At 42.5% G+C, this 57671-nt stretch carries 55 protein-coding genes, 1 tRNA gene and 1 riboswitch (2 of these 57 running past the window's edge); of the genes, 17 read left to right on the top strand and 39 right to left on the bottom strand.

Annotation, left to right across the window (positions count from 1 at the left end):
• The 4 genes from CJ190_RS02055 to pyrR all read right to left on the bottom strand — a co-directional run.
• A protein-coding gene (locus tag CJ190_RS02055) for a Crp/Fnr family transcriptional regulator (RefSeq protein WP_070598029.1) crosses the window boundary here: on the bottom strand, nt 1-391 show its 5' portion. It extends 263 nt beyond the left edge of the window; the window shows 391 of its 654 coding nt (coding positions 1-391); its start codon is at nt 389-391; its stop codon lies off the left edge, out of view.
• Between the two features lie 87 nt (nt 392-478).
• Nucleotides 479-1735: a cation:proton antiporter gene (locus CJ190_RS02050; RefSeq protein WP_064292737.1), complete on the bottom strand. Its 1257-nt coding sequence runs from the start codon at nt 1733-1735 to the stop codon at nt 479-481.
• Nucleotides 1736-2062: 327 nt separating this feature from the next.
• A complete protein-coding gene (gene thiT, locus CJ190_RS02045; protein WP_064292738.1) occupies nt 2063-2629 on the bottom strand; it encodes an energy-coupled thiamine transporter ThiT in 567 nt (188 codons plus the stop codon).
• 52 nt (nt 2630-2681) lie between these two features.
• Nucleotides 2682-2781, bottom strand: a riboswitch (TPP riboswitch).
• On the bottom strand, nt 2780-3313 hold the full coding sequence (gene pyrR, locus CJ190_RS02040) for a bifunctional pyr operon transcriptional regulator/uracil phosphoribosyltransferase PyrR (RefSeq protein WP_224783429.1): 534 nt from the start codon (nt 3311-3313) through the stop codon (nt 2780-2782). (Overlaps the previous riboswitch by 2 nt.)
• A 156-nt stretch (nt 3314-3469) precedes the next feature.
• Between pyrR and CJ190_RS02035 the strand changes: the two genes are divergently transcribed.
• The 3 genes from CJ190_RS02035 to CJ190_RS02025 all read left to right on the top strand — a co-directional run bounded on the left by CJ190_RS02035 (nt 3470) and on the right by CJ190_RS02025 (nt 6175).
• Entirely contained in the window at nt 3470-4297 is an 828-nt protein-coding gene (locus tag CJ190_RS02035; protein WP_064292739.1) for an alpha/beta hydrolase, read from the top strand.
• A 105-nt stretch (nt 4298-4402) separates the two neighbouring features.
• A complete protein-coding gene (locus tag CJ190_RS02030) occupies nt 4403-4726 on the top strand; it encodes an iron-sulfur cluster biosynthesis family protein (RefSeq protein WP_064292740.1) in 324 nt (107 codons plus the stop codon).
• Nucleotides 4727-4858: 132 nt separating this feature from the next.
• Nucleotides 4859-6175: a hydroxymethylglutaryl-CoA reductase, degradative gene (locus tag CJ190_RS02025; RefSeq protein ID WP_070598028.1), complete on the top strand. Its 1317-nt coding sequence runs from the start codon at nt 4859-4861 to the stop codon at nt 6173-6175.
• A gap of 292 nt (nt 6176-6467) precedes the next feature.
• On the opposite strand, the gene CJ190_RS02020 is transcribed toward CJ190_RS02025, so the two are convergent.
• The 5 genes from CJ190_RS02020 to opp3b all read right to left on the bottom strand — a co-directional run bounded on the left by CJ190_RS02020 (nt 6468) and on the right by opp3b (nt 12250).
• Nucleotides 6468-7631: a hydroxymethylglutaryl-CoA synthase gene (locus CJ190_RS02020; RefSeq protein WP_064292742.1), complete on the bottom strand. Its 1164-nt coding sequence runs from the start codon at nt 7629-7631 to the stop codon at nt 6468-6470.
• A gap of 579 nt (nt 7632-8210) precedes the next feature.
• Nucleotides 8211-9140 (bottom strand): ABC transporter ATP-binding protein, encoded by a 930-nt coding sequence (locus CJ190_RS02015; RefSeq protein WP_013670088.1) that lies wholly within the window; start codon nt 9138-9140, stop codon nt 8211-8213.
• Nucleotides 9133-10254 (bottom strand): ABC transporter ATP-binding protein, encoded by a 1122-nt coding sequence (locus CJ190_RS02010; protein ID WP_064292972.1) that lies wholly within the window; start codon nt 10252-10254, stop codon nt 9133-9135. Before CJ190_RS02010 ends, CJ190_RS02015 begins: the two co-directional genes overlap by 8 nt.
• An 11-nt stretch (nt 10255-10265) precedes the next feature.
• Nucleotides 10266-11303 carry an oligopeptide ABC transporter permease gene (gene opp3C, locus CJ190_RS02005; RefSeq protein WP_013669512.1) on the bottom strand — a complete coding sequence of 346 codons (1038 nt, stop codon included), beginning with the start codon at nt 11301-11303 and terminating at the stop codon, nt 10266-10268.
• A gap of 2 nt (nt 11304-11305) precedes the next feature.
• Nucleotides 11306-12250: an oligopeptide ABC transporter permease gene (opp3b, locus tag CJ190_RS02000; RefSeq protein ID WP_013669345.1), complete on the bottom strand. Its 945-nt coding sequence runs from the start codon at nt 12248-12250 to the stop codon at nt 11306-11308.
• A 73-nt stretch (nt 12251-12323) separates the two neighbouring features.
• On the opposite strand from opp3b, the gene CJ190_RS01995 reads away from it, so the two are divergent.
• Nucleotides 12324-12704: a DUF3899 domain-containing protein gene (locus CJ190_RS01995; protein WP_064292973.1), complete on the top strand. Its 381-nt coding sequence runs from the start codon at nt 12324-12326 to the stop codon at nt 12702-12704.
• Nucleotides 12705-12921: 217 nt separating this feature from the next.
• Here CJ190_RS01995 and CJ190_RS01990 read toward each other — a convergent pair whose 3' ends face one another.
• The 5 genes from CJ190_RS01990 to CJ190_RS01970 all read right to left on the bottom strand — a co-directional run bounded on the left by CJ190_RS01990 (nt 12922) and on the right by CJ190_RS01970 (nt 21632).
• The gene (locus CJ190_RS01990) at nt 12922-14550 is read right to left on the bottom strand and encodes a peptide ABC transporter substrate-binding protein (RefSeq protein ID WP_070598027.1); all 1629 of its coding nucleotides are present in this window, start codon (nt 14548-14550) and stop codon (nt 12922-12924) included.
• Between the two features lie 210 nt (nt 14551-14760).
• Nucleotides 14761-16389: a peptide ABC transporter substrate-binding protein gene (locus CJ190_RS01985; protein ID WP_064292975.1), complete on the bottom strand. Its 1629-nt coding sequence runs from the start codon at nt 16387-16389 to the stop codon at nt 14761-14763.
• Between the two features lie 250 nt (nt 16390-16639).
• Complete coding sequence (locus tag CJ190_RS01980; RefSeq protein ID WP_064292976.1) at nt 16640-18271, bottom strand: peptide ABC transporter substrate-binding protein; 1632 nt, start codon at nt 18269-18271, stop codon at nt 16640-16642.
• Nucleotides 18272-18501: 230 nt separating this feature from the next.
• Entirely contained in the window at nt 18502-20031 is a 1530-nt protein-coding gene (locus tag CJ190_RS01975) for an IS1182 family transposase (protein ID WP_101602523.1), read from the bottom strand.
• A 230-nt stretch (nt 20032-20261) separates the two neighbouring features.
• On the bottom strand, nt 20262-21632 hold the full coding sequence (locus CJ190_RS01970; protein WP_070597991.1) for a Sapep family Mn(2+)-dependent dipeptidase: 1371 nt from the start codon (nt 21630-21632) through the stop codon (nt 20262-20264).
• 209 nt (nt 21633-21841) lie between these two features.
• Between CJ190_RS01970 and CJ190_RS01965 the strand changes: the two genes are divergently transcribed.
• Nucleotides 21842-22954: a M24 family metallopeptidase gene (locus CJ190_RS01965; protein ID WP_064292978.1), complete on the top strand. Its 1113-nt coding sequence runs from the start codon at nt 21842-21844 to the stop codon at nt 22952-22954.
• Nucleotides 22955-23106: 152 nt separating this feature from the next.
• Here CJ190_RS01965 and CJ190_RS01960 read toward each other — a convergent pair whose 3' ends face one another.
• A complete protein-coding gene (locus tag CJ190_RS01960; protein WP_064292979.1) occupies nt 23107-23454 on the bottom strand; it encodes a hypothetical protein in 348 nt (115 codons plus the stop codon).
• A 208-nt stretch (nt 23455-23662) separates the two neighbouring features.
• On the opposite strand from CJ190_RS01960, the gene metK reads away from it, so the two are divergent.
• Nucleotides 23663-24874 (top strand): methionine adenosyltransferase, encoded by a 1212-nt coding sequence (gene metK, locus CJ190_RS01955; RefSeq protein ID WP_070597992.1) that lies wholly within the window; start codon nt 23663-23665, stop codon nt 24872-24874.
• A gap of 90 nt (nt 24875-24964) precedes the next feature.
• Here the strand turns inward: metK and CJ190_RS01950 are convergent, their stop codons facing one another.
• Complete coding sequence (locus CJ190_RS01950; RefSeq protein ID WP_064292981.1) at nt 24965-25435, bottom strand: low molecular weight protein-tyrosine-phosphatase; 471 nt, start codon at nt 25433-25435, stop codon at nt 24965-24967.
• A 95-nt stretch (nt 25436-25530) separates the two neighbouring features.
• On the opposite strand from CJ190_RS01950, the gene alr reads away from it, so the two are divergent.
• From alr to CJ190_RS01935, 3 genes are all read left to right on the top strand, one after another.
• Nucleotides 25531-26688 carry an alanine racemase gene (gene alr, locus CJ190_RS01945; RefSeq protein ID WP_070597993.1) on the top strand — a complete coding sequence of 386 codons (1158 nt, stop codon included), beginning with the start codon at nt 25531-25533 and terminating at the stop codon, nt 26686-26688.
• Nucleotides 26689-26783: 95 nt separating this feature from the next.
• On the top strand, nt 26784-27671 hold the full coding sequence (gene dapA, locus CJ190_RS01940; RefSeq protein WP_064292983.1) for a 4-hydroxy-tetrahydrodipicolinate synthase: 888 nt from the start codon (nt 26784-26786) through the stop codon (nt 27669-27671).
• 124 nt (nt 27672-27795) lie between these two features.
• Complete coding sequence (locus CJ190_RS01935; protein WP_064292984.1) at nt 27796-28626, top strand: helix-turn-helix domain-containing protein; 831 nt, start codon at nt 27796-27798, stop codon at nt 28624-28626.
• 140 nt (nt 28627-28766) lie between these two features.
• On the opposite strand, the gene CJ190_RS01930 is transcribed toward CJ190_RS01935, so the two are convergent.
• Both CJ190_RS01930 and CJ190_RS01925 read right to left on the bottom strand, forming a co-directional pair.
• Nucleotides 28767-29822 carry a tetratricopeptide repeat protein gene (locus tag CJ190_RS01930; RefSeq protein WP_070597994.1) on the bottom strand — a complete coding sequence of 352 codons (1056 nt, stop codon included), beginning with the start codon at nt 29820-29822 and terminating at the stop codon, nt 28767-28769.
• Nucleotides 29823-29927: 105 nt separating this feature from the next.
• Nucleotides 29928-30476 carry a hypothetical protein gene (locus CJ190_RS01925; RefSeq protein WP_064292986.1) on the bottom strand — a complete coding sequence of 183 codons (549 nt, stop codon included), beginning with the start codon at nt 30474-30476 and terminating at the stop codon, nt 29928-29930.
• Between the two features lie 232 nt (nt 30477-30708).
• On the opposite strand from CJ190_RS01925, the gene CJ190_RS01920 reads away from it, so the two are divergent.
• Nucleotides 30709-31887, top strand: a complete 1179-nt coding sequence (locus CJ190_RS01920) for a haloacid dehalogenase-like hydrolase (RefSeq protein WP_064292987.1) — start codon at nt 30709-30711, stop codon at nt 31885-31887.
• Here CJ190_RS01920 and CJ190_RS01915 read toward each other — a convergent pair.
• The gene (locus CJ190_RS01915) at nt 31877-32818 is read right to left on the bottom strand and encodes a M15 family metallopeptidase (RefSeq protein ID WP_064292988.1); all 942 of its coding nucleotides are present in this window, start codon (nt 32816-32818) and stop codon (nt 31877-31879) included. The genes CJ190_RS01920 and CJ190_RS01915 overlap by 11 nt on opposite strands.
• A gap of 120 nt (nt 32819-32938) precedes the next feature.
• Between CJ190_RS01915 and proB the strand changes: the two genes are divergently transcribed.
• Together proB and CJ190_RS01905 are read left to right on the top strand one after the other, a co-directional pair.
• On the top strand, nt 32939-33751 hold the full coding sequence (proB, locus tag CJ190_RS01910) for a glutamate 5-kinase (RefSeq protein WP_082888669.1): 813 nt from the start codon (nt 32939-32941) through the stop codon (nt 33749-33751).
• A 24-nt stretch (nt 33752-33775) separates the two neighbouring features.
• Entirely contained in the window at nt 33776-35032 is a 1257-nt protein-coding gene (locus tag CJ190_RS01905) for a glutamate-5-semialdehyde dehydrogenase (RefSeq protein ID WP_064292989.1), read from the top strand.
• Between the two features lie 308 nt (nt 35033-35340).
• Here the strand turns inward: CJ190_RS01905 and CJ190_RS01900 are convergent, their stop codons facing one another.
• The 12 genes from CJ190_RS01900 to map all read right to left on the bottom strand — a co-directional run bounded on the left by CJ190_RS01900 (nt 35341) and on the right by map (nt 44945).
• Entirely contained in the window at nt 35341-35808 is a 468-nt protein-coding gene (locus CJ190_RS01900) for a hypothetical protein (protein WP_064292252.1), read from the bottom strand.
• Nucleotide 35809: 1 nt separating this feature from the next.
• Nucleotides 35810-35971: a hypothetical protein gene (locus tag CJ190_RS01895; RefSeq protein ID WP_156496336.1), complete on the bottom strand. Its 162-nt coding sequence runs from the start codon at nt 35969-35971 to the stop codon at nt 35810-35812.
• A gap of 29 nt (nt 35972-36000) precedes the next feature.
• On the bottom strand, nt 36001-36756 hold the full coding sequence (locus CJ190_RS01890) for a CpsD/CapB family tyrosine-protein kinase (RefSeq protein ID WP_013669688.1): 756 nt from the start codon (nt 36754-36756) through the stop codon (nt 36001-36003).
• A gap of 18 nt (nt 36757-36774) precedes the next feature.
• Nucleotides 36775-37503 carry a YveK family protein gene (locus CJ190_RS01885; RefSeq protein WP_082888598.1) on the bottom strand — a complete coding sequence of 243 codons (729 nt, stop codon included), beginning with the start codon at nt 37501-37503 and terminating at the stop codon, nt 36775-36777.
• Nucleotides 37504-37584: 81 nt separating this feature from the next.
• The gene (locus tag CJ190_RS01880; RefSeq protein WP_064292250.1) at nt 37585-38334 is read right to left on the bottom strand and encodes a CpsB/CapC family capsule biosynthesis tyrosine phosphatase; all 750 of its coding nucleotides are present in this window, start codon (nt 38332-38334) and stop codon (nt 37585-37587) included.
• A gap of 15 nt (nt 38335-38349) precedes the next feature.
• Entirely contained in the window at nt 38350-38811 is a 462-nt protein-coding gene (locus CJ190_RS01875; RefSeq protein ID WP_064292249.1) for an NUDIX hydrolase, read from the bottom strand.
• A gap of 172 nt (nt 38812-38983) precedes the next feature.
• Complete coding sequence (locus CJ190_RS01870) at nt 38984-39868, bottom strand: DegV family protein (RefSeq protein ID WP_064292248.1); 885 nt, start codon at nt 39866-39868, stop codon at nt 38984-38986.
• Between the two features lie 33 nt (nt 39869-39901).
• Nucleotides 39902-40783, bottom strand: coding sequence for a DegV family protein (locus tag CJ190_RS01865; protein ID WP_064292247.1), 882 nt, complete (start codon nt 40781-40783; stop codon nt 39902-39904).
• Nucleotides 40784-40967: 184 nt separating this feature from the next.
• Nucleotides 40968-41936 carry a GMP reductase gene (locus tag CJ190_RS01860; RefSeq protein WP_064292246.1) on the bottom strand — a complete coding sequence of 323 codons (969 nt, stop codon included), beginning with the start codon at nt 41934-41936 and terminating at the stop codon, nt 40968-40970.
• A 169-nt stretch (nt 41937-42105) separates the two neighbouring features.
• Nucleotides 42106-42609: a pantetheine-phosphate adenylyltransferase gene (gene coaD, locus CJ190_RS01855; protein ID WP_064292245.1), complete on the bottom strand. Its 504-nt coding sequence runs from the start codon at nt 42607-42609 to the stop codon at nt 42106-42108.
• Between the two features lie 43 nt (nt 42610-42652).
• Nucleotides 42653-44110 carry an LCP family glycopolymer transferase gene (locus CJ190_RS01850; RefSeq protein ID WP_064292244.1) on the bottom strand — a complete coding sequence of 486 codons (1458 nt, stop codon included), beginning with the start codon at nt 44108-44110 and terminating at the stop codon, nt 42653-42655.
• A gap of 19 nt (nt 44111-44129) precedes the next feature.
• Nucleotides 44130-44945 carry a type I methionyl aminopeptidase gene (gene map, locus CJ190_RS01845; RefSeq protein WP_064292243.1) on the bottom strand — a complete coding sequence of 272 codons (816 nt, stop codon included), beginning with the start codon at nt 44943-44945 and terminating at the stop codon, nt 44130-44132.
• A 266-nt stretch (nt 44946-45211) separates the two neighbouring features.
• Between map and CJ190_RS01840 the strand changes: the two genes are divergently transcribed.
• From CJ190_RS01840 to CJ190_RS01820, 5 genes are all read left to right on the top strand, one after another.
• Nucleotides 45212-45919, top strand: a complete 708-nt coding sequence (locus tag CJ190_RS01840; protein WP_070597995.1) for a GntR family transcriptional regulator — start codon at nt 45212-45214, stop codon at nt 45917-45919.
• A 134-nt stretch (nt 45920-46053) separates the two neighbouring features.
• Nucleotides 46054-46503: a flavodoxin gene (locus CJ190_RS01835; protein ID WP_064292241.1), complete on the top strand. Its 450-nt coding sequence runs from the start codon at nt 46054-46056 to the stop codon at nt 46501-46503.
• A gap of 61 nt (nt 46504-46564) precedes the next feature.
• Entirely contained in the window at nt 46565-46852 is a 288-nt protein-coding gene (locus CJ190_RS01830) for a hypothetical protein (protein WP_064292240.1), read from the top strand.
• Between the two features lie 120 nt (nt 46853-46972).
• The gene (locus tag CJ190_RS01825; RefSeq protein ID WP_064292239.1) at nt 46973-48637 is read left to right on the top strand and encodes an ABC transporter substrate-binding protein; all 1665 of its coding nucleotides are present in this window, start codon (nt 46973-46975) and stop codon (nt 48635-48637) included.
• A gap of 151 nt (nt 48638-48788) precedes the next feature.
• The gene (locus tag CJ190_RS01820) at nt 48789-50141 is read left to right on the top strand and encodes a polysaccharide deacetylase family protein (protein ID WP_064292238.1); all 1353 of its coding nucleotides are present in this window, start codon (nt 48789-48791) and stop codon (nt 50139-50141) included.
• Between the two features lie 231 nt (nt 50142-50372).
• Here the strand turns inward: CJ190_RS01820 and CJ190_RS01815 are convergent, their stop codons facing one another.
• The 8 genes from CJ190_RS01815 to CJ190_RS01780 form a co-directional block, all read right to left on the bottom strand.
• A complete protein-coding gene (locus tag CJ190_RS01815) occupies nt 50373-51458 on the bottom strand; it encodes a bifunctional glycosyltransferase family 2/GtrA family protein (protein WP_064292912.1) in 1086 nt (361 codons plus the stop codon).
• A gap of 61 nt (nt 51459-51519) precedes the next feature.
• Nucleotides 51520-51592: transfer RNA gene (locus CJ190_RS01810), tRNA-Arg, on the bottom strand.
• 36 nt (nt 51593-51628) lie between these two features.
• Nucleotides 51629-52588, bottom strand: coding sequence for a glycosyltransferase family 2 protein (locus tag CJ190_RS01805; RefSeq protein ID WP_064292911.1), 960 nt, complete (start codon nt 52586-52588; stop codon nt 51629-51631).
• 7 nt (nt 52589-52595) lie between these two features.
• Entirely contained in the window at nt 52596-53411 is an 816-nt protein-coding gene (locus CJ190_RS01800) for a glycosyltransferase (RefSeq protein WP_082888661.1), read from the bottom strand.
• A 15-nt stretch (nt 53412-53426) separates the two neighbouring features.
• On the bottom strand, nt 53427-54383 hold the full coding sequence (locus CJ190_RS01795; RefSeq protein ID WP_064292910.1) for a glycosyltransferase family 2 protein: 957 nt from the start codon (nt 54381-54383) through the stop codon (nt 53427-53429).
• A gap of 117 nt (nt 54384-54500) precedes the next feature.
• A complete protein-coding gene (locus CJ190_RS01790) occupies nt 54501-56264 on the bottom strand; it encodes a type 2 periplasmic-binding domain-containing protein (RefSeq protein WP_064292909.1) in 1764 nt (587 codons plus the stop codon).
• Nucleotides 56265-56337: 73 nt separating this feature from the next.
• Nucleotides 56338-57402 (bottom strand): N-acetylneuraminate synthase family protein, encoded by a 1065-nt coding sequence (locus CJ190_RS01785; RefSeq protein ID WP_064292908.1) that lies wholly within the window; start codon nt 57400-57402, stop codon nt 56338-56340.
• Between the two features lie 10 nt (nt 57403-57412).
• On the bottom strand, nt 57413-57671 hold the 3' portion of the coding sequence (locus CJ190_RS01780; protein WP_064292907.1) for a cytidylyltransferase domain-containing protein. Its footprint extends 1376 nt past the window's final position; 259 of the gene's 1635 nt are visible here — the last part of the coding sequence; the start codon falls outside the window, past its right edge — the gene reads right to left on this strand; it ends in the stop codon at nt 57413-57415.

The following is a 57671-nucleotide window of genomic DNA, read 5'->3' as shown; positions in this document are numbered from 1 at the left end:
TCCGCTGGGATTCTAAGCCTCGCTCAATCAAGTGGTGGACATAGAGCTCCATGCCCAAACTGTCTTCAAAAACAATGGCTTTAAATAATTTTGCCGGTATCCAGGTAACGGTAGTGGCTCGTAAGACCACTAAATCATAGGTATAGTTTAAATTCTCGTTAAAATAAAGGTATTCCAATAGGATTGAATTGGTAAAGAAGAGTGTGGTGTTTAACTCCTTCCCTTCTGCCGAATAATTCACTGTTTTGAGTAAGCCTTTATCGACAATACCAATTTCAGTAATCCGTGTTCCAATGGTCTCAATCACATCGCCCTTTTTATAGTTTTCCTGGCGAGTGTGATTAATGACTTTCTCATGGTTGAGACAGTAGTCAATAAATGATGTTGACATTTCCCCATCCCCCTGTGTCTTTCAATATGGTTGGTTTTCTCCTTTTATTTTAATACAAGCTGCGTCCTGTCCGCTTCACTTCATCACTTAACTAGGCAGTAAGTCTTCTTGCCTTGCCAATTTTTCTTTCTCCTTGCCCGCTTCACCGAGTTTTCGATAAACCATGCCGGCTAGCGGAAGAGAAATAATTTCAATGATTAGGGCAGCGGCTGAAATAGTGATCTGTAAGAGATTGGCTAGCTCAGGATAAACGCCCATCAAATTATAAGCCGCAATCCCGGCAAACATAATTGAAACTCCAGAGTGAGGCATCATAATGACTCCCATATACTTTTCCACGACTTTGGGGGCATGACTGATCTTGGCTCCCAGATAGCACCCCAAGTATTTACCTAGGGCTCTAATCAAGATATAGGCCACCATAAGCATGCCACCATCAAATAAGGCCGCTGGATTCAGGTGAATCGATAGGTTAACAATGAAAATCATTAAGGCATAAGAATGAACCGGTCCGAGATCCATTTGCAAGCTCGGAACTTTCTCAGGATCAACCACGTTCATAAAGGCACATGATCCGGCAATCCCGGCTAATAAGGACATCATCTGAGTTTCAGTGAAGACATGCCAGTTCAAATAATTATCTAAGGCATAGATGATTAGCATGGTGAACAAATAGATAAGGAAGCTTTGCTGTTTGGAAGCGCCCTTTCCTACTAATTTCCCTGCGACAACTCCGATCACTCCCCCCAAGAGAATCGGAGCTAGGATCATAATCAGTAATGACCCCAAGACAGAAGTGGAACTTTCGTTTAGAACCGCTCCAATCACCGAAACTAAGGGGAAGAAGACTATGTTAACCATCACTGAGTTAAAAGCCGTCATCGAGGGCACTGAATCAGATAAGGGACCGGAACAATCATATTGCTCCACCACTGAGACTGGAGGTGCCGGTGCAGTCGCAATAGCGATCCCCCCAAAGAGTAAAGCAGCAATGATGGGTAGACCTAGAAGGTGAAGAATAAGGGCAAAAGATCCCGTCACCACTGCAAATGTTACCACTAGGTCAGATATCCCCATGGCAAAGACTTTACTGATAGAATCCTTGATGTCACGGTAAACTAACTTATAGCCCACCATCGACCCCACTAGAATTTGCATCAGTACCATCAGTGATTGATAGACCTTGGTTGAAATTAATTCAGGGCTTAAAAGATTTAGCCCGTGCTCTCCAAGAAACATGGCCACAATCAACCAGCCAATGATGGCTGGGAATTTGATTTTCTTAGCTAGTTCTCCAGCGAAATAAGCAATAACCATTGCCAGTAAGAAACGAAGAACAAACACATTGAACACTCCTTTCCAATATTTTTACTTAAATCCTCTATTACTTATTGGTCTTTAATGCCTTCTCACTTTAGGTGAAAAGTATAGTTCATAATTTCACATACTTATCTAAAAAAATAGAGAAAGCTTTCAGCTAGGCTTTAACTTTAGTTATCCTTTTCACAAAATATTATAGCAAACGCTTTCTTATTAAAGTGTTTGCGCGCCAACAATTCCATAAAATCTTTCTTTTTTATCAAAAACAAGTCACAGCCAATAAAAAAAGACCCCCCCTCAAAGGACGTCTCAAAATAATAATTCCATCTAATCAATCGTTAAAATAGCCTTTTAATCTTCTGGGTTTAAGAGTCGGGGGGCATTATTAAATAACAAGGCCACCACTAAAGCCCCTACTAACCAGGTGAAGAAACCAGTAGGTACATTGACAATGGTCGTATACCACCATGCATTCATCCCTTCTGGCGCATAAGAAGACCAAAAGGCATAGCCGGCGAACCAATGGATAAAGTATTGGGCAACCATCCCAATAAAGGTCGCTGAAAAGATACCAATCCATAGGCCTTTTTTATCCCCTTTTAAGCTTGCACTCTTCACACGATTAGCAAAGACTCCAGTTAGACCGGCTAACATAAAGGCGAAGAAGTATTCAAGGAAGACTTGGAAGGGCGTTAGAATCGTGGCTTGACCAGTGATTAATTGCAAGAGCCCAAATAGAAAGCCGGCAGCAAAACCGCTCTTTATCCCCCGTCTTAAGGAGATCAAGTAAATAGGAATAACTCCTAAGTTCACCCCAATACCGACTCCATTGGTTGTCGGTAAAAGACCTAATAAATATGCCAATACCGCTACCATAGCAATTTCCAATAAAATCCTTACTTGTTTACTTTGTCCCATAATAATTAAATCCTTTCTTAGCACAAAAACAGGTAAGAGAAAATGCCTCTTACCTGTTTTTCGTGCACTTTCTTCCGCTAGTATTACCTAGTCTCAAGTTCAAAGGGTCTGTAAATTACATCTCAGCCATAAAGGCTCCCCTAGTACCAATTATTTAATTATATATACTGCATCCTTACTGTCGAGTTCCCGCATCTTCACCCGAATTTTCTCTTGCCGGGAAGTGGGAATATTTTTACCAACAATATCCGCTCGAATCGGTAATTCCCGGTGGCCCCGGTCAATGAGCGTCACTAAAGAGATCTTACTTGGGCGCCCATGATCCATCAAGGCATCCATGGTCGCCCGAATGGTCCGACCGGTCATGAGCACATCATCACAGATAAAGATATGTTTACCATTCACATCAAAATCCAGCTGGGATAAGTCTTTGATCAGCTTATCCTTTTCCTGGTCGAGGTCATCACGATAAGCGCGGACGTCTAATTCCCCATAAAAGACATCAGCCTCTTCTAACTGGTTGATGCGGTCCTTAATCCGGTTAGCAATAATGGCTCCCCGGGTTTTAATCCCCACGATGGCTAAATTAGCGGTACCATGGTTGCGTTCCAAAATCTCATAACTCATTCGCGTTAAGGCGCGCTTCATTTCTGCTTCGTTGAGAAGCTCGACTTCTGTTGCCAAGGCATCTCCCCCTTATCCTTTATTCTACTCATCATTGTAGCGAAATATTGTGAAGTCTGCAATTATTTCTTAACCTTGACCATCGTCAGGGGGGATTGCGCTTGCTTAATCCCCCAGGGTCAAGTATGCTTATAGCACATTAAGCGGAGGTAAATCATGTTAAATGCCGATTATTATTATCTAAAAATGAAAACCCACTACTTAAGCTTGCCCTATTCCGGCAAGAAGCGGCGGGTACGGGTCCTACTCCCTAAAAATTACCAGCAGGAATCCGTCTCCTACCCGGTCGTTTATATGCATGACGGACAAAATGTTTTTTATAGTAAGGAGTCTTTCCTCGGTTATTCCTGGAAGGTCATCCCCACCCTCAAGCGTAACCCCGATTTACCCAAGATGATTGTGGTCGGCATTGACAACGACCCTCAAACTCGGGCGGATGATTATAATGCTTGGAGCTTCGAAAACCCTAGCGACCCTAAGGAAAGACCCTTAGGCGGCTTAGGCAATGATTTTAGTGACTTCATCATGAAGGTGGTTAAACCCTTTATCGATACTACCTATCGGACTAAAACCGATAAAAAGCATACGGCCATGATTGGGTCTTCTTTTGGAGCCAATATCACCGCCTATATGGGGGTTAAATATGCCGATCAAATTGGCCGCTTGGGAATTTTTTCCCTAGCCCAGTGGATAGTCCAAGAACCCTTTGACCGCTATCTCAAGTCACAAGACTTAGACCCCGAGCAAAAAATCTACCTCCAAGTCGGCACCAAAGAAGGCGATGATACCGACCGTCTCTTTATCCCAGGCAATATGGCCCAAGCCTATATCGACGCTTCCCTCCACTACCAGGCCTTGCTTATAGCAGGAGGTATCCCGGTAGAAAATATTGACTTCAACATCTATGTGGATGAAGAGCATAATGAATTTTACTGGGCCAAACACCTCCCCGACTGCCTCCGCTTTCTCAGTAGCGGCTGGTGAAGGTATGAAAACGTTTTAAAAATTATTTTTAGGCTTTTCCGACTAAACTGCTCACAAATTCTGATATAATCATCCTTATAAGAGTTGTTGTGAGGAGGATATGCCATGAAGTTATTTTTCACCCAGAAAGCCATACAACAGTTACAAAGCTTAGATCGTTTCCATAATATTTGCCTAACAACTTCCGATGAAACCGGTCATACCAGCCACCGAGCCTATCGTAGTCTCGTCTTACAAACCAATGCGCCGAGTTTTGAAGGCTTTGATGAGGTCCTTGAAACGCATATTGGTCAAATCCATGTCACAACACAAGCTCTCAGCATGTTAGGTAATGATAACCGGATCGATTTTGATGAATTCCGGCAAGTTTTTGTCCTCTTAACTGACGATCAAATGGTCGATGATAATCTCTATTGTATCGATCATTAATAGTGACCGGCTATTGATTAATAAAGCAATGACCCATAAACTAGAAGTTGGAAGCAATTGCCAACTTCTTTTTTTATGGAAATGTAAAAAGACTTAACCCTCACTGATAAACAAAGCAATTAGGAGGTTATCATGACTCAAGTGAATTTACAGGGCTTCTACCGCCTCCCCTTAGAGGAACGCCTGGCCCGCTTAAATGAGCTCCACTATATTAGTGATGCAGAAAAAGATTATCTCAAAAATAACCAGGGCCTAGCCTTAGACCTGGCTGATAACATGGTTGAAAATCTCATTGGAACCTATTCCCTGCCTCTAGGACTGGCTATGAACTTTGTCATCAATCAAAAAGACTACTTGGTCCCCATGGCGATCGAAGAACCGAGTGTCATTGCAGCAGCCAGTTACGCCGCTAAAATGGCTAAGGCAGGTGGTGGCTTTCATAGTGAGGTCCTGGACCGGCAAATGACGGGGCAAATGGTCTTCTTAGGCTTAGACCAAGCCAGCCAAGCCGAAATTTGGACTAGATACATTAAAGACCACCAAGAAGAACTCATTCAGCTAGCCAACCAGGCCCACCCCAGCCTCAGCCGACGGGGCGGTGGGGTACGCCAGTTAGAAACGGCCTACTATCCCAGTGAAAGCGAACCCTTTTTTGTGGTCTATATGACCGTAGATACTCAGGAAGCCATGGGGGCCAATATGATGAACACCATGCTGGAAGCTCTAGCCAGCCATATCGAAGACCTTAGTCACGAGGTGGAATCGCTTCCTGGTCTTGAAAAATTAATGGCGATTCTCTCCAATTTAGCAACTCAATGTCTGGCTAAGGCGACTTGCCAAATCCCTATTGAGGCTCTGGCTAAGCCTGGTCAAAATCCTAAGGAAGTGGCTATGCGGATTAGTCAAGCCAGCCAGCTGGCCCAAGTCGATCCTTACCGTGCCACAACCCACAATAAGGGTATTATGAATGGCGTTGATGCCTTAGTGATCGCTAGCGGTAACGACTGGCGGGCAGTGGAGGCAGCTTGCCATGCCTATGCCAGCCAATCCGGACAATACTGTGGCCTGGCCAAGTGGAACTATCTTGAAGACCAAGGCCTATTAGTTGGAGAGATCACCCTACCTCTTGCCTTAGGGAGTGTTGGTGGATCAATCAAAATTCACCCCGCCGCTAAACTCGTCCATCACTTACTCGACCACCCCAGTGCTAGCGAATTAATGAAGATTGTCGCTGCCCTCGGCCTAGCTCAAAACCTAGCCGCACTGAGGGCCCTAGTTATTGAAGGCATTCAAGTGGGGCACATGTCACTTCAAGCCCGGTCCTTGGCCATCGCTATAGGTGCCCAGGGCGATGAAGTGGACCAAGTCAGTCAAGCCTTACAAAAGGCCAAGCATATGGACCGACAAAGCGCCAAGGCGATCTTAGATGAGCTTCGTCAATCACTTTAATGAAGAGTAATTTTCCCATAAAAAAGGGCCTGGAACTAATGTAGAGCCCCAAAAGTTGGACTATGAACTCAACTTCTGGGAGTCACTACAAAAAGCTCCTGGCCCTTTTTCAAATATCAAAATGTGTTCCAGTCACTGGACCAACGCCCGCTTCAGAAAAAAGGCGCCAAATTCCCTTTGAGAATTTTGGCGCCTTTTTTCTTCCAGTTGCTATAGCTGTTTGAAGCGGAGGAAGTTACAGATATAGTATGCGTAGCTCTCTCCCCTCTTTATACACTTGTCGCACTCTTCCTTATTTACCGTAAATGCGTTTATGGTCTTTTAGGCCGAGTAAGCGGTAGTCATCCTGGTCCTCGTGGGCTGGAATGCTTTGCTGGCTACCGTCACTAAGGAGGTCTTCTTGAAAGAGGGCTTCATATTCAGGAATGGAAAGCCTTTGCCGGTCAGCAAATTGTTGGCGGTGCTTATCCCCTTCTAGATAGTCTTGGTAATTAGCTTCTAGGTTCATGGAGAAGAATTCGGCCATCGCCCCTGATCCATAACTGTACAGGCCAATGAGGTCGCCTGCTTTTAGAGAAGCATCGTTTTCCAATAAACTAATCAAACTGAGGTACAGGGACCCTGTGTAAATATTGCCTACCCGACGATTATAAGCCCGACTGGCTTCAAAGGATTCCTCCCACTCCCCTAGTGGTTCATCCTTAGACTTTTGGGTGAGGTGTTTTAACCCTTTTAAGCCTAGTTTGGTGTAAGGAAGGTGGAAGCAGAAAGCAGCAAAGTCATCCAGCTGGTGGCCAGAAAGTGCCTGGTGGTCAGACCAAACTTGGTCTAGGGCATTAAGGTATTGATCATTGGAATAATGCCCATCCACATGAGCCAAACGCGAGTAATTAGGCCGCCAGAAATCCATGACATCAATAGTATAATAACTAGCATCGTCATTGACACTAAGGATTCGGGGATCGGCAGTAATCAATAAGGCCACTGCCCCAGCGCCTTGGGTGGCTTCCCCTGCAGTGTTTAAGCCGTAGCGGGCAATATCACTGGTGAGAACCAGAGCCTTGGCTTGGGGGCGTTTAGCGATATGGTTGACGGCAGTTTGTAGGGCAAAGGTTCCTCCGTAACAAGCTTCTTTGACTTCGATACAACGGGCTTTGGGATTGATGCCTAATAAGCGGTGGATATAGATGGCTCCAGCCTTGGATTGGTCAATCCCTGATTCAGTGGCTAGAATTACTAAATCGATAGCCTCCTTGTCTTGGTCAGTCAGAATGCCTGCCGCAGCATTAGCAGCCATAGAAACAGTATCTTGAGACAAAGGAGCAAAGGCTTGCTGGTCTTGCCCTAACCCCAGCAGATACTTATTGGGATCCGTTTGGCGTGCCTCAGCCAAATCCCTCATTTCAATATATTGCTTTGGAATATAGAAATTATACTTATCAATACCAATTTTCATACTAGCAGTCCCTCGATTTAATTTATTGTTTTTAGTGTTATTCTTTCAGAAACTTTATTCTATCATAGTTTTAAGGAATATTTATTTTTGAGCGCTTTTTTAAGAAAAAACGAAACTTTTCCCTTTTGAGAGAATAGACCGAGTCTGCTTATTCATTAAAGTCAGATCTTCTTTATGGTATAATTAAGAAAAGTTTGACTTGGATCATAAAGGAGGAGAAACAATGGCAGTTACTAAAGCACAAAAAGCCCGCAACCGTAAAATTCTCTGGTACATTATCTTAATTGCTGGACTTCTATTCCAAAGCTACCTACAACGTAACCAAGAAGATTAAAATAGTGATCGCTAAAACTTCGTCATACACATGACGGAGTTTTTTTGTTCAGAAGCCTTAGAAAAACCTCCACAAAAAAGCTGCAGAAGCCTTTGCCTCTGCAGCTTTTTAAATGAATATTTAATCAAAACCTGCTCCAGTCACAGGACGAACGTCCACTTCAAAAACTGGTAACACTCAGCCTTGCTGAGCTTATCCCAGTTTTTTCCAGTGGTTTCGTCCTTTGTTATGACTGTCACACTCTATTATTTGTAGTTAGCTTTATATTGTTCAGCTTCTTCAGGGCTACAGTAAACGTAGTGACCTGGGACAATTTCATGCATGCTTTCATTGCCGGTAAAGTCCGCGTGGTCATATGGGATCCGTTTCCGGTTACGTTCATGAATAGGATCCGGTTGTGGTACGGCTGATAATAGACTCTTGGTATAAGGGTGTAAGGCATGGTAGTAGAGTTCATCAGAATCTGCTAACTCGACTAACTTACCTCGGTACATAACCCCAATCCGGTTAGAGATGTATTTCACCATAGACAAGTCGTGGGCAATAAAGAGATAGGTTAAGTTAAACTCTTTTTGCAGACGTTGCATCAAGTTAACCACTTGGGCCTGGATGGAAACGTCCAAGGCTGAAATGGGTTCGTCAGCAATAATCATTTTAGGGTTGACCGCTAAGGCACGGGCAATACCGATCCGTTGCCGTTGACCTCCAGAGAATTCGTGAGGATAGCGGGAAGCATGGTCAGCTTTCAAACCAACCACTTCAAGTAATTGCTTGACTCTTTCCTTTGCTTCCGCTTCACTATTACAGATTTTGTGAATTTCCAAACCTTCCGCAATGATATCTTCAACCTTCATCCGCGGATTCAAGGAAGCATAAGGATCTTGGAAAATCATTTGAATGTCTTTTCTAAAGGCTAATTCATCTTGGCGCTTCTTAATGGCCGCAATATCCTTGCCTTCAAAGAGAATCTCCCCATCAGTTGGTTGGTATAAGCGCATGATGGCCCGTCCAGTTGTGGTCTTACCGGAACCCGATTCGCCAACCAGACCAAATGTTTCCCCTTCATAAATGTCGAAGGAAATATCATCGACACCACGCACTTCATTCTTTTGTCCCACATTAAAATATTGTTTTAAGTGATGAACTTCTAAGAGAGGTTTTTCTTGCTTAGTCATGGGCGACCTCCTTTTGTGCGGCTTGTTTATGGGCTTGGTCAAGTACGCCTATACTGGTACCATTTTCTTCTACTAGTCCCTCTGCCACTAATTGTTGATAGGTTTCAAAGCGAGAACTGATTTCTTCAGGAACCGTCACTGCTGGGCAATCGGGATGAAGTAACCAAGTAGCCGCAAAGTGGGTATTAGAGACTTGGAACATTGGCGGTTGTTCTTCATAGTCGATAGCCATAGCATAGTCACTCCGCAAGGCAAAGGCATCACCCTTAGGTGGATCTAATAAGTCCGGTGGGGTCCCAGGGATGGATAGTAACTTACCCTCCGTATCCAGGGTTGGCATGGAGGTAATTAAGCCCCAAGTATAAGGATGTTGCGGATTATAGAAAATCTCATCAACCGTTCCATATTCCACAATCTTACCAGCATACATCACCGCTACCCGGTCAGCCACATTAGCTACCACACCCAAGTCGTGGGTAATAAAGATAATTGAGGTGCTTGAAGTGGTTTGGAGCTCCTTCATCAATTCTAAGATTTGAGCTTGAATAGTCACATCCAGAGCGGTAGTTGGTTCATCAGCAATCAGAATTTCAGGCCGACAAGCCAGGGCAATAGCAATAACAATTCTTTGCCGTTGACCACCAGAGAATTGGTGAGGATAATCGCGCATCCGGTCCTTGGCATTAGGAATCCCTACTTGCTCTAAGAGTTCCAAAGCCCGCTTGTTAGCTTCTTCCTTAGACGCATTTTGGTGGAGGCGGATCGGTTCGGCCACTTGGTCCCCAATCCGCATAACTGGGTTCAGAGAAGTCATTGGATCTTGGAAGATCATGGCAATGTCTTCTCCCCGAATGGCTTGCATTTCTTTATCGGTCTTTTCGAGTAAATTTTCATTTCTGAAATTGACCTCACCACCATTAACCACGGCATTGTTGGCTAAGAGACGCATCACCGTTCGAACGGTCACGGATTTTCCAGAGCCCGATTCACCAACGATAGCTAGGGTTTCGCCTTTTTTCAATTCAAAACTTACCCCGCGAATGGCTTGGACTTGACCAGCAAAGGTATCGAAACCAATTTCTAGATCTTTTACTTCTAGTACATTTTCACTCATTTGCTCGCCTCCTAATCCGTTGTTTTTGGATCAAGTGCATCTCTTAATCCGTTTGCTAGCATATTAAATGAAATCATAACGATACAGAGGACACCCGCTGGATACCACATCAAGTGAGGTAGGAAGCGGAAGGTCTTATAACCATCGTTAATCAGTGTCCCTAAGGATGCTTGAGGGGCTGGAATTCCTAAACCAATAAAGCTCAAGAAAGCTTCAAAGAAGATGGCTGAAGGAATGGAGAAGATGGTTTGAATAATAACCACACCAGCAATATTAGGCAGAATATGCTTGAGGGCAATTTTGAAAGGAGATTCTCCTAGACTCCGTGCCGCTAAAACATATTCACTGGTTTTAATCTTCAGGGTTTCTGCCCGAACTAAACGCGCCATGGTAATCCACTCGGTCAAGGCTAGGGAAATAATAATGGATGAAATCCCTGGACGTAAGACCAGTAATAAAAGGATAACTACCACTAAGTTAGGCACCCCAGACATCACTTCAAGGATACGTTGCATCAAGTTGTCGACCTTGCCGCCCATCCATCCGGAAACAATTCCGTAAGGCACCCCAATTAAGAGGTTCAAGAGTGCGGCAACCACCCCAATAAAGAGGGAAACGCGAGTACCGTAGAGAATCCGCGATAACAAGTCACGCCCTAAAGCGTCTGTTCCTAGGTAGAAGTATTGGCCCTCAGGAACCCCAGCCTTAGCATAAGCATCAACCGCTGCGCCAGCCACTTTTGTTTTACCATCGAACCAGGACAAGGCTTCCAATCCAGGAATCTTAGGAGGTAGGTTGGCAAATTGGGCATTTTGGGCAGCATAGTCATAAGGAGCTAAAACCGGAGCTAATAAAGCAATGATAGCCACAATAATTAGGATAACTAAAGAAACAACAGCTGCTTTATTCTTCTTTAAGCGCCGCCAAGCATCTTGAATAAAACTCAAGGATGGTGCTGAGATGGTTTCAGCGGATAAATAATCCTCATGGTTAACTGGGCGGAAGCTTTCTTTACTCATTTTAGGGTAAGCTTTGGTATTTTCAGCCATTCTTAACGCCCTCCTTCAGTACTTACACGGATACGTGGGTCAATAATTCCGTATAAGATGTCGACAATTAATAGGATAACTACCAAAGCGGTAGAGTAGAACATGGTCACACCCATAATGGTTGGGTAATCATTAGTGGTAATGGATTTAACAAATTGTTCCCCAATCCCTGGGATAGCAAAGATATTCTCCACTACCATTGAACCAGTCATCAAGGCCACAGACAGAGGCCCAAGGATGGTTACAAGGGGAATCAAGGCATTCCGTACCCCATGTTTAAAGGCCACCTTAGTTTGACTAAGTCCCTTGGCCCGGGCTAATTCGATATAGTCAGAATTCAAGACATCCACCATCTCAGTACGCACAAAACGCGCTGAGTTGGCCAAGGGTGAAATCGAAAGAGCAATGGTCGGTAAGACCGAGGACCACAGCCCACTATCCCAAAGAGCAATTGGGAACCAGCCCAGCTTAACAGCGAAAATCAGCTGTAAGAGGACGGCGAAAACAAAGTTAGGTATCGATTGCCCTAGGATCGAGAGAAAGGTTAGTCCGGAATCAATCCAAGTATTCCGGTACATGGCTGAAATAACCCCAAAAATAGTCCCAATCACGGTCCCTACCAGTAAGGCTTGGGCTCCTAATTGGATGGAAGGCCAGATCCGGGCGCCTAATAATTCAGACACTGGGGTGTTATTGAATTGGAATGATACCCCAAAGTCGCCCTTCAGCATTCCTAAAATATAGCGAATATATTGCACAAATACTGGGTCGTTTAAGCCATAACGTTCATTCATAATATAAATCTGCTCAGGAGAAAGCTTATCTTCATTAGTATAAGGCGTTCCCGGTAAGAGCTTCATTAAGAAAAATGTGATCGTTGCAATTAGAAATAAGGTCAAAACCATAAAGAATATTCTTCTTAATAGAAACTTGCCATATGATTTCATAAATTGCGCCACCTCCTAATTTATGGTAAATTTAATAACATTGAAAATCACAATATAAGGAATGATATCAACTATGAAAAAAAATAAAGGCCTTCTTTTGGTCAGTATATTAACTGTCCTGCCACTCCTTCAATTGCTGGTTGAGTCTAGCTATCCCTGGGCCAGACGCTTAAGTGACGGTTACTTTATACTTTCCGCTTGTTTTTTGATTCCCTCCCTTGCTGGTTGGATATTAAAAGCCGGTACCTTTGATACGTTTCAATCCATGTGGAAGAAATATGGGCCGAGGCTGTGGAAAGCAGCTCCCAATCCATCTCCAGTCAGCACAGAAGATTCTGACAAAGAAGATTATCTGTCGACTCACATCGGACCTTGGTACCGCAAAGGTCTAGCCATAGGAAGTTTTTTCCTAGTTTTATCACTTGTATTCCTATTACTATACTACTTATTTTAGAGAATTGCATCTACTTTTTATGGCTTAAAAGTAGCGTTTTATCTATTTGAGTGTATAGAAATCTTATCATAGTATTCCTTACGTGATATATTCTAACAAAGACAAAAGAGGCTTGCTAGAGCCTCTTTTTAATTTTGCCTCAATCACCCTTCAATTTTATAGATCAAGCTTGATTAGTTGAAGGATATCTATGCTTCATTATTTAAATTCAGATTTCTTATTCAAAGTAAGCAGTTCTGAAGTCATATTCGAGGTTGACTGGGCGGAAAGTAATGCCCTTAAGATTTGGATTACGTAATTGGGTTTCTACTTCTTGATAGAGAACTAGGACTGCTTTGTCATCAGAGAGAATCTTTTGAGCTTCTTTAAAGTCTTCCCAACGCGTTTTAGGGTCGTTAGCATCTTGGTTGCCTGCTCTTTCTACGACCTTATCGTATTCAGGATTCTTATAGTGACCTTGATTGTAGAAATTATCGGATTTGAAAAGGTCATAGAAGTTGCTTGCATCAGCATAGTCAGCTCCCCAACCGGTGATAACAAGATCAAAATTCCCTTCAGCCACTTGACTCATTCGGTTCTTCTTAGGAACGTTAGTAATTTCTACCTTAACTCCTGGCATATTTTCTTCAATTTGCCCTTGGATATATTGAGATTCCTTCTTAGACTTCTCATCATCATCAGCCAGTAAGCGGATAGTCACTTGGTCTTGCCCGAGTTCAGACTTGGCCTTTTCCCAATGTTCTTTGGCCTTGTCTTTATCTGCAAATTTTTCATTACCGTACTCACTGACGAAGTCTTCCCCGGTTTCAGGGTTAGCGACAAAGTTTTCTGGCACAAAGGTTGAAAGTCCTTTAGAACCATCCCCAATAATTTTTTGGGTCAATTCATCATTATCGATCGCATAGTCAACAGCTTGACGGAAGTTACGATTAGCTAAGACCTTGTTCTCATAGTTAAGTTGTAAGTAACGGGTCCGTGCTTTCTCTTGTTGAACAGCATTCGGATGGTCAGCAAATTGTTTAACGGTTTCACCGGTTAACAGGGAATTGTCGACTTTCTTAGAATCAAAGAGGTTGACGTTCGTTGAGACTTCTTTCATCACTTGGACGTCAATATTATCCACTTTGACTTGGTCCTTGTTATAGTAGTCTGGATTCTTTTCCAGTTTCCATTCTAAGCCCGATCCGTCCCATTCCACCATCTTGTATGGGCCGCTAGCAATCGAGTTTTCAGCTGAGCTACCATAGCGGTCACCCTTTTCTTCCACGAATTTTTGGTTGGTAGGGAAGAAAGGCACAAAGGATAAGAGATGTTCCAAATATGGCGTTGGTTTGGACAAGTTAATTTCAATGGTGTGGTCATCCAAGGCTTTTACGCCAATTTCTTCAGGGGCCTTCTTGCCATCAGCAATTTCTGGACCATTGACAAAGTTCTCTAAGAGATAGGAGTAAGCCGCCCCTGCCTTAGGGTCAGCCAGGCGACGGATGGCATAGACAAAGTCATGGGCAGTCACAGGGTCCCCGTTCGACCACTTGGCATCGTCACGCATCTTGACGGTATAAGTCAAACCATCTTCTGATTTTTCTGGCATTTCCTTGGCTAAAGCTGGTTGTACTTCATTCTTTTCATTTTCCCAATAGAGGCCTTCCTGGACTAAGCCAATATAATTTGCCGCGTTAATATCCATTACAGTTCCAGAATCGAGTGTCGATAGTTCGGTGTTAACAGCATAGTTAATGGTCGAATTTTTTCCACTCTTGTTTCCTGCACTTTCTTGTCCACTGCAAGCTGCCAAGAAAAGACTAGCAGCCGTGGCAAGGAGCAAAGCACTACGTTTTAGTTTCATATTTATCTCCCCTTAAAAATTTATTTAACTAATAAAATACCCTATTAGAGATAAATTGTCAAACTATTTTGAATATTTTTTAAATGAATAAATACAGCTGCTTTTGAAAAACTTCCTTTTATAAGAAGTAATCAGCCTTTATAAGTAGAAAAACAAAAAAGACGCCCTACTCGAAAGTAGTGGCGCCTGTTAAAATCAGCCATTTAGCTGTTATTCATTGGCAGAATTATCAATCGTCGCTGTACGGATGTCAAATTCATTACCGACAGGACGGTAAGTGATGCCTTGAACACGTGGGTTACGGAGTTCAGCATCTTGTTTTTGTGATAAAACAATGGTTGCTTCATCAGCGGCTAAGAGACGTTGTGCTTCAATGAAGTCATTGTAACGCGCTTGAGGGTCATTAGCATCTTCATTGGCCGCTTTTTCTAATAATTGGTCATAGGCTGGATTAGAATAGTTACCATGGTTATTCGAGTGACCAGTCGTGAATAGGTCAAGGAAGTTTGAGGCATCGGCATAGTCAGCCAACCAGCCAGAAATGGCCATATCAAAGTCCCCAGCATTTTGTTGGGCAATCCGGTTCTTACCTGGCACAGTGATTAAGTCAACTTTTAAGCCAGGGAGGTTATTTTGGATTTGACCTTGGAGGTATTCACCCACTTGCTTAGAGCCTTCGTCATCGGAAGAGAGTAAACGAATGCTGTAAGAGTCTTGTGGCAGTTCTTTTTGAACTTTTTCCCAGAGTTCTTTGGCCTTTTCAGGGTCATATTTTGGTTCAATGCCAGCGTCCTTAGTGAAATCTTCTCCCGTTTCAGGGTTGTGGACCAAGTCATTAGGCACTAAAGTACTTAGTGGGACGGAGCCATCTGCTTTAATTTGTTCCGCATATTCCTTATTATCGATCGCATAGTTTAAGGCTTCACGGAAGTCTTTATTAGCTAATAATGGATTTTCTTGGTTCAACTCGATGTAGTAGGTTGAAGCAGTTGGACGGTATTCAAGGTGTGGGTGGTCACTATATTGACGGACTAATTCACCACGTAAGAGCGCATTATCCACTTCCCCATTTTCAAAGAGATTAACGGTGGTGGAGTCTTCTTTAATGACTTGGACTTCAGCGCCGTCCACTTTCACTTGGTCAGCATTGTAGTAGTCGTCATTCTTGACTAATTTCCAAGTTAAGCCGGTACCATCCCAGTCTTCCACCTTGAAAGGCCCATTGGCTAAGACATTATCGGAGTTGGTTCCGTAGTCATCACCTTTTTCTTCCACATATTTTTGGTTAAGTGGCGAGAAGGTGGTGAAGGCTAATAGATGTTCCATGTATGGGGTTGGACGAGATAATTTGATTTCAATGGTGTAATCGTCTAAAGCCTTTACACCTAAGTCTTCTACTGGGCGGTCGCCTTTTAGCACTTCTTCCGCATTTTCGAAGTTCTCCACTAGGTAAGCATAGGTAGCCCCAGTTTCTGGATTGGCTAAGCGTTGGACAGCATAGACAAAGTCGTGAGCGGTGACAGGGTCTCCATTGGACCATTTAGCGTCATCGCGCATTTTAACGGTGTAAGTTAAGCCATCTTCAGACTTTTCTGGCATTTCCTTGGCTAAAGCCGGATGCACTTCGTTATTTTCATCTTCCCAATATAAAGGATCTTGCATGTGACCAATGTAGTTGGCACTTTGCACATCCTCTACCCGGGTAGAGTCTAGGGTAGTCATTTCCTGTAATTCAGTGCGACGAATAACATTCTGGTTTTGGCTTTGGCCCTGCCCACAGCCACTAAGTACTAAGGCTGCAGAAGCTAAGACCGTCACAGCGAGTTTCTTAAACTTCATAATAATATTTTTCCTCCCCTAAAATAAATATAATTCGTATGGGATAATATACCCTAAACTGTCAGAAAAATCAATCATTTTCACTAATTTTTAGTACAAAAAGATACATTGTGAGCGTTTTCTGCAAAATCACATATTTTTTACTAATTTCATATACAAAATCAGTGAAAACAAAAACAGGGGCAGTCCCCCTGTCTCTAATGCGTCAGGGAAACTACTCCTGCTTAGTGATCTACTTATTTACTTGAGATTATTTTTCAGCGGCTGAATTATCAATTGTCGCGGTACGGTAGTCAAATTCATTACCAACGGAACGGTAAGTCGCCCCTTTGACACGTGGGTTACGTAATTCAGCGGTTACCCCTTGGTTAAGAACAATGATTCCTTCATCTTCAGCCAGAATCTTTTGTGCTTCTAAGAAGTCATTGTAACGGGCTTGCGGATCATTGGCATCTTGGTCAGAGGCTCTGTTTAATAATTCATCATATTTAGGATTTGAGTATTTGCCGTCATTATTTGGATTGTCAGTCTTCCAGCAATCTAAGAAGTTAGAAGCATCAGCATAGTCTCCCAACCAACCAGAGAGCACAAGGTCAAAGTCCCCTGATCTTTGTGCAGCAATCCGGTTCTTACCAGGGACAGTAATCAAGTCTACTTTGAGGCCAGGTAATTTATTTTCTAATTGTCCTTGGAAGTATTCACCCACGCGCTTAGACCCTTCATCGTCAGAAGATAAGATACGTAGGCGGTAGGAATCTTGTGGGACAGCGGCTTTAGCCTTTTCCCAGAGTTCTTGGGCCTTGTTAACATCAACTTTTGGCTCGATATTAGCGTCATCCACTAAGTCAGCACCGGTTTCTGGGTTCTTGACTAAGCCCTTAGGCACAAAGGTTGAAATTGGGGTCGAGCCGGTCGCTAGGATTTGTTCGGTATATTCTTTATTATCCAAAGCATAGTCAAGGGCAAGACGGAAGTCCTTATTAGCCAGCAATGGGTTCTTGTGGTTAACACCAATGTAGGAAATTGAGGCCTTCGGTTTAAAGTTTAGGTTAGGATTATCCTTGTATTGACGAACTAACTCACCACTCAGAATGGTATTGTCAACTTCACCATTTTCGAATAGGTTTACCCGGGTAGAGATTTCCTTGATAACTTGAACATCGGCGCCATCGATTTTAACCTTATCTGCATTGTAGTAGTCTGGGTTTTTGACTAATTTCCAGTTAAGCCCAGTGCCATCCCAGTCTTCCACCTTGAAAGGACCACTAGCGAGGACGTTTTCAGAATTACTCCCGTAAGCGTCACCCTTTTCTTCCACGAATTTCTTGTTTAATGGTGAGAAATTAGTGAAGGCAAGTAAGTGGTCCATATATGGGACTGGCTTAGCTAACTTAATTTCTACAGTATGGTCATCCAAGGCCTTAACCCCTAAGTCTTCTACAGGACGGTCGCCCTTGAGAACGCCCTCAGCATTTTCGAAGTTCTCTACTAAGTAAGCATAAGATGCCCCGGTTTCTGGGTTGGCTAGTCGTTGAACGGCATAAACAAAGTCATTGGCAGTGACTGGATCCCCGTTAGACCATTTGGCGTCATCGCGCATCTTAATGGTGTAAGTTAAACCATCTTCAGACTTCTCAGGCATTTCCTTAGCTAAGGCTGGTGTGACCTTATTATTTTCGTCTTCCCAGTACAAGGGGTCTTGCATGTGACCAATATAGGCAGAACTCCCTGTATCTTCAACCGTGGTCGAGTCTAGGGTGGAGATTTCCTGAGCCTCGGTGAGGTGAACGATCTTCTCATTAGCCTTACTATTTTGACTACAGCCCGCTAAAGCAAGAGCTGAAAGGGACAATAAACTTATAACTAATTTTCTTACCTTCATTTTCTTTACCTCCTCAAAGTAAGTTATCCAAAAATATACGCCTCGAGGAGGAAAAAAGCAATAACTTATAAAAGATTATTTAAAGTTTTTATAAATAAAAAGTTAAGGAAAGTGTTCGACAAGTGTGACAAATAGCGAGATTACAGAGAAAAAAGAGTCTGGGACAAAAGTCTACGGACTATAAAAAAAAGAGAATCTACAAATTACTTAAGCGTGATTTGTAGATTCTCTTATTTTCTTGCTTTTATTTTGCTATATTTTTTCAAATTATTGGCCATGAAGGCCAATCCAACATCAGTTTTAACCTTTGTTTTCCCTCTGAGGTTAAATCGAGTGAACCCTAAAATAGCCTTTATCTGGCCAAAAACTGGTTCAACGTCAATTTTCCGTTTGGAAAAGAGCCTAGATCCTTCTTCAGATAAAAGCTTCTGTGTTTCTATATTCTTTAATTCCTGATAGTTTTTATTATAGTAAAGCGCCTTTTGCGGCGCATTTTCTGGATCCAAAGGCTTATAAACCTGAATTTCAGAAATATAACCACTCATTTTATTTTTTCGTTTTTGGAGATGACTAAAGAAATAAACCGTGCCATCAGGATGTGTGAAAGTATTACTTTGCTTATCGTAACTCCAATTATCCATATTTTTAGCTGATTTTTTATGTTTCTTTTTCTGCTCTTTATCAAACCGATTGTATTTAATCAAATGGTTAATTTTATGGTTATCTAAATAAGTAAGGTTTTCTTCGCTACCATAACCAGCATCAGCTACAATGCATTTCGGGGAATTAGGAAAACTTTCAACAAAGGGTTGTAAAGTCCGCGTATCCGTCGGATTGTGGAAAATATCATAATGAAGGACAAATTGGTTTTCAGTCGCTACTTGGATATTATATCCCGCTTTCAATTGCCCATTCATCATATGGTCATCTTTCATTCGCATGAACGTAGCATCAGGATCTGTTTTTGAATAGCTATTTCTTCCGTTAAATGTTTCAAACTGTTTGGCATACTTTTGTTTGCGAGGTAGAAAATCTTGACTCACTTTACGGTAATGTTTTTTCAAACGACGACGTTCTTGTTTACGTTGATCCGGCCCTTTTACAGGAGTTTCCTCAATATCTTCAGTGAGTTTATCGATTTCTTCCTTAAGCACTTTAGATATCTCTTGAAGCATCGTTTCTTCTAGATCTAAATTTTCATCATATTGGATGCCGGCATCAACCATCGGTTGAATTTCATTAAAGTAATATTCACGTGAGGTCACTTTTAATCGTTCTGCATATTTTTCAGTTGCCTTTTTCCAAACAAAAGAATATTTATTGGCATTCGCTTCAATTTTAGTTCCATCGATAAAGCAATTTTCTAAATGAATTAATTTCTCTAACTTTAACTGAGTGGTAAACTCAACGAATAGATTTTCTAATAAAGATCTGCAATTTTCTGAAGAACGGAAGCGATTAATCGTTCGATAGCTAATAACTTGTTGAGCGACTAGCCACTGCATGGGTAAATTTTCAACCATCAGTTCCTCTATTTTTCTTCCGCTAAATACGCCTTTACTATAAGCATATAGAAGTGCCATGATTAAAGGCTTTGGATGATAGGCAGGGCGGCCGTCCTGCGTACTGAAGCTTTCAAAGTATTTTTCATCCAGAGACTCAATAAAATTATAGATTGAAAATACAATATGATCTGGATCGATACATGCAGATAATTCTAGTGGAAGTGTTGTTTGATTCATGTTATATTGTATGTACATAAGAAGCACCCCTTAATCTTTAGTGTGGTTACTAATATTATAACAGGGTGCTTTTTTAATACCTAATTTTAAGTAAAAGGGTTAAGAAATTAGTGAAAACTAACTTCTTAACCCTTTTTGTTTTGAGACTTTTGTCCCAGCCTCTTTTTTATTAGTCATCGGGCTAGGGTTTGAGTTCCTCCCGCATTCAATCAGTCAGAAACTCAAGATCTCAGCCACCAAATCTCTGCTTACAGGTCCTCCATCCGGCCTAATTCAATAATGACTTGAGTGTAGAGTCGGAGTAAATCTTCTAAATTACTTAAGTCAATCCATTCATTGGCTTGGTGGGCAACCGTAGGGTCATCCGCCATAGCAGCCCCGAAGCCCACACAATTAGGAATATATTTACTGTAGGTTACTCCACCACTGACAGCTGGGGCTTGGTCTTCTGAAGGGAAGACTTCTTCAAATTGCTTAAGCAGAGTCTGAATAGCTGGTCGCTTAGCATCCACCAAGGTCCACGGCACATCAAAAGTGGTCTCAAACTGAGCCTCTGGGAAGTGGCTCTTGACCTGATCATAGAGCTGGTCACTGGTCCAAGCATCAGGGTAGCGGATATCGACTTCCATCTGGTAAGCTCCCTTACCGTCAAGGACTAGGGTCCCTAGGTTAAAGGTTAAGGCCCCCATTTTTTCTGTTGTTGAGTCAATGCCTAAACCAGAGCCATCACTGGCCCCGATCCGGTCAAGCAGCTGGCTAGCATAGTTGTCGCCATAGGCATTGGCTGCAATATCTAAGGCTCGAACAATAGCATTGGCCCCTAATTCAGGAACCGAAGAATGGGCCGCCTTCCCCTTGACCTGGATAACCACCAATTCGCTATCGCTAACCACCTTGGCTGGCCATCCCTTGGCTTGACAATAGGCTTCAGCCGCCTCAGGGTTATTGGCCTTGAGGGCGATTTGGCAGGAAGAAGCCACTACATTAGCGCCTTCCCCACCCTTGATGCTATGAACCAAGGAATCTGCTGGCCATTGTCCGCTAATGGTCCAAGTGAGCGCCCCTTTTTCCCCAATGGAGAGCGGAAAATTCCCATCAGGAGTGAAGGCGAAGCTTGGCTCAGGGGCCTGTTGACGGAAGTATTTCATATCATCCATATTGCATTCTTCATCGGTCCCGTAGATCCATACCACTTGGTTTTTGAGGGGGATTTGGTAGTCACGGATAATCTTTAAGGCATAGTAAACCAGCATGTCGGCTCTTTTCATGTCATCGCTGCCCCGGCCATAGAGGCGGTTATCCACGATTTTACCGGAGAAGGGGTCATCCTCCCAACCAGCAGCCACATCGACCACGTCCAAGTGACAGGCGATTTCAACCCGCTGGCCTTGGCCATTATTTTTAGGTTCAATAGTTAGGGCATGGCCCTGGTGGTTTTCCGTCTGAAAGCCATCTGCCTGGGCCTTCTCTTCTAACCATTCCACGGCTTGAGCAACACCAGGACCATAGGGGGCCCCTTCACTGGCCTGGTCTAAGTCTCTGACCGAAGGAATTTGGACCAAGTTTTGAATATCTTTTATTAATGCGTCAACATATTGTTTATAGTCAATTTTTACCATGAATTCTCACTTCCTAATTAGCGCCAAGTCAGGCCTTATGAAACGCTTACTTGTATTTCCCAGTTTATCACATCTTACTGACTTTGAATACCTGTAAAGGCCAGGCTAATTTATGCTATAATAAGCCAAATAGTCTGACAATGGGAATCTGTTCAGATCTTAAAGTCTTCGTTTAAGGACTCATTGTCATGGACAAAAGGAGGAAGAAAATGACTAGCAATAGCTACCAACGTTTAGATATTTTACAAGACAATCTCAAATCTCAGGGCATTAGTCGCTTAGTAATTAGTGACCCCTATGCCATTTCTTATTACTACAATATTGAATTCGATCCCAACGAAAGAATCTGGTTAATGATCGCTCAAGCTGACCAGGAGCCGGTTTTAATTGCCAATGAACTCTTTGTCTTTGAAGAACCTGATAAGGGCCAGGTGATTTGGATTAAAGACGGCGATAGTATCGTTGAAGCCTTTGAAAAAACCAAGGTATTTGAGGGACTGACAGAAGGTGCAAAGGTTGGTGTCGATAAACATCTGATTGCAGGCTGGTTGCTGCCCTTGATGGAGGCCTATCCACACTTTAACTGGTTACTGACCAGTGATATCGTTGACCAACAGCGAGCCATCAAAACGGAAGCGGAAATGACAGCTATGCGGGAAGTCTCTGCCATCACCGACCGGGCCATGAAGCGGGTAATTGAAGAAGTGATTCCTTATGGCTATAGTGAGATTGAGGCTTGCGAACGTTTGAAGAAAATCTTTGTCGAAGAAGGAGCCAACCAAGGCCTCAGCTTTGCCCCGATCATTGCCTATGGACCTAATGGAGCCGACCCCCACCATGTACCTGATCACTCTAAACCAGAATTAGGGGACTCCGTAGTCATTGACATCGGTTGCCGCCATAACTATTACTGTTCTGACATGACCCGGACGGTTTATTACGGTCAACCTACTAAGGAAGCGCTAGAAATTCACCAAATTGTTGAAGAAGCCCAAGCTCGGGGAATTAAGGCGGCCCAAGTGGGGCAAGCCTTGTCCGAAGTTGACCTAGCGGGACGAAACCATATCGACCAGGCTGGATACGGTCCTTACTTTACCCACCGGATTGGCCACTTTATTGGCCGGGAATGTCATGAGAAAGGGGACGTCTCCCAAGTCAACCAAACCCCAATCCAAGCCGGAAATATCTTCTCCGTAGAACCAGGGATCTACCTGACCGGCAATACCGCGGTCAGAATCGAAGACCTAGTCATCGCCCATGAAGAAGGCCCTGAAGTTATCAACCACTATCCTCGTGAAGCACAAATTGTTGAACCAAAATAAAAGGATGTGAGAACGCCGTCAGAGACTTGAAGGGGACGTTCGTCCTGTGACTAGAACAATATCAAGATAGTAAGATAAAAGACAAAAGGAGGCTGGAACATTTATTCCAGTCTCCTTTTTGCTTGGCATTTAATTTAAATGTTATTAGCTTACTAGATAAAGGTAACCACCTGACGAAAAAAGTTAACCAAGATGGGCATCACTAGGACCGCCACAATAATCGCTAAGATGGCCAGGAGTAAAACAATGAAGCGGGAAGCGCCCTTGTTAGGTGACGACCATTGCCATTGGCGACGTTTTTGCTTTTCAAAGAAGATTTCATTAGTATCTTGGTCATGAAGTTCTTGGTCATCAAATGATAAGTCACGAAAATCATCACTATTGAATTCGGTGGTTGCTTGGTTGTACAAAGGATCATTAACTTCACTTTTGCCCTTTGCTTGGTTTTGTTTTTCTTTTTCATAAGCTTTTTTTGCTTGTCTGTAATCCCGGCGTTTCATCCACACACCACCCTTAAATAAAAGCTGTGACTTTAAACATTAGTATAGATTAGTTTACCTTTAATTTCTTGGAAATTCAACACAGGCCCTATCAAGGCAGACAGAAAAAAATCTCTACTTGACCCTATGCTTGAAATCACTTTCTTAGATACAAATTGGCCCTTGTATGCTATGATACTAGAGAAATCAAGAGAACTAGGAGGTTCCTATGTCAAAAGAAAAAAGATTATTTACTAGTGAAAGTGTCACAGAAGGACATCCTGACAAGGTAGCCGACCAAATTAGTGATGCTATTCTGGACGCCGCTATTGCCCAAGATCCTAACAGTCGGGTAGCATGTGAAACCATCGTAAATACTGGCTTAGTTTTTATTTTTGGAGAGATCTCTACTAAAGCCGTCCTTAATTATCAAAAAATTGTTCGTGATACCGTGACTAAGATTGGTTACCGGCGTGGTAAGTTTGGCTTTGACGCTGAGAATTTATCAGTGATGGTAGCCATTGACCAACAATCTCCTGATATCGCCCAAGGGGTTGACATTTCCCTAGAAGCCCGGAAAGAAGACGATAGTTTGGCGGCTGAAGAAGCCATTGAGTCCTTAGGTGCTGGTGACCAAGGTTTGATGTTTGGTTACGCCTGTGATGAAACCGAAGAATATATGCCTCTGGCCATCACCCTAGCCCACCGTCTGACTGAACGTTTGGCCTATGCCCGCCATAATGGCTTACTCCCTTACCTACGTCCCGACGGCAAAACCCAGGTAACAGTTGAACTGGATGATGCAGGCAGACCCTTCCGCGTGGATACCATCGTGCTTTCTACCCAACATGCTGAAGAAATCACCCAAAAACAAATCCACCAAGATGTTAAGGAATACATCATTAAACCGGTGATTCCAGCTTCCCTATTGGATCAAAATACCAAGTACTATATTAATCCGACTGGCCGCTTTGTTATTGGCGGTCCTAAGGGCGATTCCGGCTTAACTGGCCGCAAGATTATTGTGGATACCTACGGTGGTGCAGCCCGTCATGGTGGTGGGGCCTTTTCCGGAAAGGATGCCACCAAGGTAGACCGGTCAGCCTCTTATATGGCCCGCTATATTGCTAAAAACATTGTTGCTGCAGGTTTAGCCAAGGCTTGTGAAGTCCAACTCGCCTACGCCATTGGAGTCAGCGAACCGGTATCTATCGCTGTCGATACTTTTGAAACCGGGACTGTTTCTGAAGACCGCTTATTAGAAGCCATCCGTGAAATCTTCCCACTATCACCATCTGGTATTATCAATAGCTTAGATTTACGCCGACCCATCTACCAACCAACCGCTAGCTACGGACACTTTGGTCGTCCTAGTGATAAGGGCTACTTCCCTTGGGAGAAAACTGACCGGGTCCAAGCCCTATTAAAAGCCGTCCAATAGAATGCATTGAATACTTACGCCAAAGTAAAAAGGCTCCTGCTCGATCACTCGAGGGGAGCCTTTTTGGTCTCTTTAAGCATATTCTCTAAACTATTTATTTAATTGCTGGGGATAATTTTCTTTGAGATAGTCACAGAGACCTTGGATGCCTTGGCTGACTTTCTCGAAAGTTAATTCAAATTCGCCGGTATACCAGGGGTCATCAATAATGCCACCTTGTTCAGTGAAATCCATGAGGCGGAAGATTTTTTGAGGATCGGCGCCTAGGCGCTTGATATCGGCAATATTTTGGTCGTCCATCCCAATTAATAAATCTGCCTCATGAATGATTTCTTCCGTTAAGGGAGAGGAAATCAAGTCCTCCCATGGAATCCCTTCCCGCTCCAAGATTTCGCGGCTGCCTGGGTGGACACCATTACCTATTTCCCAGTCAGAAATAGCTGCTGATTCAACCTGAACTTCTCCCTCCCAATGGTTCTTTTTGACTGCTTCACGCATCAAGGCCTCTGCCATGGGTGAGCGACAAATATTACCCAAACATACAAAACAAATTCTAATCATATTGCCTCCCTCTACGCCTCGACAAATCTAATGCTCCTGACCCGATTTATGCTAAAATATAGCTACGATGAAAAGTCCTTGAAAGGAGAATTTTTATGATTTGTGGCGAACATCGCCCTACTCGGGTTGTTGTTTCAATTCCAAATATTGTTGATAACTACCTACTATTTAAACATGCCTTTGGCCCTAAAGCCAAGACATATGCAGTGATTAAAGCAGATGCCTATGGCCACGGCTCCATTCCTATCGCTAAAGCGCTCACTGAAGCCGGGGCAGAGGGCTTCTGTGTCGCTGTCACTGATGAAGCTCTGGCCCTCAGAGAAGCAGGTATCCAGGCTCCTATCCTCATTTTAGGGATCACCGAGGTTCAAGATGCCTGGCTCCATGCCCAACATGATATCAGTCTGACCATCTCGTCTTTAGATTGGTTAAAGGCGGCTTACGCCCAACGCCCAACAGACCCAGAATTCCCACCTTTAAAACTGCATTTAAAGGTGGATTCAGGAATGGGTCGGATTGGTTTACGCGATAGCCTGGCTGGCCAAGAAATTATCGACTATATTAGTGATCACCAAGAAGCTTTTGAATTAGAAGGCGTCTTTACCCATTATGCCACTGCTGATAGTAATCGCGTCCAAGACCAAGACTATGTCGCTAAGCAATCCCAACGTTTTGAAGACTTTATCCAAGCCTTAGATTTTTCCAAACTTAATAAGAAGCCCCTCATTCACCGGTCCAACACAGCCCTAGCCCTCTGGTATCCAGAAAAAACCATGGACATCGTTCGCTTAGGGATTGGTTTATATGGGGAAAACCCCGCCGGTCCCGATTTTGAACTCCCAGAGGTTATGCCACTAAAACCGGCCTTCACCCTGGAAAGTGAATTAGTCTATATCAAAAAATTACAAGCTGGCGAATCGATTAGCTATGGAGCGACTTACACCACTGAATCCGATCAATGGATTGGAACCCTTCCGATTGGCTATGCTGACGGGCTACCCAGGTCTTCCTCTGGCTTTGAAGTCTTGATTGCTGGTTACAAGTGCCCAATTGTGGGGCGGGTATGCATGGACCAATGCATGGTGGCTCTGCCTAAAGAACTCCCCCTCCACGAAAAGGTCACCTTGATTGGTAGCGATGACCAAGGTAACTACATTTCGGCCTGGGACCTGGCCTTGTATAACCATACCATTGCTTATGAAATTACCTGTGGCATTAGCGAACGGGTGCCGCGCACCTATGTCTACTCATAAAGACAATTGACAAAGCCCTGCTAGCGTGCTAAATTAATTGTTAATAATATTCCACACAATTCAATAAATATAATCATTAAACGGAGGGGTTAGATATGTCAATTTATACTGGTTCAGGCGTTGCTTTGGTGACACCCTATGAGGATACCGCAGAAAAAAAGGTTAATTTTGATGTATTCAAAGAATTAATTGACTTTCAAATTGACGCTGGTACTGACGCCCTCATTATCGACGGCACAACTGGTGAAGCTTCTACTCAGACCGACGAAGAACAAGTTGAAGTCATTAAGTTTGCAGTGGATTATGTTAATGGACGCGTTCCTGTGATTGCCGGTGCCGGCTCTAACGATACCCGTCACGGGGTGCAATTAACCAAAGACTGTGAAGCAGTCGGTGCGGATGCCATTCTTTCCGTTACCCCCTACTACTTAAAAACCAGCCAACAAGGCCTTATCGAACACTACCACGCCATTGCTGGAGCGGTAGACATTCCTGTTATCCTCTATGACGTACCAGGAAGAACGGGGATGACCATTCAACCGGAGAGCCTTAAAGAATTAGCTAAGGTGGATAATATTGTAGCCTTAAAAGATGCTACCGGTAACTTTAACCATTCTGTCGATAACTTACACGCTGTTGGCGAAGCCATCGATTTCTATTCAGGCAATGATGATACCATCGTGCCATTAATGAGCTTAGGGGCAAAAGGGGTTATTTCGGTTTTAGCTAATATTGCCCCCAAAGCCGTTAACCAAATGACCCATGCGGCACTAAAGAGTGACTTCAAAACCGCAAGAAAGATTCAAGCCGACTACAAACCATTAATCGACTTACTCTTTGCTGAACCAAATCCAATTCCAATTAAAGCAGCGGTAGCCTTACTTGGTTTTAATGTGGGGCCTACCCGTCTACCTTTAACAGCTCCAGGTAGTGAATTAGTCGAAAAAATTAAAGCTGAAATGCATTCCCTAGGCATCATTTAACGCCATCAAATTATACGAAAGGGCTGAGGCAAAAGTCTCAGCCCTTTTATTATTGATTTACTTGACTCGGTATTTATATTAAAATACTTTATTAATAATAGAACACAAAAAGGAGTCTCACTTTATGTCACTCTTATCAGTTCCCTACCGGATAAAAGTCACTGCTCTAAAAAAGGACAATTTGCTGACCTATAATCGTTCCCTTTATCACCGTCAGGAGATGCTCTTTAGCCAAAAAACTTTAGAAATCCAAACGCCCAACCAAAGCTTAACTCTCCAAAGCCAGCAGGTCGTTTCCCTCCCTGCCAATATCCGGGTCAACTTTAAGACTGATAAGATCGACAAAGACCAGGAACATCTGGGCTTTCTTTTGGCTATTGGTGATCCCTACTTGGAGGCGGTCAGTGATAGCTTTATCGCTACTCCTGAAATTAATCAACTCTTTGCTAAAATGCAGATTTTAAGTGTTGACCGTCACGATTGGAAATACCTCAACCAGGTACTTACTGAAATGAACCAAACCCAATCCTATGCTAAGACCCAGCTCCAACAGAAGCGGCTCTTTGCCCTAACCTGTCAATTACTGGTGGACTGCTGTCACTTATTTGAGCAAAAACACCTCCACCCCCATATTCGTGACCAACGCTATGAATTAGCCACCGCCATTGCGCAATTTATTGACAGCCACCTGGCTGAAGACCTGCCCTTATCGCTCATTTCCAAGCGCTTTAATTATAGTAGCTCTACCCTCAATCGTTTGTTTGAAGAATTTTACCATTCCACCCTCCACCAATACATCATCAACAAACGATTAGAACGGGCCCAGGACTTAATTAACCAGGGTGAATCGATCCAAAACACCTGGCAAAAGGTAGGCTTTAATGACTATTCTTCCTTCTACCGGGCATTCAAAAAACACTACCACTACCCACCCCACGATCTTCGTAAACATTAAGAAGCTAATCTTTAATCTCACTCCCTTAAGTCAAAGGAAAAGTGCCTCAGGCCAGTCGATCTTCCCTAAAGGGAAATCAGACTAGTCTGAAGCACTTTTTTATTATGTATCAATTGATGTTTACTGGTTCCATGTACCTATTAACAGTCCTGGTCACCTTTCAAACGGTAATCCAGTTCCCGAATCATCTTCACAATATAGTCTTCGGGTGAGTCAACCAGGTCCATGTAGAGGCCGTAATAAACATAGGCAGTTTCATAGGAATGTAGGGCCATGGCCCGACTGGCTGCGGCCTTGAGTCCATTCAACATTTCTGCATTCGGATAGTTGATAATACGATAATCCTTCTTAAATTTTTGCAGGGCTTCGCCTTCAAGGGCCGGCTCCAAGTAGCCCATTTCCTCTTCGATAACCGCCAAGCGTTCTTGGGCCCGGGAATTATCTGACCAAGCCAAACTCAGGTAGTATAACTGAGTCGCGGTTTTTAGGTCATCTTTTTTCTCATAGAAATACGCCAGATAGGCATAGCCTCGGGAGAAGTCTTCCCGTCTTACGGCGTAGCGAAAACCATTCAAAATCGTTGCAAAGCTCATTCCGTATTGTTCCATCAATTGGTAAACCCCTGCCAAATTAAAAATCGTTTTGGCATTATAGGGGTTCCAAAGCAAGGCTTGCTTATAGGCTTCGGCGGCCTCCTGCCATTCATTGGCAGCCATCAGCACTTCAGCGTAGGAATTATAGATTTTGGAGTAATCGCGTTTGGTTGGACGCAATTCTAGCGTTTGAGGTTCATACCAAGTAAAAATAAATAAGTCGATCCAGTCATTAATCGAATAATATTTTACATTAGGTTTAGGCTTGTATTCAATAAAGTCAGCTTCCATGGCATTGATAAAGAGATTCATCTCGAACTGGGCATCAGTGGCCTTGCCTTCATCAATTAATTCTTTCATGTGTTGGATAAAATCATCATCAGAACGATCCGTCAAATCTGTCCATAAACGTAAAATTGGTTCCTCTTCTTCAGGATAAGCATCCAGGAGGACTTTCTCAATTCGCTGACGTAATTCCTCATCCTCTTGTAAATCACGGAAATGATCCTTGACCTTGCTAACAATATAGGTCGTATCGTCTTTAAAGTTTCCCGTAAAGTTTTTACTTAAATCATTTAACAGACTTTGCTGTTGTTCGTCCATACTAATCTCCTCAATTTTTCCCATTTTCAGCGTTTATCACTGTTTTATTTCCATATTGTCGGTTCTGTCATGCTCTAACTTAGAATTTAAAGTAGACATTATTTCCTATTCATCGTCATGGGGATAACGTCCCTCTAAATGTTCAATCATTTCTTCATAAGGGCGTACTTTAACAAAAGAATCCGGTGTAAAACGGGGCTGATAATCCTTAGGGAAGTCGTCAAACTCAGCCGTGTTAAAAAGATAGGCATTTAGTTGTTCATCGTTTAGGGTGCGAAAGTAAGCCATCGGAATCATTTCATCGGTTAATCGGCCATTGCTCAAGCGTTTAATATAATGAGAAATATTATTTAAATCATTATAATAGGCAAAATATAATTCACTCTGTCGCCGGTTAACTGGTGTAGAGGCGAATTCAACTAAGATTTTGAGTAGGGCTTGCTTTTCTAATGGATTTCTGGCATCAAAACCACCATAGCTGGTTCTTAACATGTAAGGTTTATCAATATAGATCTCAGCTAATTTAAATTCATCATCATAGATTTTGAGCACACGTTCCGTTTCTGGTTCATCATTATGCTTCTTATTGACGACATAATAATTTTCGATAAAACCTAGTTCATTGAGTTTGGTATATAGTTCATCAATTCGCATGATAGAGCCCCCTTCAAAGTCGATTACTTTAATTATAACATAGCTGACTGCAAAGCTATGTCGAAATAATCGATCACGCTTAGTCTTTACCCTTTCTTCAGTCAAGTTTACAGATTCATTATACCATTAATCTTTTTCCCTTAAAGCTAGGTTCCCTTACCTAACTAGTGTATGATAGGCATAAGCAAAGGGACCTAGTGCCCTAACTTTTCACCTTGAAAGGAGACTCCTCATGCCTCAACTTGCCCCCCAAAATTGGGAACCTCAGCTCTACCATAGACTTAACCAGCTGATTAATAAGCACCAACAGCTAAGGGATACTCCCCTAGACCAAAAAGACTATGTCGTTTTTGACTTTGACCATACCAGTATTTTTAACGATATTGAAGACCACACCATGGTCTACACTGCAGCCCACTTAGCCTATCAATTAAGCCCTAGTGAAATGGAGGCCTGCTTAAAGCAAAATAAAGCGGCATTGGACCACCCCATAAGTGACCAAGTACCGCAAGTCAGCTTTCAAAAGCTCATCGATGATATTATTGCTGACTACCAGAAACTCTATCCCAAACGAGATGACTATCAGAGAAGCCAAAAATCTCTAGAAGACCGGCTTGAGGCTGACCCTTTATTCTTCAATTTTTTCTGTAAGATACGGACCTTTTACTTGGCTTATAACCAGCGCTTTCCCAAGCAAGCTGGCGCCTCCTGCCCGAGTTTTCTCTATCAAAACTTCACTGAAGCCGACTTTGTCGACCTCGGTAAAAAAGCCCTAGCTTATGGCTTAAAGGCTCCAATTAAAGATTTCACTTGGACCTATTCTTTATCTGGAGACCCAAGCCAGCGGCTCAGCACTCACTTTAGCCAGGGGTTACGTATTCCAAATGAATTGGTTAAGCTCTACCAGAGTCTACATGCGGCTGGGATTGCCACTTATATTGTGAGCGCTAGTCCCCAAAGTCTGGTCGAAACGGCCGTTAAATATTTCTACCCAATTGACCCGTCCGAGATTATCGGCATGTCTTATAAACAGGATGAGGTTGGCCTCTACCAAGCCCAATTAGAAAGTCATGCTCCGATTACTAAGGCAGCAGGCAAGGTCCAAGCTATTCAAATGCTCATCCAAGCCCGCCACCAAGGCCGAGAACCTTTAGCGGTCTTTGGCGATAGTATGGGGGACTATCAGATGTTTCAAGCCTTTTCTCCCTCCACTACCCGGGTACTCTTCAACCGTTTATTAAAGGATAAGACCCAAGATTTTGTTAGCCAGGCCCAAAAAGAATACGCCAAGCCTAACCAGGTGTATTTTATCCAGGGCCGGGACAATAATACGGGAACTTTGCGCCCTTCCCAAGAAACCATCCCCTTTGGTCAAGACCAAGCCTACCTCAGCCAAGCTATTAATCAGTAGGCAAGGATGGATCGACTTGGTAAGTGAGTTTTTGCCCCTGGCGGGCGGCTAATAAGACTAAATATTCTTCTAAAGTAAGTTGATAACGCTTAATGTATTGGGCAGTGGGAACCCCTACATAGCGGTAATGCCATGGCTCAAAATCATAACCCGTGACAGCTTCCTTGCCCTCTAAGTAACGGAGGATAAAGCCATAGTCTTGAGCATGGTTCCTAAGCCATTGGGCTGAAGCCTCTTTGTCATAGTCAGTTTCCAGCCCTCGCTTAGCTTGAACCCAATCGGTCCCCAAGAGGTCTAGGGCTAACCCGGTGCTATGTTCTGAGGCATGGGTTGGGGCCACGTAGGCATCGGTTTTAGCTTTAGCTTCCTCTAAACTTGCGCCCCCTGCCTGATACATCTGAATCATGCTTTGCCGGTTCTTTTCCTGGCTATCGACATCCCGATAAGCGGAAACAATAGTCAAGGGATAGCCGGCTTTTTGAGCGGCTTCCATTAAATGATTGAGAGGGTCTTCGATACGCTCATCATAAAGCTGACCATTGGAGGCAGTGGCGGTCTGAATATCCACTGGTTCAGTCAAGGGAAAAAGCGGATTAACCACTTTTAGCCGCCAATCACCTGGCTGGTCTTCGGTCGGGATAGCTTGAATAAGCTCTGTGAGTGAATATTGGGGATGGTAGGCTTGAACATCTGCTAGGGTCACGCCCTGCATACGATGGTCCTTTAAATCAGCCACTCCTATTTCTTTCTCAGTGAGTTTCTGGTTCAATTGGGCCAATTCATCCTCGGGGTTAACTTTTTCCTCCTGCTGGGCTTCGTTGGCAGCTTTGAAACTGGGATAATAAATATCTACTCCAAGTAAGATAATTGCATAAAGTAAAATAAGTCCCAAAATATAGGCTTTAGGGTGATGTTTTAACCAATCCTTCATTTCTTCCCCTCCCTTTTTTATTATGCCTAGTATACCACCATGCCGGCTAAATATTAGCGGCTAATTGTAGGAAATTATGCTACAATTATTGGCAATGAGTTAAGAAAGTAGGTAAAGATCTTGCATCGTGATTCTCTTAAAGACGCCAAGCGAATTGTTATCAAAGTAGGTACCAATTCCCTGATGACGTCGACCAATAATATCCGCTACCAACGCATCGACCGCCTAGCTTATGTGATCTCTTCCCTTACCCAAAGTGGAAAAGAAGTCATCTTAGTCTCTTCTGGGGCCATGGGGGTGGGGTGTGCCCAACTGAATCTCCCCAAGCGTCCCAAAAATATTCCCGACCAACAAGCGGTTGCCGCTGTCGGTCAAGTGGCTCTAATGAATACCTACGCCCGCTTTTTCTCTTATTATCATAAATCAGTCGCTCAAATTCTCATGACTAGAGATGTGATTGATTTCCATGATTCCCTAGCCAATTTGAAAAATAATTTTGCCAGTTTACTCAAGCACCAAATTATCCCTATCGTTAATGAAAATGACGCCATTGCCGTCGATGAAATGGACCATAAAGTCCGTTTTGGAGATAATGATAACCTCTCTGCCTTGGTGGCTTCTATTGTTGAAGCTGACCTGCTTATCTTATTAACCGATGTAGACGGCTTTTATGATGCTAACCCGAATACTGATCCCCAAGCCCAACGCTTCTCTACCATCCATGAAGTTAATGCAGACTATCTAGCCATGGCTGGTGATAAGGGATCGACCTTCTCTACCGGTGGTATGCATAGTAAACTGAAAGCAGCTGCTAAAACCCTAGCAGAAGGTCGTCGCTTAGTCATTATGTCTTCCGAAGAGCCCAGTCAAATCTTTGACCTCTTAGCAGGGGCTGATATTGGCACTGCCTTTATTCCTAAAAACGAATCATAACATCTATCCAAGGAGTGAAAAATCATGATTAATTCAGCTGATTTAGTGCAAATGGGCCAAGATGCCAAAGCGGCAGCCCGTCAACTCAGTAATTTACCCCGGGCTAAAAAAGACCAAGCCCTAGTCCAAATGGCCCAGGCCCTAAGAAATGCCTCAGAAAATATTCTCTCAACCAACCAGACAGAGTGCCAAAAGGCCCAAGAACAAGGACTTAAGGCTGCTTTTGTGGAAAGGATGACATTAAATCCAGACCGCATTGAAGCCATGGCTCAAGGCCTAGAAAAAGTCGCCCAATTAGACGACCCCATCAACCATGTCGATGAAATGTGGGTCAATGCAAATGGCCTAAGAATTGGTAAGCGCCGGGTGCCTTTAGGGGTTATTGGTATTATTTATGAATCCCGGCCCAATGTTAGTTCGGATGCCGCTGGGCTCTGTTTTAAAACAGGGAATGCCGTCATCCTGCGTGGGGGTAAGGAAACCATTCAAACCAACCAAGCCATCGTCCATGCCTTACAAGAAGGCCTTGAAGCGGTCGGCTTACCTAAAGTAGCCATCCAGTTTATCGACAATCCCAGCCACGACTTAGCCGGGGAAATGATGACCATGAATGATTCCATCGATTGTCTCATCCCCCGGGGAAGTAAGAACTTAATCCAAAGAGTGGTCCAAACGGCCACGATTCCAACCATTGAAACAGGAGTAGGAAACTGCCATCTCTATGTTCACGAAGCCTGCGATTTTGACATGGCTTTAAAAATTCTAATCAATGGGAAAACCCAAAGAGTTTCTGTCTGCAATGCCCTAGAAACTCTCCTGGTCGACCAAGCTATTGCCAAAGATTTTCTACCCCTAGCCGGTCAGGCACTGAAGGACCATCAGGTTAAAATCCATGGTGACCAAGTCACTGCCGACTATGTCGATGGCGTTATTCCAGCGACTGCAGCCGACTATGACGAGGAATACTTGGACTATGAAATTGCCATTAAGGTGGTTAAGGATTACCAAGAGGCCGTTGACCATATTGCAAAACACTCTAGTCACCATTCCGAAACCATTGTAACCAATGATTATGCTATCGCTAACCGCTTTATGGATGACGTGGACTCGGCCTGTGTCTACGTTAATGCCTCGACCCGCTTTACCGATGGTGAGGTCTTTGGCTTTGGTGGCGAAATCGGAATTTCCACCCAAAAACTCCATGCCCGCGGTCCCATGGGCTTAGAAGCACTCACTTCTTATAAATACACCATCTTCGGCCAAGGCCAAATCAGAGAATAATATCTAGAGTGTGATAGGCGCAAAAAGAGGGGAGAGAGCTACGCATACTATATCTGTAACTCGCTTTGCTTCGAACAGCTATAGCAATTGGAAGAAGCACGCAGTAAATTCTCAAAGAGAATTTGCAAGGACTTCTGAAATGGAGCTCACCTCGCGCTTAGAACACGTTTAATAGAGTGCGACAGTCACAACAAAGGACGAAAGGTAGCCAACGTTCAAAAAATTAAACAAACAAAAACGGAGTTGCCCACAATCAGGCTACTCCGTTTTTTCTATTATTTATAATTTTCTCCAACTTAAATCCTAGCTTAGGCATTGACTACGGTAACATTGCTTACCGATAGTTCAATGTCATCGAGAAGATAGCTCGCCTTGGTCGGTTGCCCTTGCATAGGGATGTCATCGACTACCATAATGGCATAGTTAGGCGCCCAACTCCCTAGAAAATCACTTGGGATTTCCCAGTCCACTGGCTCGAACTGGAGGTCAAAGTCATCAATTTTAAACTCTAAATGCGCATTCATTTCCGTAATGGTCTTGCCGGTTAAATTAATCATGACAAAAGCCGTACGAGCGGTATGGTTCCGTAAATTAGGTTGGGCCTCAATAGCGAACATATTAATTTGCCCATCCATAAAGTATTCTTGGTAGTTATTGATAAATTCTTGAATTGTTTTTAACACTTGGCTGACATCGTTCTTGGCATATTGGGTATTCAAGCGTTTTAATTCTTCGTTCTGCGCATAAGTCAAAGCAGCATGTATCGGTTTAGCCACGTTATCTACCTCCATTGGTTAAATTTTTCTTACTAGATTCTTCACCTTTACTATAGTCCATTTTATCTTGGTCACTTAGGCAGGGAGCCTTAACTTGGGAATGACGCCAGTCCCAAAGCTGCAGTCCAGCTAAGCTCAGTAAAGTTAAAGCTAATTTATTCATCTTATCGATCTCTCCCAGTTTATTAAGAGCTAGGACTGTAAATCCTCACTATCAATATCTTCATCACGGTAACCATAGCCATAGTACGCATTCATCCCTTGGCCATCTGCTCCATTATAGATGGCCCCAATGACGTTAGCATCAACGCTTTCCAAGAGGCGCTTGGATTTTTGAATATCCTGGTAACTGGCCACACCCTCCCGTAAGACGAAGACACTGGCATCTGTTCGGCTGGCAATAATTTGGGCATCAGTCACTGGTAAGAGTGGGGGAGCATCAATGATAACCAAGTCAAAGACAGCGGTCACGTCTTCCAATAAGTCACTCATCCGTTGGGAACTCAAGAGCTCGGCCGGGTTAGGCGGGATAGGACCAGCTGGTATCACATAGGTGTTCACTTCAGCCACATATTGGGCGACATCCATGTAATCGACATCGCGGTCAGTAAGATATGTTGTCAAACCCTTGCGGCTATGAATATCGAAGGTTTTATGCACTGTAGGCTTACGTAAATCGCAATCAATCATCAAAACGCGTACCCCATCTAAATGCGCCATGGTCGTCGCCACGTTGGCGGCAATGGTGGACTTCCCTTCCCAGGGGCCTGATGAGGTAAACATTAGGGTCTTCAAATGATAAGCATCAATAGCAAATTGGATATTGGTACGAATCGTGCGAAACTGTTCTGAAATCACATGATTAGGATCGGCAGCCGTGATTAAACTCACGCCACGCCGTTGTTCCTTATTTTTCTTGTCAATTTTTCGTTGTTTGAAATTAAACATAAGACTTGATCACCTTTACTAAATTCGCCGTTTGGTCTCATCATTGTCATCCTGGCTTCTGTAACGACGTTTAAAGCGGGTCACCTCAATGGACTCCTCACTCATTTGCGGTAAGACGCCAATTAAGGACCAACCCATTTCTTCAACCACAGCTTGACTCCGTACCGTATCATCGTTAAGCACCCGAATGGCTTGGATAACTAGACTGACTAAGCCCCCAAGTACAGCTCCTAAGAGGAGATTGAACCAGTAATTGGGACTAACCGGTTTCTCATTATAGCTGGCTGGGCTTAATAAGGTCACTTTTTCAACATCGAGGACTTGGGGAAGTTGTTGGATAAATTCTTTACTAATATCGGAGGCCAAGCTTTGCGCTTGACTAGCATTCCCGTCTGTCACAATCACATTGAAGACTGCCGATTTTTGATCGGCTTCTAAATGGGTATTCTCACTCAAAGTTTCAACGTCCCTTTGGTGAGCTTGGGCCACTGGTTGTAAGATAAGTGGCGTATGGAGCAAGTCGTCGTAGGTTTTTAAGCCCGCTTTCTTTTCGTCCGCCTTGTCCTTATCACTGTCCTTAGGGGTGACCACGATTTGAGTTTGTGAGGCGTATTCTGCCTCTGCCCATAAGAAATTATAAGCACTGGCCACCACAATCCCAAGCAGGACCCCTAAGAAGATAAACAGCCACTGCCGCTTAAGCCCCCGAAAAAAAGAAGCCAATGATCGTCCTTTGTACTGCTTCATGGTAAACTGTCACATCCTCATTTCTTTAAAATAATCATAGCAGCCTTTCGAATTGATTAAGAAAAGGCCTGTTTTAACTTTCTAGAAGAACCAGAAACGTTTTTTCTTTTTAATTTGAAAATGGTCGATTAAAGGATCTCCATTAATCAAAGCCCTAGCATTCTGCTGGATATCAAAGCTAATGCTCTGTCCATAGCGGTTTTCCAAGGCAGCATAAGCCTGGCGTAATTGGTAGTCGTCACTGCTCGTGGAAAAACTCCCCAGCAAGTGGGCTAAACCGGCTTCCAATAAGTAATGGCATTGTTTCTTTACTTGTTTGCCCTGCCGGCCTAGTAGATTTCCCGCCGTCAAGGCCGTGTAGCACCCCTGGTCAACCCACTGGTAAACTTGATCAATATCTCGCATGAGGGCTTGGTTTTCCTCAATTTGGACTAAGACTGGGCGGATATCATGCTTCAACCATTCGAAAAGTAAGGGTTCAAAGTAGCGCTGGGGCTCCTCTTGATTTAATTTAACTAGAACATAGCGCTGGTTGAGATCAGCATAGAGAATATCTTGGGATAAGTCATCCCAGGAAATCGCTTGGTCTAAGTCAATAATCTGACCCGGGTAGACCATTAAGGCAATCCCCCGCCGGTCTAAGTCTTCTTGAAAAGCTTCAGCGGCCTGTACTAAGTAAGCCCCCGTAGCTCTTGGATCAGTCGGATAGGAAGCAGTGGCTAGGACATGGGTCACACCACTTTGCCAAATGGTATTAGCCATAGCTAATTGCTCTTTATTAGAGTCTGTATGATCCACTTTGGCAATGTGACAGGCCATATCCACTAACATCTAGCATTCTCCTTTTTATTGACTGTTATCCTCATAAGCCAGTAGCTGGCTGTTCTCATCATATACTACCTTAATATCAAACAGGTCATCACTAGTCATTAAGGGCTCTAAGAATAAGCGGTCGCCTTCCCAAAGCGGGAGGTCTAAGACTTCATCTTTAGGGATCCAAGCCATTACCCCTTCATCATTCTCCCTGACATCATCACTGGCCAGGGTGCCTGTATAAACAAATATATACATGGGCTCGTCATCGGCATAGATAAAGGTGACGATACCGCGAAATTCTGCATCTTTAAGTTCCCAGCCGGTCTCTTCCTTTACTTCCCGCTTAGCACATTCTAAAGGAGCTTCTCCTAGTTCGAACTTCCCGCCAATGCCAACCCATTTCCCCTGGTTGATATCATGTGCCTTCTTGATACGGTGTAACATTAAAAAGCGCTCATCACGCTCCAAATAGACTAAACTGGTTAATTGCATCCTTCCACCCCTTCTGTCTTACTTATTATAGCGTGTTAAGCCCTATTTTAACAGTTATCCACTAAGATATCTTCAAAGAGATCTTAAAACTCTTTGCCAGATTGCTTTTTCAGCAGCCAGTCTAATAAAAAAGTCTCCCAACTTGATGATTAAGAGACTTGATGATTTATGCTTATTTAGTGAGTAAATAATTCTTTAAACTAGGTAATACGGCTGTGGCTAGGGTACCTGTCCCCCCGTGAGTCCCCACTACTGGGGTTAACCAATCAAATTCAATTTCAATGTCTGGTAATTTCTCGCGAATTAAATCTGCCAGCTCTTTGGCCCCTGATTCATCATCAGCATGGGCAATGGTGCCTTTATAGCCCTGAGAATATTTCTTGGCTTCCTCGATAAAGGCGTCAGCTAGCTTCATTAAAGCCTTACGCTTGGTCCGCACCTTGGCTAAAACGGAAATATTTCCTTCTTGGTCAAATTCAATCAAGGGAACGATTTTTAATAAGGACCCCAGTAAACCCTGAGCCCGTGAAGCCCGGCCGCCCTTAACTAAATTATTAATATCGCCTACTAAAGCCCAGATAGTTGTGTGTGCATTTAACCATTTAATCTTAGCCACCACTTCTTCAGGCTCAGCCCCAGCTTCCACTAAATCTAAAGCTTGGCTCACCAGGTAACGCAGAGGCGTTGCTGCCCGACCAGTATCAATCACATAAGTTTTAATTTGGTCTTCAAATTCACTAGCTACCGATTGTCCGGTCTGGCTAGTACCACTTAACACAGCACTCAAGGGAATCAAGAAGACGGTATCATAACCTTTATCCACTAATTCTTCATAAATGGCATAGAAGTCTTGGGGGCGGGGTTGAGAAGTCTTAGGTAGCTCTTTGGCATTTTTCAAGCGATGATAAAATTCCGGTAAGATGCTACGGTCTTCAGTCTCAATAAAAGTCTCTCCTGAGGAAAAATGGAGCTGTAAAGAAACATAATAAATATCGGGATGATTAAGCAAGCGATCATTGAGTGTCGCCGTAGAATCGGTTAAAATTGCTGCTTTCATTTAAACAACCTCCTTATTTAAGCTTTGCTTATATTATAACTTAAAATTTTCAACTTTGGGGAGTACACAAAAAGCGACACTATTACAACCCAAGTGGGTGCCAATTACAGGGGGAATCAAGCCGTGCCGGATAGGATATTGACTTTCATCCTTAGCAATCATTTGTTCGAACTCCTCGGCTAAAAGACTATCTGGAGTGGTGATGAGAGCTAATTCCAAGCCCTCTGGATAAGCGGTCATCTCTTTTTCCATTAATTCTTCCATCCGCTTGAGGGCCTTCTTTTGGGTGCGAACTTTTTCGACCATTTCCAAGGCACCATTACGTTCAATTCGGACAATGGGGAATATCTTCAGTAAATTGCCTAAGAGCGCCATTCCCTTACTTGCTCGACCCCCTTTGACAAGATTATCAAGATTGCCAACGATGACATAGATCACCATCGCCTCATCCAAGTGGTTCAAAAGGTCAACAATCTCAGCTAGGGATAATTTTCCAGCCTCGATCAAGTTTAAAGCGACTTCAACCAAGTAAGCTAGGGGAATGGAAGTCTGCCGAGTGTCCATCAAATAAACGGATAGACGGTCTTGGTAATCTTGGGCCACGCTTTGACAATTTTGAAAGGTTCCACTCAAGGCCGAAGGAAAAGTCATGATTAATACCTCATCATAACCCTTGGCTACTAGGTCATCCATCACTTGGACCACTTCCCCCATGCTAGGTTGGGAGGTTCTTGGTAAAGTTTTCATGCTTGCCAGACTGTGATAGTAGGCAGTCACTTTGTCCTTATCGCTGGTGTCGGTCATCGTCGACCCATCGGCTAAATTAATTTGTAAATAGACTTGGTAAACATCTGGATGTTTGGCTAAAGATTCTGGTAAGGCCGCTGTACTATCAGTAATAATTGCAGTTTTCATAAGGTTTTCCTCCTTAATAAGATAAAGCTTCTCATGTGCCTCTCATTGCTAGTGCAGCAGATGAATAAGGTCCGCATACTTTTGACAAAATAGCGATCTCTCCTGGTAATAAGCTCATCATTAAGCTGATTAAGCAATAAAAAAGGGCTGAAGTTTTTCTCCAGCCCTCAATTTCAATACCGTATTAATCTCCATTATAGATGCTTGGAATGACCACATAGTCAACTGTGCGTAATGCACCTAAATCCCTACCACCTGCGTAAGAAATACTACTTTGTAAGTCTTCTTGCATTTCTTTCAAGGTTTTGAAGATGCTGCCGCGGCTTTCAATTAAAATTTTCTTGCCTTCAACATTCTTATATTCGCCCTTTTGAAATTCAGAAGCAGAGCCAAAATATTCCTTATATTTTTGTCCATTTTGAATGACTTCTTCACCTGGCGATTCTTCATGGGCTGCTAGTAAGGACCCAATCATCACCATAGAAGCGCCAAAGCGGAAGCTCTTAGCAATGTCACCATGGGTACGGATCCCCCCGTCAGCAATAATTGGCTTACGGGCTGCTTTAGCACATAGGCGAATGGCCGCTAATTGCCAGCCTGCGGTCCCAAAACCGGTTTTAATCTTAGTAATACATACCCGACCTGGCCCTACACCAACCTTGGTAGCGTCAGCACCAGCATTTTCTAAGTCGCGGACGGCTTCTGGAGTGGCAATATTACCTGCAATGACAAAAGCATCAGGCAATTGTTTCTTGATATATTTAATCATATCAATAACTGTATGGGAGTGACCATGGGCAATATCAATAGTGATGTAATCTACCTTTTCGCCAGACTCTTTCACTTCATCGATAAAGTCATATTCTTCAGGCTTCACCCCAACACTAATCGAAGTATAAAGTCCTTTTTGATTCATACGACGGATAAAATCTAAACGTTTTTCCGGTTCAAAACGGTGCATAATATAGAAATAGCCATTAGCCGCTAATTTTTCGGCTAAGGATTCATTAAGGACCGTTTGCATATTAGCAGGGACAACCGGAATCTTGAACTTATGAGGTCCAAATTGAATACCCGTATCACATTCCGACCGGCTCTGTACAATACATTTAGCAGGGATTAACTGGACTTGCTCATAATCAAAAGTTTGCATTTATTCTCTCCTAATTTCACTAAATCATTCAAACTATTAAAATAAACCTTTAACATTGTAACACCACGCCATTAAAAATCAAGGCTAATCGGCTATTTTAACGAAAAATATTCGTTTTATAGAGAAATTTAAGGAAATAACCCTTGATTATAATCGCTAATTCCGAACATTAATCTTTTTCGTCTTCTTTCTTAAACTTAGCAATAATAGCTTGATTGACGCATTCAGGCACTAAGGCAGACACATCCCCACCGAAATAGGCGGTTTCTTTGATAAGGCTGGAGGAGACGAAGCGGTATTTTTCATCCGACAGCATGAGTAAGGTTTCGACATCATCCGCTTGCAGTTTGTTCATCAGGGCAATGTTAGTCTCATACTCAAAGTCTTTGACATTGCGGACGCCACGAATGAGGGCACAGCAATTCAGAGATTTGGCTAAGTCAATGGTCAACCCCCCCGTAAGACGCATGACTTCCACATTATCCAACCCAGCTAAGGCTTCTTTAGACAAGGCTAATTTTTCTTCATCACTAAAGAGGGCTTGTTTGGTGGTATTCACTGCTACAGCAACATAGAGGGTATCAAAAATACGGCTAGCGCGCTCGATCATATCGACATGACCTTTAGTCATTGGATCAAAACTACCAGCGTATAGTGCATTTCTAATGCCCATGATCGACTTCCTTTCTTTTCTCACTTCTCAATTTCTTATTCAATTAATAGCTTCCCGGAACTTGTTGAGCGGGCACTGTGTTTTCTGGCGCCAGTGCTCCCCCTCCTGCTGCCGGTTGTTGGGCTTGGTTGGGTCCCAAGGCTGGGGCTTGGGAAGCCGGAGCTTGAGGGAGGGGTGCGGGAGCTTGAGGCTGGGGGGCGGGAGTCGGACTAACCGGTGCTTGTGGCTGATAGGCAGGCTGCTGACTTTCAGCTTGAGGCAAACCATTTTCACTTGGTCTCACCGTATCCCCTGAAGCATCGTCAACTTGCGGTTGATTTTGGGCCTCATAATTTAAACCTTCTTCTCCAAATTCTTTTTCAATCAAACGGTCGAGTTTATCTTTCTCATATACGCCCGGTTTAATGGCCATTTCTTCGTCTTCTAGAATGCCATTACCATTTAAATCCGAAACAGGGAAATAGACTGATGGAATATTAAAACTTACCGGGTAAACAATCGCCGACTGGGTCGGTTCCAGTTCCAGTAAGGCCCGAATCCGATTAGACATGCGGATGCGGTCTTCTTCCTCAATCGCTAAATACCAACCAAAAGTTAAATTCAAATCCAACCAGTCATCAAAGACTAAGTGGATAGGATTCTTAAGGGCTTGTAAGTAATTTTGTTGGAGGGCCAGCATATCATTGGGCCGTAAATCAGTCCGCAAGTTATCACCGAGAGTATTCAGAATTTCTTCATAATTAAAGACCGTATCCATGGATAAGAGTCGGTCAATAACAGCTTGAACCAATTGTTGTTGACGTTTTTGCCGGCCAATATCCCCTTCAGGATCCATTTTACGCATCCGTACATACATCATGGCTTCCTTACCAGATAAGGTCCGTGTTTCTCCTTCAGTAAAGCTGACCCCATCTTGTTCAAAAGTCATTGGCGAAGTAATCTCAATACCGCCCATGCCATCAATAATATCAATGAAGCCTTGCATATTGACTTCAACATAGTGGTCAATAGGGACATCAAGAAAACGTTGGATGGAATTAATGGAGTCCTCCATGCCACCGTTCATATAAGCATGGTTCAATTTATTGAAGTCATTAGTCTTCCCTTGGGGAGCCAGGGTGTCGCGGGGGAGGCTTAGGATGGTTGATTTGCCTTCTTTGGGGTTGATGGTAATCACCATCATGACATCCGAACGGCCATCCTTAACATTTTCATACATTAAAGCACCATTATCGATCCCCTCGAGTAAAATATTTACTGGGTCGCCATCCTTGAGCGATATCCGACTATCACGCATATTTTCCCGGTCAACATTCTGATAGATGGCCCCGGAAAAATTAAAGAAGTTAAAGGCTAAGCGAATAATAAAGACGACTACAATAATTCCTAAAACCAGGCCCAGTCCCTTAAAAATTTTCTTTCCTTTACCTTTATTCTTATTATCATCGGGTTGATGGTGGCGGTAGCTCCGTCGATTTTCTTGAATTGACGATTGCTTCATATTTTCACTTCCTTAGCTTTTAATTTCCTCGATTAAAATCAATTTGCAAGGAGTCGATGCCTAAATTTTCGTCACCAGCTTCTGCTTTTTGCATGGTCAAAATCTTGGGTTTGTCTGCAGTGACTACTAGAGTATGCTCATATTGGGCACACCAGGAGCCATCCACTGTGCGTGCCGTCCAACCGTTACTATCCACCTTGGCTTGATAGCCGCCCATGGTAATCATGGGTTCGATACAAATGGTCATGCCTTCACGAAGGCGTTGACCACGTCCAGGACGCCCATAATGAGGGATTTGTGGATCTTCGTGCATGGTGGGTTGGATGCCATGACCGACAAAGTCACGAACAACACCAAAGCCTTCCGCTTCTGCATAGTTTTGAATAGCATGGCCGATATCCCCAATTCGATTACCAGCCACTGCTTGTTCAATTCCCAAGTAAAGGCTCTTCTTAGTAACATCTAAGAGATGTTGGACTTCAGGATCAACCTCTCCAATCTTGAAAGTATGGCAAGTATCAGTAAAGAATCCATCCAGAGAGAGGACAGTATCCACCGAACAAATATCGCCTGCTTTTAAAATGGTCTTTTTATCCGGGAAGGCGTGGCAAATTTCATCATTGGTTGAGGTACATGATGCATAAGGATAACCCTCAAAACCAATTTCTTCAGGAATAGCTCCTGCTTGACGAGTACGTTTTTCAATGAAATCATTAATGTCCATGGTAGAAATACCAGGTTCGATAATATCGCGTAATTCTTCCATAATGCTTGCCACTAAACGGCCAGCTTCTGCCATGGCTTGAATTTCGCGTTCAGATTTGATGGTAATCATTGATTTCTTCCTTTCATAAATTATCATAGCTAAGTATACAATAAAAGCCTTAAAATATATGCTTATTTCTCGGCCTTAAGGGATTTATTAACAATTTATGAAATAAATTAGTTTTTTTCAAGTTTTTCTGGTCTTTTTTAAACAAATCATATACAATATCTTAAGCAAGATATGATTAGCTATGTCAATATAGTAATATTTTCTACTGATACTTTATATCCTGCAATCAAACTTTTTTTTGAATACCATAGATGGGGAGATGAATTATGGGAAAACAACAAAAGCTTGAGCAAATCGCCTACCTATATATGAAAGACCAAATTATCCAAGGCAATTGGCCAAATGATCATCATATTGTGGAAGCAGCTATTTCAGAAAAATTAGATATGAGCCGTAGCCCAATCCGTGCTGCCCTAGCCATATTAGCAGATGAAGAGATTGTAGAAATGCGGCCCTACCGAGGATTTTTTGTCAAAACCAGTTTAGAGGATGTCGACTTGGTCGCTTTCCGTTTGCGTTATTTTGCAATTTGCTATTTCCGCTTAATGGACCGGGCTTTAAAGCACAAAGCTAGCGCCAAAGACTTACCAGCTGACCTTGACCAAAATTTAAATAATTTAATCGCTGCCTTTGAAAGTGATAATTATTTAGACTGCGTCCAATGGGAATGTGCGATTATTAAGAGCTTGCTCAATTTATCCCAACATGACTTCTTAGTGGAAGAAGCCATTAAATGTTATGCTTCTGTTTTGGAAAGAGTCCATAACCACTTACAAGATGGTGATGACAAAACGCATTGCGCTTACCAAGCTAGAAATATTATTTATATTCAAGATATTATTTTCCTAGCCAAACGTAATGAATTTGACGAAACACGTACCTTAATTGAGTTATTAACTCTACACCAATATCAATATTTCAATGACCAAGAAAAAGCGGTCTTTGACCAAGCTTCGCCTTACGCCATGAAATAATGTCAGCCAACCAATAACCTCTTTTAACAAGGAGTTATTGGTTTTTATTTTAAGCTTAAACTAGCGCTGTTTAGTCGTTTTTGCTATACTTGATGGGATTATTAGTCAAATGAATAAATTAAAGGAGAATAAGAATGAAAGCCTTAATTGCTTATGCCAGTATGACTGGTAACACAGAAGAAGCCTGTGACGTTATGGCTGAAGCTTTAGAAGATTTAGGGGTGGAAGTTGATATGGATTCCTCCTTAAACCTATTTGGCGAAGACTTTCTCGATGTGGATATCTGTGTTGTAGGCACCTATACTTATGGCTCAGAATTACCGGATGATGTCGTCGACCTTTATGAAGACTTGGAAGATTTAGATTTAACTGGCAAGGTTTTTATCAGCCTAGGCTCCGGAGACCACGATTACCCTGATTATTGCCAATCCGTCGATGACTTCTATGACCAATTCCTACAAACGGGTGCTCAGGCAGCTTGTCCAGCCATTAAAATTGAAATTGATTGCAATGCTGAAGACATTGAAACCATTGAAGCCGGCGCCCAGGCAGCGGTCAACTTAGCTAAGCAAAAACCACATTAAATCAGTTTCCCCTAGCTAATTAAACAGCTAGCGAGTTTATATAAGGACGGAAAGGAGCACTATGAATAAAGTACCTAAAAAGAATCGTTCAAAATTTATTGATGATATTGAAAACCTTAATATCGATGAAACCTTGGAGAACCTAGATAAGGGATCTCCTCACTTGAATTGGGGCTACCTGTTAATCGGCCTAATCGTTCTCTTTCTCTTAGTTTGGGGCGTTTTAGAAATCTTCTCACCTAATGAGACAGAAGCCCACTTTCAAAGCCAAACTGAACAAATTAAGGAACTCGAAAATAAAGTCAACCACTTAGAATATCGCGTCAAACAACTCGAAGATAAGGAATAAGGCTGGGAGTGAAAACCCAGTCTTTTTTCTGGTTTTTTAAGCTTTCCTTAAACCGGGAGAAATTGCGAGTGCATCTTAGTCATGCTAGAATATGAACATCATGGAATAAAGAGGTATATTATGCAAAAGAAAATCATTCCCTTACTCCTCCTAGGAGGCTCACTAGTTCTTGTGGGCGGTTGTGATCAAATCCGCTTCACTGATCCTAAAAAGCCGGAAACAAAGACCGAGGAAAAAGTGGAACCACAAGCCCAACATCCCCGTGAAGCCTTGGGACTTACGACTACTCATAAATTAAAATCCCTTAACCCCAATAAGCTGCAAACGGCTTATGAACTCAGTGCCATGAATATGGTGGGTGAAGGGCTCTTCCGCTTAGAAAAAGATGGTTCTATCAGTCTAGGGGTAAGTAACGGAGAGATTGAGCGTCATAACAAGGATGTTATCATCCACTTGAAACCAGAAGCCCAATGGAGTAATAATGATCCTGTAACTGCCAGCGATTTCGTCTATGCCTGGCAAGAATTAGTTAACCCTGAGCACCATAATTTTTATGCCTATAAATTGTTAGCCTTAATCGATAATGCCTCCTCCGTATTAAGTGGCGAGGTAGGTGTCGATCAACTCCATGTTCAGGCTTTAGATGATCACCGGCTAAAAATCACCTTAAAAGATCCTGATATGGATGATAACAGTCTCAAACAAGCCCTAGCCTTTCCAGCGCTCTTCCCCCTACCGAAAAACTTTATCGGTCAAATTACCTATGACCTCTATGGGCAAAAATCAATCAATACTTTGAGTAATGGCCCCTACAATTTAAGCGCTTGGGAGAGCGGTTGGGATACTTGGACCTATGACCGTAACGAAGAATACCATAATTGGACGGACTATCCCACTGAAAAACTCAGTGTCCAATATGTCAAAAATACTGAAACAGCTAAAAAATCCTACCAACAACGCTTAACAGATATCTTGATTAGTCGTACACCGGAAGAAGATTGGACCGCATTAAAGCGTCCTTTTAGCCAAAATCTCCTCTACCATATTAATCAAGCCGGGAAGAAGAATATTCTCAATGACCAGCGCCTAAGAGATCTCCTGGCACAAAATATCGACCGGCAGTCCCTAACTGAAACTGTGCCTAGTTTACAAAGCAGCTACTCCTTAGATCCCCAAAGCGAGGGTCAAGTCCAAGAAAAAACTGCTCTTGATAATGAAAAAAGTATGCAGGCGCTCTTAGAGGATTATCAATTTGAGGCCATTGAACTGGACTTGATTACCGACGATAACGCCCTCTCGCAAAAAATAGCCAAAAACTTACAAAAACAATGGGAAAGCAAAATCCCTCACCTGGTTATTAATATTTTGCCCTTGTCGGAAAAAGTCTTGATGGAGCGGTTCCAAAAAGGAGATTTTGACCTTTATCTCAGTCAACAACAAGCCTATGATAATTATTCTAATAGTGAGCTCTACCTCCCCTACACGGCTCCAAACTACCAAGCAGACTGGGGAGATGACCTGGAAACTTTCCAAGAGTTAATGAAGCAGAACGCTAATGGCAAATTATCTGATGGAGACAGAAGTCAAGCTGACCAATTAATCCAAAAACATCAGCTTGCCACCCCTATCATTAAAGGCGACTACAGCTATCTCTCAAGGGAAGAAGTCATCAATCAGGCTCCATACTCAGACAAAGGTTTTCTCTTTGACTTTAAAAATATGGCCTACGAGAAAAGTTCCCAAACTATACCAATCAAAGCAGATAAGAAAAAAGTCAAACAATAGCAGCATAACTACCGACTTGAAAGCGAACTTAGCTATGAAAAGCTAAGTTCGCTTTTTTAATATTTTTTGCCTTATTTTTCATATTTTTTTCATATTTTTTAACGGGATATGGTTATAATATAAAGCATTAATTAAAAAGGAATCGTGTATCATGAAATCTAAATCAAAAGTTCTTATCCTGGTTTTACTTAGTATTATTTTATTAACCTTAGGCCTGTTTTCCTATCGTCACCACCTAATCAATAAAAAGCACCAAGCCCAAAATACTATCACCATGGATGCCCTCTTTATTGATGACGATCATGCCTATTTAAACCCCGAAATTGACGAGGATATGATTCAAGCGGCCAAAGATAATGCCAATAAATTAGCGCCCGAGAAGAAAGAAAAAGCTCTTAAAGAAATTGCCCTGGTCGAACAGAAACAAGCGGCTATCCAAGCCATTGACCAAATCTACCAACATGATGATTCAGAGGCTTTTGTGGTTGGCGATAAAGTGAATCCTCGTGATATTCTAAATAATAGCGTTAGCTTGGCTGACCTTAAAAAGCTAGCTCCCCACTTTGATTTCTCAGTGGGCGATGCCCTCTCCGATGAATTAAAAATTCACTATAAAAACGCCTTAGAAATTGTCCAATTAGATGATAAACTCCAATCAATTCTTAACGACCTGCCTACCAGTTTTCAAGCTGATCAAATTAACGCTAACTTAAAGAAATTTAACGAAATTAGTCAAATCCTCGAAGATACTGCGATAAATATCGAAGGCCAACCCCGGCTCAAGAATAGCCTCCAAGCAATTACTAATAAAACAAAAATCTACGCCAAGAGTCTGATTCAATCCAATCCGCCGCTCAAAGACGATGTCTTAAATCAACTATTAAACCAACCCCTACTGGGCCAATACCTGACAGGTAGTTCGATTGATCACCGTAAATTGATCGCTCTAACTTTTGATGATGGCCCTTCCGAAAACACTGGAGCTATTCTAGATATTCTCGACCAATATGGGATCAAAGCCATGTTCTTCCAACAAGGCAACCATGTTAAAGAGTACCCTCAAGTGAGTCAACGGATTTTAGCTGAAGGTCATAAACTTGGCAACCATACCTATGACCACCCTTACTTCTCTAATTTAAGAGATAAAGAAGTTGTTGACGAAATTAGCCAAGGCGAAACGGCCATTAAAGAAGCCACCGGCATCAGCCCTAAATATATCCGTAATCCCCACGGCGCCCAAAGAAAACGTATTGCTCGCTTAAGGCCAGACTTAACCGGTATCTATTGGGATATTGATTCAGAAGACTGGAAATCCATGGATACTAAGCAAATCACCCAACGTGTCTTAAGTCAAGCCCATAACCATGCCGTTATCCTCCATCACGATACCATCAAAGCGACTGCCGAAGCCATGAAAAAATATATCCCTGAACTCAAAAAACAGGGCTATACCTTTGTCTTTGCTGATCAAATTCCAGAAGTCAAGAATTGGATTAACAACTAAAATAACCGCGACCAGAAGAAGACCTGGTCGCGGTTATTATTTTTTAGTATAACTTATAAGACAGCACTTTTCTAAGGGAGCTCCTTCTTCTTACGCTTGTCGCACTCTCCAAACCTGCTCCAGTCACAGGACGAACGTCCGCTTCAAAAACTGGTAACGCTCAGATTAGCTGAGCTTATCCCAGTTTTTTCCAGCGATTTCGTCCTTTAATGTGACTGTCGCACTCTTATACTATTTACTTTTAAAGATAAAGTGTTTTTGAATAAAGTAGCTCAACAAGAAAAGCATGGAATCGACAAATATCTTAATAAAGGTCGTTGCTTGCGATTGCATGATGGTGCTTATTAGAGACACTAAACCTCCGGATAAGAACATCTGCACAATGACCAAGCTGACATATTTGATAAAGCTTTGTTTAGATTCTTGCTTGAAAACGAGAAATCGATTCAAGGTGTAGTTAAAGACCGATGAAATGGTCCGAGCAATAATTGTTGCTAAGTAAATGGTCAGGGTACTTGCGGCGTGCGGTAAGAGTACAGAAAAGAGATGGAATAAAAGAATATCTACCACAAAGGAAGAGACCGAAGACAGGATATATTTCCAAAAATAGGTCTGATTAGCCATGTATTCTAAAAATACGCTATAAATAGCAATGGAATCCTTGATCGGGTTAAAATGACTCCCCTTATTATCATCATGGTAAATGGTCTCAATAGCCACTTCCTTAATTGGAATTTTTTGCTTAGCAGCATCAATGATCATCTTTAATTCATATTCAAAGCGGTCGCCTGAAATCTCCAAAAGTCTGGCTAAATAAGTTTTAGGAATCACTCTTAACCCCGTTTGGGTGTCGGTTAAGCAAATACCGGTAACCATTTTTAAAATATAGCGGGTTAAGCGATTACCAAACTGACTCTTCCACGGCACTTCGTTTTGAAAATCTCTAACTCCTAAAACTAAGGCATCGGGATCTTGCTCAAAGGCTCCAATACATTTCATCATATCGGCATAGGTATGCTGCCCGTCAGAATCAATAGTAATGACTCCCTGACAATCAGGTAGATGGTGAAGGATATAGTCAAAAGCCGTTCTCAGCGCGCGCCCTTTGCCATAATTCTCCTCATGTTTTAAGACAATGGCACCAAAGTCTTCATGCGCTTGCTTAAAATAGGAATCATAGTCAGCAGAAGACCCATCATTAACGATAATAATTGTAAAATTATCTGAATCTTGTCTGCGAATGGACTCTAAGAGTGCTATTAACTTCTCATTCGGTTCTAAAGCAGGAATAATAATTGTAATATCACTGGTTGACACGTTCTAATCTCCTTATTAACTACCTATAGCAGATAACAACGACCTTTTGCCTATAATAAAACACCCCCGAGAAGAATCGAACTTCCGACACATCGTTTAGGAAACGATTGCTCTATCCACTGAGCTACGAGGGCAAATTGAATCAATCATATCGAGTGGCACTTAAAAAATTACTTTCCTAAGTACCACTGATACATTCTAGCATAAAGTTTGGGATTTAGGCGGAATAATTGCCAAGCTAAGCGCTTTTTCCAGTCAATTTCTTCATTTCCTTCAAAATAGGGGCGGTAATGGTTGACGATTTCTAATAGGTCCTGATAAGAACTCCCTACTTGCTTAAAGGGACTGACTTGGGCCATTTTATAGGCTGTAGATAGGACGCCATCAAATAGACGGGCTCCCGCCTTAGCAGTAAGCTCTGGGAAGTTGGCCTGAACATCATCTAACATGCGCGCCCTTTCCGTCACATTGTCCATTTGCTTGGGATTAAATGACTGAGCCACAATACTTTCCTCATTCTCATAATAATTAATCCCTACATATGAAGTCATCACAATCCTGGTCGCCCTTTTCATGGTCGCATAGGATACCGCTGTATCTTCATATAATTTACCTTCAGGAAAGCGGACATCACGGAAAAGCTGGCTCGCGTATATCTTATTCCAAGCATAAAAATCAATCCCGGAATAATCAAGCATGGCTTCAATCCCGGCTTGGCTAGAGGTCAAAAGCATCTCTTTTGAATCTTTTAGAGTTTGGGATTTTACCCCAATGCGTTTGACATTAAAAATAAATAAATCGGGGCGTTCTTCCTGATAACTAGCTATAAAGTGTTCAAATAGGTCAAGCTCATAGCAGTCATCACTATCCAAAAAAGCCAGATAGTCTCCGCTAGCTACTGCAATACCGGTATTTCTCGCTCCTGATAAGCCTTGGTTAGCTTGGTGGATAACCTGAATACGGGGGTCATTTTTAGCTAACTGGTCAGCAATATCCCCACTCTTATCAGGGGAGCCATCATCGACCAGAATAATTTCCAAATGCGGGTAGCTTTGATTCAAGACACTGTTTACCGCTCTCTCTAGTGTTTTTTCGACTTTATAAACCGGAATAATGACCGAGATTAACATCAGAAACCTACTTTCTTAGTATTTTCTTGTAGAGATTTTGGCGTAGGGAATTAGGGACTAGATTAAATACTGCCTGCCCGCCCATGCGAATCAGCCAATCAAGCGGACTGGCCAGGCCAACCTGGTAGATTTTTTGATAGGCTTTACTGCCATCGATAAAATAATCCCAGCCACCCCGTCTTTTAAACATATTCAGGTCAGCGCGCGCATAGACTAGGGTATCGGCTATATTGGCAGCCTTAACCTCATTTTTTAACATTCTTACCCATAAATAATAATCTTCATAGCCCTTTAACGGCTGATAATTGCCTGCTTTTAGGACAGCTGATTTTTTATAAATCACTGTCATATGGTTGAAGGGATTACGCCGCTTAGCATACTCTAGGATCTCTTGGTAGCTATGAGGCACGACTTTTTTGGCACTTGGCTGATGAGGTGACTGGTCAAATTCCAAGACATCGCTTCCCAATAACTCGACCTCAGGATGTTCTTTAAGATAATTGATTTGTTTTTCGAAACGATCCGCCCGGCAAATATCATCAGTATCCATCCGGGCAATCCATTCATTACGGGCCAATTGAACCCCATCTTGTAAGGCCAAACCCAGGCCGCGGTTTTCGGGATAGGCTTGAATGGTGGTTTGCTTAGGATATTGCTTTTGAAAGTCATCGAGGATAGCGTCGAGTTCCTCGGTTAAGGGACCATCCTTAATAATTAATATTTCTTCAGCTGGCAGGCTTTGCTTGACCAAGCTATCCAAGCATTGCCGTAAATAAGTCGGGTCTTCCTTATGATATAAAGACATCAGCACTGTAAAATTCACTGCTTTCTTCCTCCCTTAACTTAAATACATCCGATATAAATGGCTATACAGACTTGGTGATACTTGATAGAGCGACCAGGCCAGACGTTTTTGCCAGGAGATTTCCTCGTTATCTTTAAAATAGGGCTGGTATTGCTTAAGAATCTCAAGCAAGCGGCCGTGGTATTTTTCCTTCATTTCCTTATCTTCGCATTGAGAAAGTTGGTAAGCCATGATTAGGAAACTATCAAATAAACGCCGAGCTGCCCCCTGAGCTAATTCAGGGAAATGAATGAGTACATCATCAAGGATCTTTACCCTTTCAGTGACATTATCAAACTGTCCAGGAGAAAAGGCTTGGGCAGTAATCCCTAGAGGATTGTCGTAATATCTTAAGCCAACCTTATCTGTGGTAATCACACAGTTGGCCTGCTTTGCCCCTAGATAACTCACATACATGTCTTCATAGAGGGTATCCAGAGGGTATCTCATCTCAGCAAAGAGCGAATGGTGCCAGATCTTATTCCAAGCATAGAAATCTAAGCCATTATATTGGTGGAGGACCCTAACTGCTTCCTGGCTCTTAAATATTTGCTGGCGGATGGCATTTTTAGGGGTGACTTGGTTCCCAGAAACTCGTTCAAAGTTAAATATAAACAAGTCCATTTGGTATTCCTGATAAGCCCGATAAAATAAGGAAAAAATATCATTAACATATTCATCATCAGAATCAAGAAAGGCCAAATAATCTCCCTGGGCTTGATTAATACCTGTATTTCGGGCTGCAGATAAGCCCCCGTTGACTTGGTGAATGACCTTGATCCGTTGGTCTTGGGTCTCGATAGCATCACAAAGTGGACCGGTTCCATCAGTAGACCCGTCATCCACAATGATCACTTCAAAATCCTTCATGCTTTGTCTTAAGACACTATCAACCGCACGTTGCAAGGTACTTTCGACATTATAAGCTGGAATAATTACACTTAATAACATAATTTTTCTATTACTCCATTTCCTGACGCTTTAGTAACAGATGAATTATATCATATCTGATCAAGGGAAAAGCTGATTTTATAGGAATTTGACTGATTCTTACAATAACTTTAAAAGTTAATTACCATTAAGAAAACGATCAACTGTATACAAACCAACAGGCCATTCTTTCTTAGTTAGTTCTTTCTCCCACTTTTTGGTTTGCGGAAGTTCATCAAGAACCAATACTTGATCATAATCTTTCAGCATAGCTGGGTCCCCATTATAAATCTTGGTATTTGGCGTATATAAATAATAACGACCGGCAAAATCTGTTTTCCAGCCTCCCGAAGTAAAAACAAGGATCCGTGAGTCGTTTAAGGTCATCTGCTCTAAGCCAAGTTTTTCATACTGATAAGGAATCGAGCGCTCTTTAAAGGCAATGGTCTCGTGTTTAGCAATTAACCAATCAGAGCCCAGTCCCGCCAGGTAGATCACCATTATGAATAAAGTCACTAGATTGATGAAATGAGAGTCACTCGTTCCCTTTTGAAAATACTTATCAAAATAGTAAACCCCAACTAAAAAAACTGTTCCGAGTAAGACATAGGCGATGGTCATGGCATAACGGTCAAATTGAGCGAGACGCAGGGCTTCATCTTTGGGCATGGAGCTCACGTACATAAAAAAGACTCCCAGGAAATAAATGATATAAGTAAGCCCCATGGCTAAACACAGGCCTTTCATGCTAAGGAAGTGTTTTTTAGTCAAAAGACAAGATAAGCTAAGAATCACTAAGATAGTAAAGGCTAATATAATCCCAGCAGTTGCAGGAATTAATGGATCTAATAGCTTGATTAAATAGCTTTTTCCAATTTGCTTGACTAATTCAAGGCTCTCTTGGTTAAAATGGCTACTATGCTTAAAGCCCGATAGGTCATAATTAAATTTTACATAGAAGGACCAAGTTAACTTCGATAAAAAGGCGCCAGGAAGTAGAATAGCAAAGGCCTTGAGCTTGTCCTTTCTGACTAAATTTTGATTACTAATGATTAAGTAAGTCACATATAAAACAATAAGCAAACTGAAGAATAAACCGCTATCCTTAGTCAGGTTGATCATACTGATAAACAATAACGTCCCGGTGATTAAATAAGCTAAGTGTTTTCGATAGCGAAAAGCATAAATACCAGCCGCTAGGGTTAAATAGGCCAAGAGATTGTCGACTAATAAATTATTCATCTTGACTGAATTGTCTAAAATAAAAAATATTCCCCACAATAAAGCAATTAAGGCCGCATTTAATCGATTGGCAGGTTTAGTCAATATACCAAAAAAGGAATAAAGACAAGCCATATTAAAGAGAAAGAAACCCATGATCATCTTGGCTTGGCTATAGCCACAGAAATAAATAAAATAACTAATATAAAGGGAAGTCGCTGGTGGATAAGACCGGTAATAAATTAACTGGTCGATATCTGTCGGTAAATGCAGTTCAGTAAATAAGTATTTGACCACCAGGCCCCAGTGCGAATAATTATCGAAATGAATCAGGGGCATCCCCTTCATAACAAGAAACCAACCTAAAATCGCCACTAAGGCAATAATTTCAGGAAAGGCAATCCCTTGTCTGACCTGTGAAAAAAATAGCCTTAAAAAATTTCCCTTTCCACGAGAATTTTTCCAATAATCAATGCTTATCAAAATGAGCAAGAAAAAGCCTAATAAATAGGTCGCCCACAAAGCAGGCAGCAATAAGTTCGCCAAGGCCGCTAAATATAAGAAAAGACTTTGGAAAATCATGACCAAAATCCAGGAAAAATATTTATTAAGCTTTAAAAATCTAATGGAGCCAGCAGCATAACCTAAAGTTGATAGTGTAAATAAAATTAATTGAATCATACTTTTCCTCTATTAACAAAAAACCTAAAGTCATGCCTTAGCATAAACCCTAGGTTATCAATCAACATGTATCCTATTTTTCTAACATATCTTCCATTAAAGTCGTATCTTCAGCAAGGTCTTGGTTAACCTTTCTACCAATAACTTCCTTCACCTTTCCAGGGGCAATTCCCGTACCAGGCCGTTTAAAGGTTAGCATGTCTTCGGTTAAGACCGTATCTGCCTTGACATCTTGGGTAAGAACGATTGAACGTCGTGCGTTCTTGCGAGCAGCTGCTTGAGCCTCTAAGTCAGCAACCGCTTGGCCTCTTACCTTCATTTGGAATTCGAGGCCTTCTTTCAAGACTTTCATGTCTTCAGGGTCCATGGCATGGTAATGGTCATTACCCGGCAAGGTCTTATCTAAAGTATAGTGTTTCTCGATAACTTTAGCCCCTAAAGCCACAGCAGTCTTGACAACATCCATTTGTGGATCAGGACGGGTATGGTCAGAGTAACCGATCACATAGTCAGGAAATTCCTTAATCAGACTGGAAATAACATTGAGGTTAGCGTCTTCAAAGGGGGTTGGGTACTCTAAGACACAGTGCATAATGACAATATCCTTATTGCCAGTGGATTCAATGGTTTCAACGGCTTGATGAATTTCATCTATACTTGAAGCCCCGGTTGATAAGAGAATAGTTTTTCCTTTTTCTGCTTGGTATTTAATAAAAGGCAGGTTGGATAAATCTGATGAAGAAATTTTATAAATATTCATCAAGTCATATAAATAATCAGCCGAATCAAAATCAAAAGCGGTCGAGAAGAATTCAATACCCACTTGATGACAGTAATCAGCTAATTCCTTATATTCATCATAGCCAAAAGAATCAAATTTTTTGAAAAGCTCATATTGTGAGGTTGTCGCTTCTTCACTGGTGTCCCAATAGGAAGGCGAGAATTTTGAAGCAATGGTTTCGGCCTTATAAGTTTGGAATTTAACGGCATCCATGCCTGACTCTTTTGCCTTATCAATCATTAACTTAGCTGCTTCCATTGGAGTGGTGCCGTTTTCTTTGGCAATATCATAGTAATTGACTCCGATTTCTCCGATGACATAGTAACCCTGTTCTTTTAATACTTCATGAATCCCCATTTTAATCTCCTTACTCTAAAATAATTTTTAATACACGATCTAAACCATGACGTAAGTCATTGGCTAACATTTGTTGGTGCATTTGTTGACGAATTTGTGGTGTTTCAATCAACCAATTCAAAGTCCGCCCAATGGATTGGCTATCGATGGCTTGGCCTAAGCCTAGGTTCATAAAGCCATTGGATAAATAACCAAATTCATGGGTTAATTCCCGCTCATTTTGAGCCAAGAGAATCGTTGGTACTCCCATAGCCGCTAATTCTAACATG

Source organism: Aerococcus loyolae, assembly GCF_002871915.2.
Lineage (GTDB): Bacteria > Bacillota > Bacilli > Lactobacillales > Aerococcaceae > Aerococcus > Aerococcus loyolae.
Note: the sequence above shows the minus strand (reverse complement) of the source record. Positions and strands in the feature narration are given on the sequence as shown.

Excerpts from the sequence above, each read along its gene's own strand:
- CJ190_RS01925 (WP_064292986.1), bottom strand. The coding sequence starts at position 30,476 with ATGCGAATTGATGAACTATATACCAAACTCAATGAACTAGGTTTTATC.
- coaD (WP_064292245.1), bottom strand. The coding sequence starts at position 42,609 with ATGGGCATTAGAAATGCACTATACGCTGGTAGTTTTGATCCAATGACT.
- CJ190_RS01880 (WP_064292250.1), bottom strand. The coding sequence starts at position 38,334 with ATGTTAGTGGATATGGCCTGTCACATTGCCAAAGTGGATCATACAGAC.
- thiT (WP_064292738.1), bottom strand. The coding sequence starts at position 2,629 with ATGGGACAAAGTAAACAAGTAAGGATTTTATTGGAAATTGCTATGGTA.
- CJ190_RS01980 (WP_064292976.1), bottom strand. The coding sequence starts at position 18,271 with ATGAAGGTAAGAAAATTAGTTATAAGTTTATTGTCCCTTTCAGCTCTT.
- CJ190_RS01970 (WP_070597991.1), bottom strand. The coding sequence starts at position 21,632 with ATGGTAAAAATTGACTATAAACAATATGTTGACGCATTAATAAAAGAT.
- CJ190_RS02030 (WP_064292740.1), top strand. The coding sequence starts at position 4,403 with ATGAAGTTATTTTTCACCCAGAAAGCCATACAACAGTTACAAAGCTTA.
- CJ190_RS01830 (WP_064292240.1), top strand. The coding sequence starts at position 46,565 with ATGAATAAAGTACCTAAAAAGAATCGTTCAAAATTTATTGATGATATT.
- CJ190_RS01920 (WP_064292987.1), top strand. The coding sequence starts at position 30,709 with ATGCCTCAACTTGCCCCCCAAAATTGGGAACCTCAGCTCTACCATAGA.
- alr (WP_070597993.1), top strand. The coding sequence starts at position 25,531 with ATGATTTGTGGCGAACATCGCCCTACTCGGGTTGTTGTTTCAATTCCA.
- CJ190_RS01805 (WP_064292911.1), bottom strand. The coding sequence starts at position 52,588 with ATGTTAATCTCGGTCATTATTCCGGTTTATAAAGTCGAAAAAACACTA.
- CJ190_RS01995 (WP_064292973.1), top strand. The coding sequence starts at position 12,324 with ATGAAAAAAAATAAAGGCCTTCTTTTGGTCAGTATATTAACTGTCCTG.
- CJ190_RS01985 (WP_064292975.1), bottom strand. The coding sequence starts at position 16,389 with ATGAAGTTTAAGAAACTCGCTGTGACGGTCTTAGCTTCTGCAGCCTTA.
- CJ190_RS01885 (WP_082888598.1), bottom strand. The coding sequence starts at position 37,503 with ATGAAGCAGTACAAAGGACGATCATTGGCTTCTTTTTTTCGGGGGCTT.
- CJ190_RS01840 (WP_070597995.1), top strand. The coding sequence starts at position 45,212 with ATGGGAAAACAACAAAAGCTTGAGCAAATCGCCTACCTATATATGAAA.
- CJ190_RS01835 (WP_064292241.1), top strand. The coding sequence starts at position 46,054 with ATGAAAGCCTTAATTGCTTATGCCAGTATGACTGGTAACACAGAAGAA.
- CJ190_RS01930 (WP_070597994.1), bottom strand. The coding sequence starts at position 29,822 with ATGGACGAACAACAGCAAAGTCTGTTAAATGATTTAAGTAAAAACTTT.
- CJ190_RS01990 (WP_070598027.1), bottom strand. The coding sequence starts at position 14,550 with ATGAAACTAAAACGTAGTGCTTTGCTCCTTGCCACGGCTGCTAGTCTT.
- CJ190_RS02020 (WP_064292742.1), bottom strand. The coding sequence starts at position 7,631 with ATGAAAATTGGTATTGATAAGTATAATTTCTATATTCCAAAGCAATAT.
- CJ190_RS01895 (WP_156496336.1), bottom strand. The coding sequence starts at position 35,971 with ATGAATAAATTAGCTTTAACTTTACTGAGCTTAGCTGGACTGCAGCTT.
- CJ190_RS02015 (WP_013670088.1), bottom strand. The coding sequence starts at position 9,140 with ATGACTAAGCAAGAAAAACCTCTCTTAGAAGTTCATCACTTAAAACAA.
- map (WP_064292243.1), bottom strand. The coding sequence starts at position 44,945 with ATGATTACCATCAAATCTGAACGCGAAATTCAAGCCATGGCAGAAGCT.
- CJ190_RS01875 (WP_064292249.1), bottom strand. The coding sequence starts at position 38,811 with ATGCAATTAACCAGTTTAGTCTATTTGGAGCGTGATGAGCGCTTTTTA.
- CJ190_RS01860 (WP_064292246.1), bottom strand. The coding sequence starts at position 41,936 with ATGCAAACTTTTGATTATGAGCAAGTCCAGTTAATCCCTGCTAAATGT.
- CJ190_RS01975 (WP_101602523.1), bottom strand. The coding sequence starts at position 20,031 with ATGTACATACAATATAACATGAATCAAACAACACTTCCACTAGAATTA.
- CJ190_RS01850 (WP_064292244.1), bottom strand. The coding sequence starts at position 44,110 with ATGAAGCAATCGTCAATTCAAGAAAATCGACGGAGCTACCGCCACCAT.
- CJ190_RS01915 (WP_064292988.1), bottom strand. The coding sequence starts at position 32,818 with ATGAAGGATTGGTTAAAACATCACCCTAAAGCCTATATTTTGGGACTT.
- CJ190_RS01785 (WP_064292908.1), bottom strand. The coding sequence starts at position 57,402 with ATGGGGATTCATGAAGTATTAAAAGAACAGGGTTACTATGTCATCGGA.
- opp3b (WP_013669345.1), bottom strand. The coding sequence starts at position 12,250 with ATGAAATCATATGGCAAGTTTCTATTAAGAAGAATATTCTTTATGGTT.
- CJ190_RS01820 (WP_064292238.1), top strand. The coding sequence starts at position 48,789 with ATGAAATCTAAATCAAAAGTTCTTATCCTGGTTTTACTTAGTATTATT.
- CJ190_RS01935 (WP_064292984.1), top strand. The coding sequence starts at position 27,796 with ATGTCACTCTTATCAGTTCCCTACCGGATAAAAGTCACTGCTCTAAAA.
- CJ190_RS01965 (WP_064292978.1), top strand. The coding sequence starts at position 21,842 with ATGACTAGCAATAGCTACCAACGTTTAGATATTTTACAAGACAATCTC.
- CJ190_RS01870 (WP_064292248.1), bottom strand. The coding sequence starts at position 39,868 with ATGAAAGCAGCAATTTTAACCGATTCTACGGCGACACTCAATGATCGC.
- CJ190_RS02025 (WP_070598028.1), top strand. The coding sequence starts at position 4,859 with ATGACTCAAGTGAATTTACAGGGCTTCTACCGCCTCCCCTTAGAGGAA.
- CJ190_RS01905 (WP_064292989.1), top strand. The coding sequence starts at position 33,776 with ATGATTAATTCAGCTGATTTAGTGCAAATGGGCCAAGATGCCAAAGCG.
- dapA (WP_064292983.1), top strand. The coding sequence starts at position 26,784 with ATGTCAATTTATACTGGTTCAGGCGTTGCTTTGGTGACACCCTATGAG.
- CJ190_RS01795 (WP_064292910.1), bottom strand. The coding sequence starts at position 54,383 with ATGTTATTAAGTGTAATTATTCCAGCTTATAATGTCGAAAGTACCTTG.
- CJ190_RS01790 (WP_064292909.1), bottom strand. The coding sequence starts at position 56,264 with ATGATTCAATTAATTTTATTTACACTATCAACTTTAGGTTATGCTGCT.
- metK (WP_070597992.1), top strand. The coding sequence starts at position 23,663 with ATGTCAAAAGAAAAAAGATTATTTACTAGTGAAAGTGTCACAGAAGGA.
- CJ190_RS01950 (WP_064292981.1), bottom strand. The coding sequence starts at position 25,435 with ATGATTAGAATTTGTTTTGTATGTTTGGGTAATATTTGTCGCTCACCC.
- CJ190_RS01865 (WP_064292247.1), bottom strand. The coding sequence starts at position 40,783 with ATGAAAACTGCAATTATTACTGATAGTACAGCGGCCTTACCAGAATCT.
- CJ190_RS01890 (WP_013669688.1), bottom strand. The coding sequence starts at position 36,756 with ATGTTTAATTTCAAACAACGAAAAATTGACAAGAAAAATAAGGAACAA.
- CJ190_RS01960 (WP_064292979.1), bottom strand. The coding sequence starts at position 23,454 with ATGAAACGCCGGGATTACAGACAAGCAAAAAAAGCTTATGAAAAAGAA.
- CJ190_RS01825 (WP_064292239.1), top strand. The coding sequence starts at position 46,973 with ATGCAAAAGAAAATCATTCCCTTACTCCTCCTAGGAGGCTCACTAGTT.
- CJ190_RS02035 (WP_064292739.1), top strand. The coding sequence starts at position 3,470 with ATGTTAAATGCCGATTATTATTATCTAAAAATGAAAACCCACTACTTA.
- CJ190_RS02010 (WP_064292972.1), bottom strand. The coding sequence starts at position 10,254 with ATGAGTGAAAATGTACTAGAAGTAAAAGATCTAGAAATTGGTTTCGAT.
- opp3C (WP_013669512.1), bottom strand. The coding sequence starts at position 11,303 with ATGGCTGAAAATACCAAAGCTTACCCTAAAATGAGTAAAGAAAGCTTC.